Consider the following 55,880-nt stretch of genomic DNA (forward strand, 5'->3'; position numbering starts at 1 on the left):
AGCCCGCTACGAGGACGACCCTCCGCCTTGCGATCGCACGCACCAGACGCCGCCAGCCCCGCCCTCCGGGCGGACGACAGGACTTTGCGGACACCACCTAGGCGAGCCGTCCCGGCAGGTCGGTGACGGGGTCCGGGGCGGGCGGATGAAGCCCGCCCCGGACCCCGTCGGCGGCTACCGGGCCGGTGTCAGGACGAGACCTCCAGCACGATCTTGCCGCGGGACCGCCCCGACATGCTGCGCCGGAACGCCTCGGCCGCCTGGGCCAGCGGGAAGGTCGCCTCGACCGGCACCACGAGCTTCCCGGCGTCCGCCAGATCGGCGAGCGCCGTCAGATCGGCGGTGTCCGGGCGCACCCACACCAAGTGGCCGCCCTTCGCCTGGACCTCGCCATCGGCGATGGACACCAGCCGGCTGCGGTCCTTGAGCAGTCGCTGCGAGACGTCCAGGACGCCGTCGCCGACGAAGTCCAGGGCCACATCCACCCCTTCGGGCGCCAGCGCCCGCACCCGGTCCTCCAGCCCGTCGCCGTACGTCACCGGCTCGGCGCCCAGGGACCGCAGGAAGTCGTGGTTGCGCTCGCTGGCCGTGCCGATGACGCGGGCGCCCTCGGCCACCGCGATCTGCACGGCCAACGAGCCGACGCCACCCGCCGCGGCATGCACCAGGACCGTCTCGCCCGGCTTCGTGCCGACCCGCTTGAGCGACTGATAGGCCGTCAGCCCGGCGAGCGGGAGCCCCGCGGCCTCCTGCCAGCTGAGCGCGGCGGGCTTGCGCGCCAGGGTCCGTACCGGCGCGGCGACCAGCTCGGCGTAGGTGCCGTGCTGCACCACGTCCTTGCGGACATAGCCGATGACCTCGTCGCCGACCTTGTACTCGGTGGCATCGGCGCCGACCGCCTCGACCACGCCCGATACATCCCACCCCGGGATCAGCGGGTAGTGGGCGTACATGATCGCATCGAGATGGCCCTCGACGATCTTCCAGTCGACGGGATTGACGCCGGCCGCTCGGACCCGGATCAGGACGGAATCGGGGCCGACCTTCGGGTCCGGCTGGTCGGTGTATTCGAGGACCGAGGGACCGCCGGAGCTGTTCACGCTGATTGCCTTCATGGTCCGTCACAACCCGTGATGCACCGCGATCATTCCAGGGTCGCGCGAACTCTCTCCCAATGGCGTACACCGGCGCGCCGCGGGCGGGCGCGGTGGGGGCGCGGCCGGAGCGGGAATCGGCGGGAGCGGTCCGGCCGCGCCCGCCGTCAGCCGGCCGGGGCGCCCAGGGCACGCAGCAGGAACGGCAGGAGTTCGCGGGTCATCGCCGCGCCGGAGGAGGGGGTGGCGGGGCCGTCCGGGGCGGTGCGGTGTGCCGCGTCCGGGGTCAGGAACAGTCGGCTGACCATCGAGCCGACGACCAGGTCGGCCAGGACGTGCGCGTCGTCGAGCGGTGCGATGTCGCCACGGTCGACGGCCCGGCTGACCACGGTCGCCGCCCGGTCGCGGACCGGCTGGATGATGGCGGTGTCCAGGACCCGGGCCAGCGCTTCGTTGTGCGCGGCCTCGCCGATCAGGACGTGCAGCAGCCGGCCGCCGGGACCCTCCAGCGTTTCGGCCTTGTCGCGCAGCAGCGCGGCCAGGTCCCCCGCGAGGCTGCCGGTGTCCGGCTGCGGACCGAGGTCGCTCGCCCAGCGGACGGCGGTGCCCACGACCAGGTCTTCCTTGGAGCGCCAGCGGCGGTAGAGCGTCGCGGTCGACACCCCGGCCCGCTTGGCGACGGCGGCCGTGGTCAGCCCGCCGTAGCCGCTCTCCTGGAGGACCTGGACGGTCGCCTCCAGCAGCGCACGGTCGCGGCCCTCGTCACGGGGCCGCCCGCGGGCGGGCTGCCGGGCGGCGGGTGCGCTCTGACTGCTCTCGGTGCGTTCGGCCACACCGGGAGTCTACCGGCCCACTCAATACGAAACGAAATGTTTTCGTTTCGTGTACGGTCGAGGGCATGGCATCGCACACCCTCCCCACCACCGACCTGGAAGCCGCCGCCGTCGTCGGCCGGCTCCGTACCACCTTCGCCACCCGCCGCACCGCCTCACCGGCCTGGCGGCGCGGCCAGCTGCAAGCGCTGCGGACACTGCTCACCGAGCAGAGCGACGCTCTCGTCGCCGCACTCCGCGCCGACCTCGGCAAGGGCCCCGAGGAGGCCTACCGCACCGAGATCGGCTTCACCCTCAACGAGATCGACCACACCCTCGCCCACCTCGACGAGTGGCTGGCGCCCCGCCCCGCGCAGCTCCCCGGCCATCTGCTGCCGGCGACCGCCCAGGTCGTACGGGAGCCGCTCGGCGTCGTCCTGGTGATCGCCCCCTGGAACTACCCGCTGCAACTGGCGCTCGCGCCGCTGGTCGGCTCCCTGGCCGCGGGCAACTGCGCCGTGGTCAAGCCCAGCGAGCTGACCCCGCGGACCTCCGCCGCGCTCGCCCGGCTGCTGCCGCGCTATCTGGACGACGAGGCGGTGGCCGTCGTCGAGGGCGCCGTGCCCGAGACCACGGCCCTGCTGGAGCAGCGCTTCGACCACATCTTCTACACCGGCAACGGCACCGTCGGCCGCATCGTGATGGCGGCCGCCGCCCGCCACCTGACCCCGGTGACGCTGGAGCTCGGCGGCAAGAGCCCGGTCGTCCTGGACCCGGGTACGGATCTGGCCGCGGCGGCCCGGCGGATCGTCACCGGCAAGTTCCTCAACGCCGGCCAGACCTGCGTCGCGCCCGATTACGTCCTGGCCGTCGGCGAGACCGCGCGGGCCGTCGAGCCGCACCTCGCCGAGGCGGTACGCGAGGCCTACGGGTCCGATCCGGCGACCGCCGAGGAGTACGGACGGATCGTCAACGAACGGCACTTCGACCGCCTCACCGCCCTCCTGGACAGCGGCCGCACGGTCATCGGCGGGGAACACGACCGGGCGGCGCGCTATCTGGCGCCCACGGTGCTCGCCGATGTCCCGCCCGACGCCCCGGTGATGCAGGAGGAGATCTTCGGCCCCGTCCTGCCGATCGTCTCCGTGCCCGACCTGGACGCGGCCATCGCCTTCATCAACGACCGCGACAAGCCGCTGGCCCTCTACGCGTTCACCGACTCCGCGAGCACCAAGCAGCGCCTGCTGACCGAGACCTCCTCCGGCGCCCTGACGTTCGGCCTGCCGGTCGCCCATCTCACCGCCCCCGACCTGCCGTTCGGCGGCGTCGGCGAGAGCGGCACGGGGCGCTACCACGGGGAGTACTCCCTCGACACCTTCAGTCACAGCAAGGCGGTGCTGGACAAGCCGCTGGGGTGACGAGCGGGCCGGACGGAGCCCGCCCGGCCCCTCTCACACCGGCCGCATCCGGAACTCGTACCGCTCCGGCAGCGGGTGCTCGGCGCGGGCCCTGGCCCGGACCTCGTCCGTGACCGGGCCGGACCCCGCGACGAGGCGTTCGGCGATGGCGTACCAGGTGTCGCTGAGGGTCTCGTCGCCCTCCCGCAGGTCGGCGATCTCGAATCCGGCCTCGAAGACCGCGCGGGCGGCGGCCGGTTCGCCCTCGGCCAGCAGAACCTGCGCGGTCAGCAGCCGGAACCGGCCGGCGGCCAGGTCCTCCTGACGCAGGTGCGCCATCAGGTCGCAGGCCTCGTCGGCGCGCCCGACGGCGAGCAGCGCCGGGACCGCCTCCCGGGCGAGCGCGGGCAGCACCGACCGCCAGATACGCGTGGCGGTGCCCTCGGACGCCAGCGACTCGGCGAACCGGGCCGCGCAGCCGAACGCCTCCGCGTACCGTTCGGCGGCGCGTTCCGCATCGCCCGCCTCGGCCTCGGCGACGGCCAGGCAGTACAGCGGCAGCGCGTCCAGCGACAGCCGGCCGCCGCCGGCCGCCAGCGCCCGCTCCCAGCTGCGGACGGCCTGGGCGCGGTCGCCGGCGTGCCACTGGGCGAGGCCGAGGTGATAGTCGGTGGCCGGGCCCGGCAGCGCCGACTCCAGCAGATCGCGCCAGGCCGGGGCGACCAGCGCCGGGCCGGGGACGGGGCCCTCGGGCGGCAGATCGCCGGTCTTGAGCAGCGTCAGCCAGGGCCGCTGCTCCGGGCCGAGGGTCCCCTCGTCGAACGGTGTACCGGGCAGGTCGAGCCCCGCGCGGGCCACTTCGAGCGCGCCCCAGCCGGAGCCGGTGGCCAGCGCCCCCTTGGGTTCCTGGTCCGCGTACGGCCGCCAGGCGGCGTACGCGGCCTCCACATCGGCCCGCGGCAGCGCCGCCTCCAGCCGCGCCGCGACCTCGCCACGCGCCGCGCCCCAGTCGCCTCCGTGGACCGCATCGGGGTCGGCGGCCAGCGGCCCGTACGCCTCCAGCCACGCGAACTCGCCGCCCGCGTCCAGCGGGACATGCTCCAGCTGCGTACGGGCCAGACCGGCCTGGATCTCGGCGTAACCACCGGTGCCCGGCTCGGTGAGCCACTCCTGCCAGCGCCGCCCGGCCCGCCCCGCGCCCCACAGGAAGAGCTTGCGGCCGCGCAGCGTATCGGTGGAGGTCTGCACCAGGCCGCGGCCCGCGCCGTCCAGGGAGGCGATCCAGCGGCGTTCCCCGTCGGGGACCTCGTAGAAATAGTCTGCGGGGAACTCGCTGCGGAGCGGGTAGGTCCGGTCGGCGCCGTCGGTGTCCGGGACCGGAACGCGCCGCAGGGTCCGTTCGTAGCCGAAGTGCCAGGCCTCGTCGGCGGGGGCCAGCACCCGGGTGCGCTCGTCCTCCGGGACGGCGATGTTGGACCACCAGTAGACCGGCACGGTGTGGTGGTGCGGATTGCGGATCCGGGCGCCGACGTAGAGGAAGTCGGAGCCCTCGGGGAGCCAGAGGTCCACCTGGAACGGCAGATCGCGCAGCCGCTCCCATTCCCACAGCCGGAGCATCTCACCGCCGTCCGGCGCCGGGACGCGGGCGGCGTGCAGCGGGGCGCAGGAGAGAGTGGTGTGCCCCGTGGCGCCGATGTTCCATTCGATCCCGCCCGAGAACCAGGCGCCGTTGAGGGCGAAGTTGGCGGGCTGGAACACGGGGTTGCGGTAGAGGAGTTCGCGATCGGTCGGCTTGTGGTACAGGGAGTACACCCGGCCGCCGAGGCCGGGCAGGACCGTGGCGCGCAGCCGGTCGTTCTCGAGGACCAGCGCGTCCAGGTCCGTGCCGCGGCGGTCGCGGCCGTAGTCGTCGCGCTGCCGGGTGGGCAGGATCGAGCGCAGCGGCTGATAGCCGAGCTGACGTGCCATGGCGGCGGGCAGGCCGGCGTCCCCGGGGGTCTCGATACGGTGCGGGTCGCGGCCGGCGCGCAAAGCCGGGAGCGGGTTGTCCGGGCCGATGGGGGCGGCGGGAAGGGTCAGGGTGGTGCGTCGCACACTCGTGGCCACGGCTGCCTCGCAGGGTTGGACCGGGCCACCTCGGCTCCGGCGGCCTCCTGTTGACCATGGAACCGCGTCGGCGCCCTTCTGAACAGGGCTTCTTGCGGCAGGCGGGGTCAGGGTTGCGCAAAGACACCCTCGAGGAGATCGGTGAGCAGCGCCGCCCCGGTACCTTCGGGGTCGCGGTCCGGGTCATAGATGGTGACGTTGAACCCGACGCAGCGGGGCGAGGCGGCCAACGGGGCCAGCAGGGCGCGGAGTTCGTCGACGAGCAGGCCGCCGGGGTCGGGGCTGTCGACGGCCGGCATGACGGACGGGTCGAGGACGTCGGCGTCGAGATGGATCCAGAACCCGTCCAGCGGCAGCTGCTGGAAGTGGGCGAGGACCTCGCGGGCCACCGTGTCCGGGCCGCGCCGCCGGATCTCGCCGACCGCGGTGTGGCGGATGCCGAGGCCGGTCAGCTCCTCCTGGTCCTCGTCCACGTCCCGGATACCCAGGAGGCACACGTCCTCGTCCCGGACGTACGGCCGCAGCCCCTCGATGTCCGTGAGGTCCGACTGGCCCCGCCCGGTGATCTGCGCGACGCCCTCCCCGGCCGCGGCGCCGACCGGGCCGGACACCGCCACATTGCCCGGGTGCCGGAAGTCGCCGTGCCCGTCGAGGTAGGCGACGCCGTAGCGCCCCAGCCGCCGCAGCGCGAGCACGACGCCGAGCAGAATGCTGCAGTCCCCGCCGAGTACCACCGGGAAGGCGCCGCTGCGGACCTGCTCCTCGACGCGCGTGGCGAGCTTGCGGGTGTACGCGGCGAGCGCGGCGGCGTTGAAGTCGCCGTCGCCCTCTTGCCATTCCCCCAGGTCGTAGCGCGGCGGGACCACCACGCCGCCCTCCAGTGCGCCGAGCCTGCGCAGCAGCCCCTGCTCGCGCAGCGCGCCGGCGAGCTTGTAGCAGCCGGGGACGGTGCCGGGCGCGGGCGGCCGCAGACCGAGGTTGGACGGGGCATCGATCAGTATCGTGCGACGCATACGGCGATCTTCGCACGGACGTACGGAAATAATGCCGGGCGTCGGCAGATCCGTCGAAATACCCTGACGCTCCGGTGCATCGACGCGCCGGTATGCAGCGGAAGTCGACACCGCACCGATGGAGACCCCCACCCATGGAGACGACGGCACCGATGACCACGACCCGGCACACCTACCGCGTGATCGTCCGCGGCACATGGGACGGCCTGACCGCCGAGTCCCGGGCGAAGCTGCTCGCCGAGGCCGACGACCACGGGCTGGCGCAGCTGCGGTTCACCGCCGAGGGCTCGCTGGCGTACGACACCCCGCTGCGCTCCTTCACCTACCGCTACGTCATCGTCTCGGACGCGGCGGACGGCGTGGAGATGGCCGCGGCGCTGGCCGAGGACAAGGCGGAGACCGCGCTCAAGGAGGCGGGCCTGGGCTACCGGGAACTGCGGTCCACGGCCACCGACATGGACACGATGAAGATCAACCGCAAGAAGCGGTAGCGCTCTTCGCCTCGGGGCCCGGCGGCTCGTTGAAGCGCAGGCGGTTGCCGAACGGGTCGGTGAGGGTCAGCGAGGTGCCGATCTCGTCCTGTTCGAGGCCGGGACGCAGATATGGGTAGTCCTTGGCGGCCAGCTCGGCGTGCAGCTCGCGCACCCCGGTCAGCTCCGTATAGATGGTGGAGCCGGGGCTCGCATCGCCGTGGTGCTCCGACAGATGCAGGACGAGGGCGCCGCGCGAGACCTGGGTGTACAGCGGCATGCCGGGTTCGAAGCGGTGCTCCCAGTCGACGGTGCAGCCGAGGTAGTCGACATAGAACTCGTGGGCCTTGGCGACGTCGAAGATCCGGAAGACCGGGACCGTACGGCCGAAGGCGGGCGTCGTGGCCGCCCCGCTGGTGATCGCCCAGCGTTCGTGGTCGCGCCAGGCGCCGTCGATGAACAGGAAGTCCGGGGAGTAGCCCTCCAGCAGGAAGCCGGCGCGGCGGACCAGGGCGAGGGAGGCCGTGTTGGCCGGCTGGATGTTGACCTCCAGCCGGTGCAGGCCCAACTCCGTGAAGGCGTGGTCCAGTACGAGCCGCAGGCCCTCGCTCATCAGGCCGCGCCCGGCGGCGTGCGCAAAGGCGCCGTAGCCGATGGCGCCGCAGCGGAAGGCGCCGTGCACGATGTTGTTGATCGTCACAAAGCCCGCGATCCGGCCGCTGTCGTGCTCACAGACCAGGAAGCCCTCGCGCACCGGTTCCTGCAGGCGTTGCAGATAGCCGTCGTAGTCGGCGTCGGTGGTGGGCGGGAACAGCCAGGGGTGGTGCAGCCGGGTGCTCTCCCGCGCCAGTGCGGTGAACTCGTCCCGGTCGGCGGCGGTGAAGGGGCGGATGCCGACCCGGGGACCGTGGGCGAGGTGGTGGTCGTGAGCGTTGGACGTCATCGGGAGATCGTACGGAGGGGCGGCGGAGCGGGGCCAGCCACCCTGCTCCCCGCTCCGCCCCGCCTCCTCAGCGCCACACCGGCGCGTCCTGCCCGCACCGCCCCGGCGGCGTCGCCCAGGTCAGCGGGCCGCCGTCGAACCGGACCGGCGGCAGGGCGTACCGCAGCCGCCCCACCGGGCTGTCGGTGTCACGGAGGTAGCGCTCGACGTCGTGGTCCGGCGCGGCCGGTCCGGTCGGCGCGCCCGCCCTCCGGCCGTCGTCCCGGCCCGCTCCCCCCAGGCCGTGCACCAGCCACCGCGCGGTACGGGCGAGCGCCAGCGTCGCCACGCCCGAACCCCCCGTCCGGGACCGCTCGGTCAGTTTCCGGAGCACCGCCGCCGCCAGCAGATACCCCGTCCCGTGGTCCAGCGCCTGCGCGGGCAGCGCGCCCGGGATGCCGCCGCGCCCCGCTCCGCCGCCGCTCGCGGTCGAGCCCTCGGACGCCGGGCCCGCGTCGGCTTCGATCGCGGCGATCCCGGTGGCCACCTGGACCAGGCTGTCGAACCCCCGGCGGTCGCCCCAGGGCCCGTCGCCGCCCCAGGCCGAGACGCGGGCGACGACCAGCCCCGGGCGGCGTTCGGCCAGGGCCTCGGGGGCGAGGCCAAAGCGGTCCAGGGCGCCCGGACGGTAGCCGGTCACCACGACGTCCGCGCCGGTCAACAGCGCTTCGAAGGTCGCGCGTCCGGAGCGGGAGGCCAGGTCCAGGAAGGTGGAGCGCTTGCCGAAGCCGGTGTCGCTGTGGGCGTCCTGACTTTCCGGCAACTGAGGGGCGTCGATGCGCAGGACGTCCGCGCCGAGCAGCGCGAGCGTACGGGTGGCGACCGGCCCGGCGAGCACCCGCGTCAGGTCCAGCACCCGCAGCCCGGCCGCGGGCAGCGCGGGACCCTCGGCGAGCGGCGGCAGCGGGCGGGGCGGGGTGCCCGCGTCGAGGGTGTCCAGGGTCAGCAAGGGGTGGGCGGCAACCGCGACGCCCTGGGGATGGGCGGCCCACTCCTCGGGGGTGCGGGCGGCGATGGCCAGCCCGCCCGCCGAATAGACCGTCTCCTGGACCTCCTCGGCCCGGCGCCCGGCGAGCTCGGCCCGGACCTCGGCCGGCCCGGCGCTTTCCGGGAGGCCGAGCGCGCGCAGCAACCGGGCGCGGTGGTGCGGGTAGTTGGCGTGGGTGCGCACCCAGCCGTCGGCGGTGCGCCAGAAGCGGGAGAGCGGGGCGAACGTCGAGGGCGCCCGGCCGTCGATCCGCACCAGGCGGTCGCTGAGGAAGGCGGCGGCCACCGCTCCGTCGTCGACCCGTACGGCGGGCACCGGGCCGCCGTTCCGCTCCGCCGCCAGCTCCGCCGCCGCGAGTGCGCAGACCGCGACCGTGGTCCGGGCCAGCGCCATGACGGGGAGCCGGGCCGGCAGCAGACCGGGCGGCCCGCCGTAGGTGAGGCGCTCCGTGAGGGCCGGGTCGCCGCCGAGCACCGTCCAGGCCAGGTCCGTATCGCCGTGCAGTCGTTGCCTCATATCGGCAGTGTGGCACTGAGTGCCATCAATCTGCCATCAACCTGCCAACAGGGGCCGCCGCTACGCCCCGGCCCCGGCCCGCTCCCGCTGCCCCGCGCTCGGTGCCGCCAGCGCCAGCCGGCGGTGTGTGCGGCGCAGCATCAGGCGCGCCATGAAGGGGTGGACGTGCCGTACGAGGGCGAAGTAGAGCCGGCCGGAGAGGTGGTGGGTGCGGACGACCGTACCGAGGGTGACCTGGCCGTTCGCGAGGAGGAGCGAGGCGCGGAAGTCCAGGTGCCGGGCATCCTTGCCGAGCAGGATCTCGCCGCCCGCCCGCCCCACGACCGGGAAGGACGCCCCGCGCAGCACGCCCTCCCAGGCCGCCGGGTCCGCGGGCATTCCGGGTGGCAGTGTCATCTGCCAGGCGTCCTGGAAGTCCGTGCGGGGGAAGGCACTGCGGGCCAGCCGCGCCTCGGCGGGGAGGGCGACGGCCTTCGGCCGCTCCCACTGCAGGCGGTGGAAAAGCCGCACCCGGGGCGACCGGCGGACCGGGGTACGGACGCCTCCGGTGGCCGCCAGCTCGATGTTGTCGAGGAGCTCCTCGACGACGGTGCCGTGGACGGCCTTTATCGCGGCGTACCACAACAGCCTTTGCCCGACCCGGTGTCGGCCTTCCAGGACGTGCTCGACGCGGCAGCTGTCCGGGCCCAGGGGGTGCACGCTGACCTCGTGGAAGCCGGACGGGCCGGGGGTGAAGTCGAAGCGGATGCGGCGGCCGGGCTCGTAGGCGGTGACGCGGTAGCGGACGAAGCCGTGCCCGCCGTCGGCGCCGACGGCCAGCGGCCGGTCGAAGCGCATCGGCGGCCAGGCGGGGACCGGGAAGAGCGGATCGCGGTCGCCGCCGACCCGGTCGATCAGGGCACCGACGACGTCGGCCGGGGCGGCGACGGTACGGGCATGCACATCGCGGACGGTTCGCAGCAGGCGGATCGGACGCATCCAGCACCTCCATACGGTGGCGTATGTTTGACCGTACGGTAGCGTATGGTCATGGCGCAACAGCGAGCGGGACGGCCCCGCACCACCGGCTCCCGGCAGCGACTGACCGCACGGGACTGGGCCGATGCCGCACTGGCGGCGATGGACGAGGGCGGGCTCGCGGCGGTGGCCGTCGAGCCGCTGGCGACCCGGCTCGGCACCACGAAGGGCAGCTTCTACTGGCACTTCACGAACCGCGACGCCCTGATCGAGGCCGCGCTGCAGCGCTGGGAAGAGGTCGCCACGGAGGCCGTGATCACCGAGATGGAGACGGAGTCCGACCCCGAACGGCGGCTGCGCGGACTGCTCCTGCGGGCCACCGAAGCGTCCGCCGCGTCCCCCCTGGAGATGTCGCTGCTGGCCACCGCCACGGACCCCCGGGTGGCGGCCGCGCTCACCCGCGTCACCGAACGGCGGATCGGCTATGTCGCCGCGCTCTTCGCCGAGTTGGGCTTCACGGAGACCGAGGCACGGCGCCGCGGCCTGCTCGCGTACAGCGCCTATCTCGGGCACACCCAGCTGGGCCATGCGGTTCCGCAGACGCTGCCCACCGGCGCCGCACGCACCCGCTATCTGGACGCGGTGCTCGACACCCTGCTGCGCAAGGGGTGACCGGGGCCGGCCGGCTCGCGGACGGCCCGCATCCGGCGCTGCCGAACCGCACCAAGTTGGCCGGACTGCGCGTAGACATACACCGTAGAGAGGCTTGAAGTGGGAATCGGCGGGCCGACCGCCCTCTGCACCACACCAGCACCTCACGCCCCTCGTACGGGAGGCAGTTCGATGACCGAGGCAACGACCGGGTCCCCCTCGTCCGAGGCGATCCCCTTCCCTCAGGACCGCCGCTGTCCCTACCACCCGGCCGCCGGCTATCAGCCACTGCGCGAACAACGGCCGCTGTCGCGCGTCGCCTTCTACGACGGCCGCCAGGTATGGGCGGTAACCGGCCACGCCGAGGCGCGGGCGCTGCTGACCGACCCCCGGCTGTCGTCCGACCGGAGCAACCCGGCGTTCCCGATCCCGGTCGCGCGCCTCGAGGGACTCCGCCGGACCAAGGCCCCGCTGCTCGGCGTGGACGACCCGGAGCACAACACGCAGCGCCGGATGCTGATCCCCAGCTTCAGCGTCAAGAGGATCGCCGCGATGCGGCCGGAGATCCAGCGGATCGTCGACGGCCTCCTGGACCGGATGCTGGCGCAGGGCCCGCCCGCCGAGCTGGTCTCGGCGTTCGCTCTGCCGGTCCCCTCGATGGTGATCTGCTCGCTGCTCGGCGTCCCGTACGCCGACCACGAGTTCTTCGAGGAGGAGTCCCGCCGGATCCTGCGCGGCCGTACGGGCCAGGAGGCGGAGGAGGCGCGCGAGAGCCTCGAGGAGTACTTCACCGCGCTGATCGCCCGCAAGCAGAAGGAATCGGGCGACGGACTGCTGGACGAGCTGATCGCGGACCGGCTGCGCACCGGGCACCTCACCCACGAGGAAATGGTCCGGATGGCCATGATCCTGCTGGTCGCGGGCCATGAGACCACCGCCAACATGATCTCGCTGGGCACCTTCGCGCTGCTCGAACACCCCGAACGGCTCGCCCAGCTGCGCGCACAGGACACTCTGATGCTGCCCGCGGTCGAGGAGCTGTTGCGCTTCCTGTCCATCGTCGACTTCCTGCTGCGGGTGGCGACGGAGGACATCGAGACCGCCGCCGGGACCATTCGCGCAGGTGACGGGGTGGTGTTCCCGACGTCGCTGATCAACCGCGACGACACGGCGTACCCGGCGCCGGACGACCTGGACTGGAGCCGCAGCGCGCGCCACCACGTGGCCTTCGGGTTCGGCATTCACCAGTGCCTGGGCCAGAACCTCGCCCGCGCGGAGATGGAGATCGCGCTGCGGTCCCTGTTCTCCAGGATCCCGGATCTGCGACTCGCCGCGCCCGCCACCGAGATTCCGTTCAAGCCGGGTGACACCCTGCAAGGCATGATCGAGCTGCCGGTGACCTGGTAGACGGCGCCGGTGGCAGCGGACGAAGGAAAGGGGTCCGGGATGCGGATCGCCATTGACCAGGACTTGTGTATCGGCGCCGGCCAGTGCGCCCTGACCGCACCGGGGGTGTTCACCCAGGACGACGACGGCTTCGGGCAGGTGCTGCCCGGCCGCGAGGACGGCGCGGGCGACCCGCTCGCACGCGAGGCCGCCCGCGCCTGCCCGGTGCAGGCCATCACCCTGACGGACGCCTGAGCGCGTCCCTTCCGGCTCTTCTCCCTACGGCAGCCACCCCATCCGCTACCGCACCGGCCGGCCTTCCCCCAAGCTCCCTCGGGTGACGGGAAGGTCGAGGACGCCGGTGTCCTCGGGGGCGCTGGTGACCGTCACCGGCTTCACGCCGCGATTGCCCGCATAGGCGGTGTCGCTCGCAGCGATCACGAAGCGCAGGCGGTGCCCCGGCTCGTAACGGTGCACGATGCCCGGGAGTTCCACGGTGAACTTCCGGGTCACATCGGGAACCCGGGCCGGGGCCACCAACCGGTGCACCAGCGTCTTCGTTCCGTCCGGCGCGACATCGTAGAGCTTCGCGAAGAGCACCAGCTTGTCGGCCGCATCGGCGGAGTTCTGCACCCGCTCGGTCCTGGGCGAGACGACCTTCAGCGTCACCTTGGGCGCGCCCACCACCTCCACCGGACGGCCCGCCACCGGGGCGGACGTCCAGTCCAGATACGTGCCCTTGATGTCGTAGGGGGCGGGGTCCGGCAGACCGAGCAGCCCGGCCAGCGAGCTCTCCGAATGGCTGGTGGGCACCCGCAGATTGCGGTACTCCCGACTGCCGCGCACCACCTTCCTGCGGTTGTCGACGAGCTTGCCGTCACCGGAGAGATACAGCTTCTGGCCGTCGCCCGCGGGGAAGGTGCGCGAGGTGGCATAGGCGGACCCCTCGCTCACCCAGTCCCGGTAGTACGCGAAGGCGGGGCCGGTGTCGGTGCCCTTGCGGTGCTGGAGATAGCGGTCGAACCAGGCGAGGATCCGCCGTCCGACATAGCTGGTCTCCAAGTTGCCCTTGCCGAGGTCGAGTTCGCCCTTCGCCGGGTCCTTCATCCCGCCGCTGTGGCCCCAGGCCTGCCAGATCATCTTGGCCGGGGTGCCGTGGGCGGTGAGAGTGCGGTAGGTGGCGGTGGCCTCGTTGAGGTTGAAGAGGGTGTCGGCCTGGCCCTGCACCAGCAGCGTGGGGGCCTTGACCGACTTCAGATACGCAACGGGCGAGACGCTGCGGGCGTACGCCAGCATGGTGGCGGTCCGGTCGGCCGGGTACCTGCCGGAATCCAGCAGCCGCTTGGTCTCGCAGGCCGGCGCCACGAAATGCAGACAGCCCGCGCCGCCCAGCCGCGACGGGTCCAGGCTGGGGTTGAGCAGCCCCTGCGCCTCGCCGATCAGGAAGAACCCGTTGGTCCACTGGTACTTGTACGCACCGGGCACCGCTCCGCCCCCGGCCGTACGGTCCGCGTTGTTGGGGTCGAGGGAGTACGAGAGATCGTTCCAGGTGATCAGCGGGACCAGGGCGTCGACGCGGTGGTCGACCGAGGCGGTGGCCATCTGGATCGCCCCGCCGTACGAGCCCCCGATCATGCCGACCCGCGGATCGCCCTTGCCGTCCTTGGTGACGTAGTCGACGCGGGTGCCGTCGTCGGACGTCCGGGACCCCGCCAGGACGTCGACGAGCCGGCTCGCGGCGCGGCCGTCGGCCTGGGGGTCATCGAGGGAGATCGGGCAGCCGGACCTGCCGAACCCGAGGCCGGAGTAGGCCAGTGCGACATAGCCGCGGGCGGCGAAGGCCTTGGCGGTGGCGTCGGTCGAGCCGTCCGCCTTGCTGCCCCCGAAGCCGTTGGTGGTCAGTACGGCGGGCGCCGGGTGCGCGGCATCGACGCCGGCGGGGCGGTAGAGGTCGGCGTCCAGGGTGCAGTTGCGGTCGCCGGCGCGGACGGTCACCTTCAGCGCGGTGACGGTGTACGGGTCGGTGGCGAGCGCGCTCGCGGGGGCGGCCAGGACGAGGGGCGCGGCGAGGGCGGTGCCGGCCAGCAGGGCGAGAGAAGTGCGGAGTACGGGGCGGGACACGGCTCGGGACACGCTGGGCACGGATGACCTCCACAAGGACAGCCGTACCAACCAGTCGGTAACGGCGCCTCATGTTGTGACACGAGTAACTGACGTGTCAACGCTCCTGACAGGAGTTAATGACGGAAAGTCAGTTGGCTGTCCTCTCCGGTCAATTCATGGCCGTACGCGGCCAGTTCACTGCCTTCCGACGTCGGGAAATGTCGCAGTCCCCCAGGCGTTCAGGTCAGCGCCGGCGTCTCGAACATCAGCGTGCCGGCCGTCGCATCCAGCTCCGCCCGTACCCCCAGGGGCAGCGTCAGCGCCGAGTCGCCGTGCCCGAACCCGAACTCCTCGGCCACCGGCACGCCCAGCCCGCCCAGCCGGTCCACCAGCACCTCCCGCACCCGGTCGTACGGCCCGCAGCCCGCCCAGGAGCCGAGGACGATTCCGGCGACGCCGTCCAGCCAGCGGGCGCGCAGCAGTTGGGTCAGCGCCCGGTCGATGCGGTACGGCGACTCCCCCACGTCCTCCAGCAGCAGAAGGCCGCCCGCCGCTCCGGGCCGGGCGTGCGGCGTGCCCAGCTCCGTGGCGAGCATCGTCAGACAGCCGCCCACGGTGATCCCGCGGGCCCGCCCCGGCACCAGCGGCCGGGCGGAGGCCGAGACCACCGTACGGACGGACTCCGGTGCGAACAGCGTGCGCCGCAGCGCCTCCCGCGTGGCGTCGTCCTTGAGGAACACCTCTCCCGCGACCGCCGGGCCGTGCAGCGTCGCCACCCCGGCGCGCACCGCGAACGCCTCGTGCAGCACCGTCACATCGCTGAAGCCGACCAGCGGTTTGGGGGCGGCGGCCCGGATGGCGGCCCAGTCCAGCAGATCCACCATCCGCTGGGCGCCGTAGCCGCCGCGCGCCGCGAACACCGCCTTGACCGACGGGTCGCACCACGCCTCCTGGAGATCGCGGGCGCGGTCCGCATCGGCGGCAGCGAGATAACCCAACGCCGGGTGAGCACCCCGGACATGGGGCGCGGCCACCGGGTCGAGGTCCCAGCCACGCAGCACATCCAGCCCGCAGTCCAGCCGCTCCGGCACGATCGGACCGCTGGGCGCGACGACCGCCACCCGGTCGCCCGGCCGCAGGCGCGGCGGCCGGATCGCCCTCGTTACCGTCATGTGCGCAGCTCCAGTACCGGGATGTCGTCGCGGGTGAAGCCGAAGGTCTGGGCGTAGAGGGACAGTTCGGCCTCCACCGCGCGGACGATGGTCTCCGCGCGACGGAAGCCGTGGCCCTCACCGGCGAAGGCGAGATACGCATGCGGTATGCCGCGCCCGGTGACCTCGGTGAGGAACCGGTCGCACTGCACCGGCGGGCAGATCACATCGTCCATGCCCTGGAGCAGCAGGAACGGCGCGGCGATCCGGTCCGCGTGGTGCAGCGGCGAACGCTCGCGGTAGCGGTCGGGAACCTCGGCGAACGGGCCGACCAGCGATTCCAGATACTGCGATTCGAAGTCATGGGTCCCACCGGCCGCCCAGGTGGCCAGGTCCAGGATCGGGTAGCTGATCGTGCCGCAGGCGTAGACGTCGGTGGCGGTGAGCGAGGCGGCGGTCGTCCAGCCGCCGGCGCTGCCGCCGCGGATCGCCAGCCGCGCGCGGTCGGCGCTGCCCTCGTCGGCCAGCGAGCGCGCGACGGCCGCGCAGTCCTCGACGTCCACCACGCCCCACGCGCCGCGCAGCCGCTCGCGGTACTCCCGGCCGTAGCCCGTCGAACCGCCGTAGTTGACCACGGCGACGCCGATGCCGCGGGAGGTGAAATACGCCAGCTCCAGGTCGAGCACCAGCGGGGAATGGCCGGTCGGGCCGCCGTGCGCCCACACCACGTACGGCGGCAACTCGCCCTCGGGGCCCACATGTTCGGGGTGGTGCGGCGGATAGATGTGCGCGTGGACGTCCCGGCCGCCGGGGCCGGTGAAGGTGCGGATCTCCGGCGTGGGGTAGTAGGCCGGGGCCACCGGGTCGGTGTGGCCGGCGGCGATCACCCGGGCGCGGCCGGTGCAGGCGTCCAGCTCGACGATCTCGTGCGAGCTGTGCGGGCCGGCGGCGATGCCGATGATGCGGCTGCCGTGGACGGCGAGGCTGGAAGCCCATTCCGTCCAGGGCCCCACCGAGTCGACCAGCTCACCGGAGACCGGGTCGAGAATGCCCAGGGTGGTGGTGCCACGGCCGTGGATGACGGCGAGGGTGCCGTTCTCCAAGGGCAGGAACCAGCGCTGCCCGACGGTCCACAGCGCGCCGCCGAACTCCTCCTGCCGCGCCGGGCACAGCGCCCGCCCGGCCGCCGCCCCGGCGTCCTCCCCCGATCCCGGCTCGGCCCGGCCTGCGGGACCCCCGCCGTCGGGGTCGATGCGCCGCGGCTGCCACCAGCCGCCGCGGTCGGAGACGAAGAGCAGCGTGCCGTCGGCGGCCCATTCGATCTGCGCGACCGATTCCCCGGCCCCGCCGCCGCCCGGCGTGCCGGGCCCAAGGTCCCCGACCAGCGGCCGGACCTCGTCGAACTCCCCCTTGGCGGTGATCCGGGCCAGCATCACCAGCGTGCCGTCCCAGGGCATGTGGGGATGGTCCCAGGCGATCCAGGCCACCCGCCCACCATCCGGCGAGACCCGGGGACCGGTGACGAAACGGTGTCGGTCATCGCTCAACTCCCGTACGGACTCGCGATGTTGGGCCGCGGATCCGTCCAGCGGCACGGCGGCGATCACCCTGCGCACATCCGTAGGCCGGTCCCCGGTGAACTCCTCCAGCACGCACCACACCTCGCCCAGCTCCGGGCGCAGTACGGGGTCGACCCAGCGCAGGCCGTCGCCGACCTCGGACAGCGGGGTGAGCGGGCGCGGGGCGCCGCCGCCGTCCGGCTCGTAGGCGTACAACCGCTGGTCGGCGAAGTTGCTGAAGACCACGAGGGGGCCGCGCTCGGTGACCGTACCGGCCCAGGGCTGACCGCCGTACTCCAGTACCCGGCTGCGGACGTTCCAGGGCTCGGGCAGCACCGACCACACCGCGCCGTCCGGGCGTCTGCGGACCAGTGCCCGCCGGCCGCCCTCAGCGGGCCGCGGCTCGGTCCACCAGACCTCGTCGCCGACCACGCCGACGAAGGCCAGACGGCCGTCATGGGCGGCAACCGTCCGGGCGTCGATCGGGGACGGCCAGGCGCCGTAGGGGGCCGTGGTCACCATGCTGACGTTCCTCCTTAGCCGGACACCACCCTGGTGCCCGCCCTCTACCTGCCCACTTGCTGCCGTCTTGCGGTCTTGTTCCTGCTCCGCTCGTGCCCTGCCCGTGCCCTGCTCCTTCTCTGCTCCTTCTCTGCGCCTGCCCTGCTCCTGCCTTCGTCCAGCCGCAGTCTGCCCGCCCGCCGTCCTAAGCCTGTCTCAGGAAGTCGTCGAGTACCCGAACGCCGAAGTGCAAGGCCTCGACCGGCACCCGCTCGTCCACGCCGTGGAACAGCGCCTGATAGTCGAAGCCCTCCGGCAGCTTGAGCGGCGAGAAGCCATAGCCGACGATGCCCAGCCGGGAGAACTGCTTGGCGTCCGTGCCACCGGACATGCAGTACGGGACGACATGGCCCTGCGGGTCGAACCGCTCGACCGAGGCCCGCATCGCGGCATAGGTCGGGGAGTCCAGCGGGGCCTCGAGGGCGACCTGGCCGTGGTGGTAGTCCCAGGTCACCTCGGGTCCGGTGAGGGCGTCCATGGTCGTACGGAACTCGGCCTCGCCACCGGGGACGACCCGGCCGTCCACATAGGCAAGGGCGCTGCCCGGGATCACATTGACCTTGTACCCGGCCTCCAGCATCGTCGGGTTGGCGCTGTTGCGGACCGTCGGCTCGACCAGCTTGGCGCACGCTCCGAGCTTGCTCAGCAGCGCATCGATGTCGACATCGGGCGCCGCGACATCGACGTCGATGGCGTGCAGCGCGGCCAGTTCGCGGAGCGCGGCCCGTACGGTCGGGGTGAGCCGGACCGGCCAGCTGTGCTCGCCGATCCGCGCCACGGCGGCGGCCAGCCGACTGACGGCGTTGGCGTGATTGACCTTGGAGCCATGGCCTGCCTGCCCATGGGCGGTCAGCTTCAGCCAGGCCGTGCCGCGCTCCCCCGCCGCGATCGGGTACAGCCGCATGCCGCCGCCCGCGTGGAAGGTGAACGCCCCGGACTCGCTGATGCCTTCGGTGCAGCCCTCGAAGAGCCCGGCGTGGTGGTCTGCGAGGAATCCCGAACCGTCGTGGGCGCTGGCCTCCTCGTCCGCGGTGAAGGCCAGCACGATGTCGCGCCGCGGCCGGACCCCCGCGCGCGCCCACTCGCGGGCGACCGCGAGCACCATGGCGTCCATGTTCTTCATGTCGATCGCGCCGCGGCCCCAGATCACGCCGTCGCGCACCTCCCCGGAGAACGGGTGCACGCTCCAGTCGGCGGGCTCGGCCGGCACCACGTCCAGATGGCCGTGCACCAGCAGGGCATCGGCCGACGGGTCCGTGCCGGCGATCCGGGCGACGACGTTCGTACGGCCCCTGGTCCGTTCGAGCAGCGTCGGCTCGAGACCGGCCCCGGCCAGCCGCTCGGCGACATACTCGGCGGCCGGGCGCTCCCGGCACGCGCCGTCACCCGCATTGCTCGTATCGATACGGATCAGCTCGGAGGTGAACTGCACGACCTCGTCCAGTGCCTGCCGGCTGACGGGATCGACGGGGGCGGCGGAAGCGGTGTGGCCGGGTCTGCTGCGGTCGGCCTGATGGTCAGCCATATTGTTCCTCCACGGCGGACGAGACGACGGTGGTGACCGCCTTGAAGCACCGGATGGCTTCGTACATGTTCTGACTGGTATACGCGACGCGGCGCTCTCCGCTGCGCTCCACGCCGGGCACGCACGTCGCCGCACCCACCAGATGCTCCGCGTCGAATTCCATCTCGAAGCGGTACGGACCGCGCCGCACCGGCTCGTGCCGCACCGCCAGCGCCGCTCCCGACCGCGCCGCCGCCCGGATGTCGGCCGCCGTCCGGGCCGGGGGCCGGCACACCGCGGCATAGCGCGACACATAGTCCTTGACCGCCACCCCGGGCGCGTCCGGCGCATACCCGAGCGCGTCCTGACAGGTCCGGTCGTCCCCGGTGACCAGCACCACCGGCACCCCGTATTCGGCCACCACAAGGGAATTGAGATACCCCTCGCTCGCCCGGGTGCCGTCGACCCAGACCCCGGTGAGCGAATTCGCCAGATACGTATGGGCGAGGACCCCCTCCGTCCCCGCGCCGGTGTGATAGCCGACGAAGGCGATCCCGTCGACATCGCCATGCTGGACGCCCTCGACCATGCTGAGCGATTTATGCCGCCCGGTGAGCATCTGCACCCGCTCGTCGAGCTGCTCCAGCAGCAGATTGCGCATCGTCCAGTGGGCTTCGTTGACGAGCACCTCATCGGCCCCGCCGTCGAAGAACCCGACGATCGCCGCGTTCACATCGGAGGTGAACATATGCCTACAGCGCTCCCACTGCGGCGTCCCCGGCAGCACATCGGCGGGCCAGGTCACGCCCGTTGCGCCTTCCATGTCCGCGCTGATCAGGATCTTCATGCCTCGTCACGTTACGCGGCCTCGAACACCCGGGCCAGGCCTGTGGATAACTCCGGAGGTCCAGACCAGTGAAGCTCTACCCGACTGGGTCAGCGGGCGGGACGGGGAGGTGGGGCGGGGCGGGAGGGCGGGGTGAGCGGCCCCCGCCTACAGCCCCGCGCTCGCCGAGTCCGCCAGTCGGCGACGCGCCACACGAACCGCCGGCAGCAACGAGACCGCACCCGCGACCAGCACCGCGCCCGCGTCGACCAGCACCAGGGTGCGCAGCGCCGGGCGCTGGGCGATTCCCGTGCCCCAGCCGCTGATACGGCCCTGGAGGTCGATGAGCCATTCGGCGGCGGAGACGCCGAGTACGGTGCCCAGCAGGACGGCGGCCAGGGCGATGAAGACGGTCGCGGCGACGATCACGGCGGCGATCTGGCGTGGGGTCAGGCCGACGGCCCGCAGGGCGAGGAGGTCGCGGCCGCGGTCGCGTACTCCGGCGGCGACCGTGGTCGACAGCTCGGCCAGGCCGATCAGTACCAGGACCGCGATCAGGCCGATGATGACGGCGCGGACGGCGGAGAGCTGATCGGCGGGGTTGGGGATCTCGCGTACTTCGATGCGGCCGGCGGACGCGTCGGTCAGGGCGTCGCGGACCGTGGCGGGGTCGGTGCCGTGGTGGAGGACCAGGTTGTAGAAGTCGGGGTGCAGCGCCGTGGCGCCGTCGCGGAGGGTGTCCAGGGCGGTGGAGATGACCCGGCCGCCGTCGGCCGGTTCGATGCTGCGGCCGACGATGTGCAGGACGTGCGGCTGTCCGGCGACGGTCATCCGTACCCAGTCGCCGACCTGGGCGTCGAGGAGATCGAGCAGGCCCTGCCCGGCGATCGCCTCGTCGGGGCCGTGGGCGGCGCGTCCCTCCACGAGGGTGAACGGGTAGGGGTGCGCGTCGGTCCCGAGGCCGCGCAGGGTGATGGTGCCGGTCTGGCCCGGTACGAGGGCCTGGACCTCGGCGCCCGGGTAGGCGGTCACCTGGGGTTGTGCGGTGAGGAGTCCGCGGAGGTCCCGCTCGCCGAGGCTGTCGGAGCGTGCCGTGAGGGCGGCGGGCAGGCCGACGTGCTCGGGGTGGGCGGTGAAGCGGTTCACGGTGGCCCAGGCGCCGAGGGCGATGGTGATGAGGAGGAACGGGACGGCCAGCCGGGCCACCGCCGACGCGGAGCGCAGCGGGCGGTGGAAGGCGCCGCGCCAGCCGAGTACGACGGCCGGTGGGATACGGAGGCCGAGCGCGCGCCGGGTGGAGCCCGACACCCGGCGGCCGGAGGGGACGGCGGCACGGGCGACGGGCACCGGTGGGACCCGTCCGGCCCGCCACGCGGCCAGCCAGGTCGCCGAGCCGATGAAGACCACCACGCCGGCGGGGACGGCGAAGAACAGCCAGGTGTGTTCGGGAAGGTCCTGCCACAGGGCCAGCGCCTCACCGATGCGGCCGGGGGCGAGCGGGCCGAGCGTCGGGGTGAGCAGCGCGCCGAGTGCGCCGCCGAGCAGCGCGAAGCCCAGGTGGAGGGCGAGGAACATGCGGACCACCTGGCCGGGGGTGAAGCCGATGGCCTTGAGGACGGAGATGTCCCGCAGGTGCCCGCGGACCCGGGTGCTGATCGCGCCGCCCACCGCCAGGGCCGCGGCGCACAGCGCGCCCAGGCCGAACAGGGCGAGCAGCCGCCCCAGGAGCTGGTTGTCGCCCGCGGCCTCGGCCTTGGCCTGCCGCCAGGTGGAGACGTCGGTGATCTGGTCGGCGCCGAGCCGGGTGACCGCGCGTTGGACGACGTAGTCGGTGTCCGCCGGGTCCGCGAGGCGCAGGCCGATGGTCCGGCCGCGCTGGTCGGGGCCGGCGTCCGAGGCGGCGAGCGTGGCGGGCAGTACCCAGGCGACGCCCGGTGTCTCGCCCGCGCGGAAGCCGGCCTCGGCGGTGTCCGCGACGCCCACCACCCGCAGGGGCGCGCGGAAGCCGCTCAGCGCGAGGGAGTCGCCCGGCTTGGCCCACATCGCGCGGGCCACCGAGCTGTCCAGGACGATGCCCCGGTCGGTGCCCGCGGCGGTGCCCCTGTCGGTGGCCGGGTCGAGCCAGCGGCCCGCGGCGATCTGCGGGACGGCGGTGGTGGGCAGCGCCGGTGCGCCGCGCAGCTCCAGCGTCGCCTTGGAGCCGCCGAGTCGGAGGCTTGCGGTCGTGCGGACCGTACGGAAGGGGCCGGATGCGGCGCGTACCTCGTCCAGGCGGGCCAGTGAGGCGGCGGGCGCGTCGGCCTGGGTGTGGATCCAGACGTGGGCGCCGGAGGACTGGGTGAAGACCCGCTGCCAGGGGTCGGTGGCGTAGGCGAACAGGGCGGTGGCCAGCAGCAGCGAGACGGTGATCCCGGCCGTGGCCAGCACGATGAGCACCGCGGCCGCGCGGTGCGCTCTGAGGTGTGCGTGGGTCCAGCGTGCCGCCGCTCGCACGCGTCAGCCCTTCAGCCTGAGGACGTCGGTCACATCGGCGCCGGTGCGGCCGCCGCCCAGGTTCACCTCGTCGGCCACCTGGCCGTCGAAGAAGCTGATCACCCGGTCGGCGGCGCTCGCCATCCGGGCGTCATGGGTGACCAGCAGGATGGTCTGGCCGCGCCGGTGGAATCGGGTCAGCAGGCGCAGCACCTCCCGGGTGCCCTTGCTGTCCAGGCTGCCCGCGGGTTCGTCGGCGAGCAGCAGGCTGGGGGCGTTGACCAGGGCGCGGGCCAGCGCGACGCGCTGCTGTTCGCCGCCGGAGAGCTCACCGGGCGTGCAGTTCTCCTTGCCCGTCAGGCCCAGCTCATCGAGCAGCTCCGCGCGGTCCGCGCGGGCCTTCTTCGGCGAGCGGCCGGCCAGCAGTGCGGGGAGTTCGACGTTGTCGGCGACGGTGAGGTTGGAGACGAGGTTGAAGAACTGGAAGACGATGCCGATGTGGTTGCGGCGCAGCACCGCCCAGCGCGCTTCGCTGACGGAGTCGACCCTGCGGCCGTCGAGCCAGAGGGCGCCGCTGTCGGGCCGGTCGAGGCCGCCGAGGAGGTGGAGGAGGGTGGACTTGCCGGCTCCGGAGGGGCCGGTGACGGCGACGAATTCGCCGCGTTCGACGGTCAGGTCGACGCCCCGCACGGCATGGACCGGCGCGGCGCCCTCCGGCCGGTGGGTCTTGACCAGGCCGACCGCCCGCAGTATCGGATCCGGTGCCGGGCCGGATGTCGGGCCGGCTATCGCACCGGACGGCTCGTCCCGCCTCATTCCAACTCCTCTTGGCAGCGCTCCAGCCAGTCGAGGTCCGCCTGCAGATGCAGCATCGCGCCCTCGATCAGCAGTTGCGCGACCCGGTTGCCGCGATCTTCGGCCGCGGCGAGTTTCGACAGGTCGCGCATGGTGTTGAGGTAGTGCCGGCGCTGCTTGTTGATCAGGGCGATCTGGTCGGCAGTCCCGGTGTACGGGGCCAGGGCGAGCTTCATGAAGAACTCGTCCCGCACCCGCGGTTCGGCGGTGGATTCCTCGAACCACGCGTCCACCGCTTCGCGTCCCGCCGCGGTGATCCGGTAGATGCGTTTGTTCGGGCGATCCGACTGCTCGACGTCCTCCCCCTCGATCAGGCCCGCCTTCTCGAGCCTGCCCAGGGTGACGTAGATCTGGCCGACGTTCGGCTGAGGGTATGCCGCGCCCAGGAGGTTCTCAAGGGCCTGCTTGAGTTCATAGCCGTGTGCGGGTCCGCCGACCAACAGCGCGAGGAGTGGCAGCCGCACGCCTTCCCTCTCCCTCTCCGCCCGTGGTTGCCGGTACGCACCTGCCGGCCGGCTGAACTCGTCCGGCCGGGGGCCGGTTCGCCGTCGTATATTCCTGCAGAGCCGTCCGTTCCTGCAGCTCTTCCTGCATTTCCGCAGCTCTCGCTGCGGGATCTGCGGCCCGTCCGGTGGATCGGGGCCAGGCCCTAGTATCCCTGCATGGCTAACAGGTATACAGGGGGCCTGCCGTCGGGCCGCTGACCCGTCGGCGCAGGCGCGAGGAGGAGCCCATGCGGTGGAAGCGTGCCGTGGGCCGGGCCCTGCTCGTGTGTTCGCTGCTGTGTGCGGGCATGGCGGGTGCGCAGGCCGGCGAGCCGCGCGGTGACGCGGACGGGCGCGGCCCGCTCACGCTGGTGACCGGCGGCGACCTCACCGGCTATCTGCGCGGGGTGCTCGACGGCTGGAACGACCGGCATCCCCGGGAGAGGGTGACGCTGGTCGAGCTGCCGGACGCCGCCGACGAGGTGCGCGCCCAGATGGCCAGCGAGCTGCGCTCCGGCAGCGACCGCTTCGATGTGCTGAACATCGATGTGGCGTGGACGTCGGAGTTCGCGGCCGCGGGCTGGATCAGCCCGGTGGACGGGCGGCGGTTCCCGCTGCGCCACTTCCTGCCGCCGGTGGTGGACACGGCCACCTTCGGAGGGCGGCTGTACGCCGTCCCGTATGTCACGAATGCCGGACTTCTGTACTACCGCAAGGACGTGCTCGACCGGGAAGGCGTCCGACCACCGCGCACCTGGGCGGAGTTGAAGCGGCTGGCGAAGACGGTCGCGCCCAAGTACGGGCTGGACGGTTACGCCGGACAGTTCCTGCCGTACGAGGGGCTGACCGCCAATGTCACCGAGGCGGTGCAGTCGGCGGGCGGCACGGTGCTGGCGGGCGAGGGCGCGCGGGTCACGGTGGACTCCGCGGCGGCGCGCCGGGGGCTGGCCTTCCTCCTCGACGGGGTGCGCGAGGGATGGATCCCGCGGCGGGCGCTGGCGTTCAAGGAGGAGGAGTCCCGGCAGGCCTTCCAGGACGGCAAGCTGCTGTTCCTGCGGAACTGGCCGTATGCGTACGCACTGGCCCACCCCGGGGCGTCGAAGGTGGCGGGCAAGGTCGGCACGGTGCCGCTGCCGGGCCCCGACGGCCCCGGCTCCAGCGTGCTGGGCGGCTCCAATCTGGCGGTCAACAGCCACTCGCGGCACCAGAAGTCGGCCGCCGATCTGATCTCCTATCTGACGTCCGAGCCGGTGCAGCGCCGGGTGCTGACCGAGGGGGCGCTGCCGCCCGTATGGGCCGATCTGTACGGGGAGCCGCGGCTGGTGCGGCGCTTCCCGTATCTGCCGACGCTGAAGCGGAGCGTGCTGACGGCCCGGCCGCGCCTCAAGAGCCCCCGGTACGACCAGGTGAGCCTGGCGGTGCAGGCCGTGATGCACGACGCGCTGGTGCACGGGCGGAGCACCGATGCGACGGTGGCGCGGCTGAGCCGGGAGCTCGGGGCCCTCGTCAGTCGCAGTTGATCAACTTCTGCCTTCTAGTTACACGTTAAGTAGGCCGCAGGAGATCGTCGCCTTCTTATATCTCAACAAACTCGGGCATCTCTCTGTCATTTTCGGCCTCTTCATTGACACTCAAATGACACGCCTACTTAACATGCATGCATACCAACGAACTGACCGGCGAACTGCAGGCCGCTTCGGCATGCTCAGGTAAGAACGGGATCACGGCAGATGCTCACAGCCTCGGCAGGGAACGGCCCCTCGGTCGGACTCGCACCCTCTCCCTCGCTGGCACCGGACACCGCGCCGGATACCGCCCGGGACACGGCATCGGACACGGCACAGCGCTGGTGGCGCGATGCGGTCATCTACCAGGTGTATGTGCGCAGCTTCCGCGACACCACCGGTGACGGCATCGGCGATCTGGCGGGCGTACGGACCGGGCTGCCGTACCTCAAGAAGCTCGGGGTGGACGGCCTGTGGCTCAGCCCGTTCTACCCCTCGCCGCAGCACGACCACGGCTACGACGTGGCTCACTACCGCGACGTGGACCCCGCCTACGGCGATCTCGCCGAATTCGACCTCCTGGTGGCCGACGCCCACCGGCTGGGCCTCAAGGTGCTCCTGGACATCGTGCCCAACCACTGCTCCAGCGAGCACCCGTGGTTCCGTACCGCCCTGGAGGAGGAGCCCGGCGGACCGTTCCGGTCGCTCTTCCACTTCGCGGACGGACGCGGGCCGAACGGCGATCTGCCGCCCAACAACTGGCGGGCGATGTTCGGCGGACCCGCCTGGTCCCGGGTCACGGACGAGGAGGGCAGGCCCGGCCAGTGGTACCTCCACATGTTCACGCCCGAGCAGCCCGATCTGAACTGGCGCAATCCCGAGGTGAGCGCGGACTTCGAGAAGGTGCTGCGCTTCTGGCTGGACCGCGGCGTCGACGGCTTCCGTATCGACGTGGCCGCGGGCCTGTTCAAGCACCCCGAACTCCCCGACTCCCCCGACCCGTCGGCCGATGAGCGCACCCGCGACTCGGTCAACCCGCTGGCCTGGAACCAGCCCGAGGTCCACGACGTGTGGCGCGGCTGGCGGGCGCTGTGCGAGGAGTACACGGCCCGGGACGGCCACGACCGGCTGCTGGTCGGCGAGGTCTCGGTGCGCACGCCGAGCGAACAGGCCGCCTATGTCCGGGCCGACGAGCTGCACCAGGCGTTCTTCTTCCATCTGCTGACCGCGCCCTGGGACGTCGAGGTCTTCCGCAAGGTCATCACCGAGGCGCTGACCGACATCGCGAGCACCGGCTCCACCGTCACCTGGGTGCTCAACAACCACGACCAGGTCAGGACCGTCACCCGGTACGCGACGGGGCCCGGCGGCGAGGCGAGCGGGGTGGGCGCGGCACGGGCCCGCGCGGCCGCGCTGCTGATGCTCGCGCTGCCCGGGGCCGCGTATGTCTATCAGGGCGAGGAGCTGGGCCTGCCCGAGGTCGACGACCTGCCGGACGAGGTCCTCACCGACCCGATCTTCCACCGCACGGGCAGCCGGCAGCACGTCCGGGACGGGTGCCGGGTGCCGCTGCCGTGGTCGGGCGGGACCGCCCCGTTCGGCTTCGGCCCGGCGACCGGCGGCGCGGCGACGGACGGCGCGGGCACCGACGGCGCGGGGACCTGGCTGCCGCAGCCCGCATGGTTCGCCGAGCACACCGCGGACCGGGCGCTGGCCGACACCGGGTCCTTCTGGCACCTGTACCGCGAGGCGCTGCAGCTGCGCCGTACGCTCCCCCAGCTCGGCGAGGGCACGCTGCGCTGGCTGCAGAGCCCGCCCGAGGTGCTGGCCTTCGTCCGCGGGGACGGCCTGGTGTGCGCAATGAACTTCGGCACCCAACCGGTGCCCGCCCCCGTACCCGGCACCCCCCTCCTGGCCAGCGGCGACTGCCCCGCGGGCACGCTCCCCGGCGCCACCGCGGCCTGGTGGATGCACACCCCCGACCCCAGCTAGTTCCGCCGGCTCCGACCGCTCCTCCGACCGCTCCGACCGCTCCGACCGATGGGAATCCCACCATGAGACACCTCCCCGCGCGTCCCCTGCGCACCGCCCGCACCGCCATATCCGGCGCCGCCGTGCTCGGCCTCGCGCTCACCGCGACCGCATGCGGCGGCAACGTCTCCGCCGGTGGCGGGAAGCAGGAGCTCAGCGGCCAGTCGCTGACCGTCGCCGGGGTCTGGACCGGCGTGGAGCAGAAGAACTTCAAGAAGGTGCTGGACGCGTTCTCCGAGAAGACCGGCGCCAAGGTCACGTTCGCCTCCACCGGCGACAACGTCTCGACCGTCGTCGGCAGCCAGATCGAGGGCGGCAACGCCCCCGATGTGGTGATGGTCCCCCAGGTCGGCGTGCTCCAGCAGTTCGCCAAGAAGGGCTGGCTGGCGCCCCTCTCCAAGGAGATCGACGCCCAGGCCGAGAAGAACTACGCGCAGGTGTGGAAGGACTACGGCACGGTCGACAAGACCTACTACGGCCTGTATTTCAAGGCCTCCCACAAGTCGACGGTCTGGTACAGCCCGGACGCGTTCGCCCAGGCCGGGGTCAAGCCCGCCGCGACGTACCAGGACCTGCTGAAGTCCGGCCGTACGCTCTCCGATTCGGGCGTGCCGGCCTTCTCCGTCGCGGGCGAGGCGGGCTGGCCGCTCACCGACTGGTTCGAGAACATCTATCTCTCGCAGGCCGGTGCCGAGAAGTACGACAAGCTCGCCGCCCACAAGATCCCCTGGACCGATCCCAGCGTGGTCAAGGCGCTGACCACCCTGGGCAAGCTCTTCGGTGACAAGAACCTGGTGGCCGGCGGCGGTTCGGGCGCGCTGCGCACCGACTTCCCCGAGTCCGTCCAGCAGGTCTTCGGCCCCCAGCCGGGGGCGGCCATGGTCTACGAGGGCGACTTCGTCGGCGCGCTGGTGAAGGACGAGCTCCACAAGGAGGTCGGCAAGGACGCCAAGTTCTTCCCGTTCCCCTCGGTCGACGGCGGCAAGGCGCCGGTGGTCAGCGGCGGTGACGCGGCCGTGGTGCTGAAGGCCGGGAAGAACCGGAAGGCCGCGATGGAGCTGGTGAAGTACCTGGCCACGCCGGAGGCGGCGGGCATCTGGGCCAAGGCGGGCGGCTACCTCTCGCCCAACAAGAACGTCCCCGCGGGCGATTACCACGACCAGGTCACCCGCAAGGCGGCCGCGTCGCTGACGGCCGCCGGAAACTCCGTACGGTTCGACATGTCCGACCAGGCGCCCGCGGCCTTCGGCGGCACCCAGGGCGCCGGCGAATGGAAGGTGCTCCAGGACTTCCTGCGCGACCCCTCCGACGCCAAGGCCACGGCTCACCAGCTCGAGGCCGCCGCGGCCAAGGCGTACCGCAGCTAAGGGGCCCTGCCATGCCAGTCATCACTTCCGAGGTGCCGCCCGCCGAGGCGCGCGGCACCCGGCCCGGCCCGCCGGACGCCACGTCCGGCCGGGCCGGCGCCCCCGGGCGGCGTGCCGTCCGACGCCGCCGCCGGATCGCGGCCCTCTTCCTGCTGCCCGCGCTGTTGCTGCTGGGCGCGCTGGTCGCGTACCCCATCGTGTTCTCCGTCGTACGCAGCCTGTACGACGCCTCGGGCACCACCTTCGTCGGTGCCGACAACTACACCGAGATGTTCCAGGACCCGGCCACCCTCCGTGCCATCCGGAACAGCGCGATCTGGGTGGTCTTCGCCCCCGCGCTGCTGACCGGACTCGGCCTGGTCCTTGCCGTACTGACGGAGAAAATCCGCTGGAAGACGGCGTTCAAGCTGCTGATGTTCATGCCGATGGCGATCTCCTTCCTCGCCGCCGGCATCATCTTCCGGCTCGCCTACGAGCAGGATCCGCAGCGTGGCGTCCTCAACGCCGTCACCGTCGGCATCCACGACAGCTTCCAGGGCGAGGCCGCCTCCTTCCCGACCGCCAAGACGCGCATCGGCGACCGGCTGCTGGTCAAGGGGCACGACGGCTCGTACACGACGGCCCGGAGCGCGGCGGCGGGCAGCACCGTCGACCTCGGTCTGGTGGGCGTGGCGCCCAAGGACATGCCCAAGGAGGCCGCACCCGCCGCGAAGGCCGGCAACGCCCCGGCCGCCAAGGGTGAACTGCGCGGCGTGGTCTTTCTCGACTTCACGCCCGGTGGCGGCGGCAGGCCCGGCGTCGTGGACCGCACCGAACGCGGCCTGCCCCGGCTCGCCGTCGAGGCCGTCGATCCGCACGGGAAGGTGGCGGCCCACGGCACGACCGGGCCGGACGGCTCCTACCGGCTGACCGGCCTGAAGTCCGGCGCGTACACCGTCCGTCTGCCCGCCCAGGACTTCGCCCCGCCCTACGAGGGCATCTCCTGGCTCGGCCCGGCGCTGATCACGCCCGCCATCATCGGTGCGTACATGTGGATCTGGACCGGCTTCTCCCTCGTCCTGATCGGCGCGGGGCTCTCCGCGATGCCGCGGGATGTCCTGGAGGCCGCCCGGATGGACGGGGCGAACGAGTGGCAGGTGTTCCGCCGGATCACCGTGCCGCTGCTCGCGCCCGCGCTGGGCGTGGTGTTCGTGACCATGGTGATCAATGTGATGAAGGTCTTCGACCTCGTCTACATCATCGCCCCCGGCCCCGTGCAGCAGGACGCCAATGTGCTGGCCCTGCAGATGTGGCTGGTCTCCTTCGGCGGCGGCAACAACCAGGGACTGGGCAGCGCCCTCGGAGTCCTGCTGCTGCTTCTGGTGGTCCCGGCCATGGCCCTCAACATCCGACGTTTCCGCAGGAGCCAGTCATGACCACCGTCCAGCAAGCCGCCGCGCCGCGCGGGCGAAAGACGGCGCGGCCGGCGAAGCGGCTCAGCAGCAGCCTGATCCAGGCCGTCCTGCTCATTGTCGGCCTGGTCTGGCTCACCCCCGCCGCCGGGCTCTTCCTCTCCTCCCTGCGGTCGGAGGAGGCGAATGCGAGCGGCGGCTGGTGGCAGGCGTTCACCGCCCCGGGCCAGCTGTCGTTCGACAACTACTCGGCGCTGCTGAAGGACTCGGGCATCGTCCAGGCCTTCTGGAACACCGTGCTGATCTCGGTGCCCACCACCGTCCTGGTCGTCGTGATCGCCGCGCTGGCCGGATACGCCTTCGCCTGGCTGGACTTCCCCGGCCGGGACTGGATCTTCCTGCTGGTCGTCGCGATGCTGGTGGTGCCGGTCCAGATCGGACTGCTGCCGGTGGCCAAGATGTTCGGCGCGCTCGGGCTGTTCGGCTCGATCCCCGGCGTGGTCCTCTTCCACACCGCCTACGGCCTGCCCTTCGCCATCTTCCTGCTCCGCAACTTCTTCGCGGAGATCCCCAAGGAGATGCTGGAGGCGGCCAGGATGGACGGCGGCGGGGAGTGGCGGATCTTCTCCCAGCTCGTCCTGCCGCTGGGCCGGCCCGCCATCGCCAGCCTGGCCATCTTCCAGTTCCTGTGGGTGTGGAACGACATGCTCGTCGCCCTGCTCTTCGCGGACAACGACTCGCAGCCGCTGACGGTCGCCCTGCAGTCGCAGATGCGGCAGTTCGGCAGCAACATCGGGGTGCTGGCGCCCGGCGCGTTCCTCTCCCTGATCGTGCCGCTGATCGTGTTCTTCGCGTTCCAGCGGCAGTTCGTGCAGGGGATCATGGCGGGGTCGGTGAAGTAGCCGGCCCCGGGCCACGGTACGGAGCGGCGTCCGGCCGGTCGCCGAGGGTGGGCACCGGCCGGAGCGGACAATGGGCACCGCACCTCCTGACCGACCCGACGAGCAGGATTCCCATGACGTCGCACGACGCGTTCCACCCCGACCTCCCGGACGACGCCGCGGGCGGCTCCCCGCCGCTGCGCGCCCGGCTGCACCACATCCGCGCCGACGCGCTCGACGGCGACACCGCTCAGAGCGGGGGCATGCGACGCTTCGCCGCGATCAGCGGGCGGACGGTCGGCTCGGAGCGCATCTGGATGGGGCAGACCCATGTCGCCCCGGGGACCACGTCCGCCGACCATCACCACGGCGCCTCCGAGACGGCGATCCATGTCGTCAAGGGACACCCGGAGTTCGTCTTCCTCGACGACTCCGGCGGCACCCCCGAGGAGATCCGGCTCCGCACCTCCCCCGGCGACTACGTCTTCGTCCCGCCGTACGTCCCCCACCGCGAGGAGAATCCGAGCCCCGACGAGGAGGCCGTCGTGGTGATCGCCCGCAGCACCCAGGAAGCCGTCGTGGTCAACCTTCCCGAGCTGTACGTCCTCGGTCACCGGCCGCCCGCCGACTGAGCCCTCCCCCGCTCCCCTCCCCTATTCCGCCCCGGCGTCCTCCGGTGTGCCGTGGGCCAGTTCGGCCAGGGCACCGAGGGCGTCGGCCAGCGCGTCGAGGGGCGGGGAGCCCAGGGCCAGGCGCACGGCGTTGGGGACATGGCCCGTGCCGACGGCGAAGGCGCCCGAAGGGGTGACGGCGATTCCGCGGCGGGCGGCGGCCGCGACGAAGGTGTCGGCCCGCCAGGGGTCCGGGAGCGGCCACCAGAGGTGGTAGGCGCGCGGGTCGGCCTGGACGGCGTGCGGGGCCAGGCGTTCGGCGGCGAGCCGCTGCCGGGCGGCGGCGTCGCGGCGCTTGCCCTCCTCGACGGCGGCGGCGGTGCCGTCGGTCATCCAGCGGGTCGCCGCGTCGAGGGCGAAGCCGCCGGCCGTCCAGGTCCCCGACCGGAGCGCCGTCGCGAAGTCCTGTGTACGGCCCGCGGGGGGCACGACGAAGCCCAGGGTCAGCCCGGGGGCGAGACGCTTGGAAAGGCTGTCGACGAGGACGGTGCGCTCGGGGGCGAGAGCGGCGAGGGGAGGGAGATCGCTGCGGAGAAAGCCGTAGATGGCGTCCTCGATCGCAAAGAGGTCGTGCCGGCGCAGGGTTTCGGCGAGTTGCTCGCGGCGGGGGCCCGGCATGGTGATGCCCAGCGGGTTGTGCAGGGCGGGCTGCAGGTAGACGGCGCGCAGCGGCGGGGCGGCGTCGATCGCCTCCGGGACGAGGCCGTGTTCGTCCATCGCCAGCGGGACGAGGGTGACGCCGAGACGGGCGGCGATGCCCTTCACCACGGGGTAGGTGAGCGCTTCGACGCCGAGGCGTTCGCCGGCCGGGACGAGGGCGGCGACGGCCGCGGCGATGGCCTGCCTGCCGTTGCCCGCGAAGAGGAGCCGGCGGGGGTCCGGGGTCCAGCCGCCGCGGGCGAGGTGCGTGGCGGCGGCGTGGCGGGCCGGGGCGGTGCCCGCCACGCCGACCGCACGGAGGGAAGGGCCCAACGCCTCGGCGTGCACGAGGTGTTGGAGGCTCGCGGCGAGCCGGGCCGGCTGCTCGGGAAGCACCGGGAAGTTCAGTTCCAGATCGATCCGCGCCCCGCCCGGCTCGGCCAGCGCGGGCTCGGTCGCCGGGGCCGCGGTCCGTACGAAGGTGCCTCGTCCGACCTCACCCACCGTCAGGCCGCGCCGGGTCAGCTCCCGGTACACCCGCCCCGCCGTCGAACTCGCGATGCCCCGCTGCCGTGCGTACCGGCGCAGCGGCGGCAGCCGGTCCCCCGGCCGGAGGCGGCCCGATGCGATGGCGGCCGCCAACTCATCGGCGATCACGCGATAGTCGTCCACGGCGCCGCCCCACTCCTGGTATGCGCACATTGCCATATTGCACCGAGCGCATTGTTTTGATTGCTTTTCATTGCACCGAGAGATTGTCCTCTATAGCCTCGAAGCGTCAAGAGGGCGGCAGTCGCCGCAGAAGGGGGCAGGCACCATGACCACTGTCGGATACGAGGACACGGGCGACGGCGAGGCACTCGTCCTCATCCACGGACATCCCTTCAACCGCTCGATGTGGCGCCCGCAGATCGAGCATTTCCGGGCGGCCGGCTGGCGGGTCGTCGCGCCGGATCTCCGCGGCTACGGCGAGAGTTCGGTCACGCCCGGAAAGACCCGGCTGGAAACCTTCGTACGGGACATCGCCGGCCTGCTCGACGGCATCGGGGTCGAGCGGTTCGTCCTCGGCGGACTGTCCATGGGCGGCCAGATCGTCATGGAATTCCACCGGCAGTTCCCGGAGCGGATACGGGCGCTGCTGCTCGCCGACACCTTCGCCGCCGCGGACACGGACGAAGGCAGGGCCGTCCGCCGCGCCACGGCCGATCGCCTGCTGCGCGAGGGCATGAGCGGCTATGCGCACGAGGTGCTGCCCAAGATGGTCTCGCCGCGGAACATCGAGGCGCTGCCGGATGTCGCCCGCCACGTCCTGGAGATGATGGAGGGCACCTCCCCCGAGGGCGCCGCCGCGGCACTGCGCGGCCGGGCCGAGCGGCGCGACTACACGGATGCGCTGCCGGGCATCGCGGTGCCGACGCTGGTCGTGGTGGGCGAGGAGGACGAGTTCACGCCCGTGAGCGATGCCCGGATCATCGCGGACCGCGTACCCGATGCCACGCTCAAGGTCATCGCGCAGGCGGCACATATGCCCAATCTGGAACGGCCCGCCGAATTCAATGCGGCGCTTCAGCAATTCCTCGAGGCCCTGCCGGACGAATCCCGGAAGGGCCTGCGAAGCGAAGAACCGGCGAACCGGTAAGGACGGCGGACCGGTGAAAGCGGCGAACCGTCGAAAGCGGTGAAACCGGTTGAACGAGCGAATCGGAGAATCCGCGGCGCACACGGCACGCGCCTCGTGAGCCAGCGGGCGTCATTCAGTGAGCGTCATTCGATCGGCTTCATCCGGTCGACTTCCGTCAGCCGGCGCCCTTTACCGGGCGCCCTTCAGCGGGCGTCGTCAATTGCGCGGTAGTGCCCCAGCGCCGTCTCGCGCACCTTCCGGTCGCTCCAGTGGTCGAAACGGTCCGGGGCCGGCCGGTCGGGGTCCACCAGGGGGCGCCCGGCGTCCAGCAGGAGGTGGGCCAGATGGCGGCCCCGCGGCGCCTGCCGGAAGGCCGGGACGAGTGCCAGGGCCTCGGCGAACGCGGTACCGAAGTCCCCTTCGAGGAAGGGGACTTCGGCGCTTTCGAGGCCAGGCGGTGGGTTCCAGGGGGAGGGGGGTGTGCGCGTAGCTGCCGAGTCCGTAGCGGCGGCCGTGGCGGCGGGTGCACGACCACTCTCTCTTCGGCTGCCATATGTCCGCCTTCCGCTGTTGATCACATAGCTGGTGCCGGTCACCCCAGCCGGCCGCCCGTCCGCATACCGAGGCGTCATAACGGGCACACGACCTACGACCACGGGAACGACCAGCAGCACGGCCAGGGGAACAACGCCCGCCCGCCCGCTACGCGAGTGGTGACGATCCGGGGTCGGCGCACGACACCGGTACAGGGCAACTGCGCGACAGGTGCAGTCCTTGTGCCACGTCGGCACACCAACCACGGGAGAACCACGCATGCACCGGCCAGCCCACGACACCCGCACCAGCCACGACCACGACCTGCTCGTCAGGGACGCCCAGTTGCTCGTCGTCGACGACGCCACCGAGATTCCCGGCGGCTGGGTCGCCCTCCGCGACGGCCGCGTCGCCGCGGTCGGCGGGCCCGGCACCGAGCCGGAAGGCGTGGCGCGCACGCTCTCCGCCACCGGCCGCCTGGTCACCCCCGGCCTGATCAACACGCATCACCACATCTACCAGAACCTCACCCGCTCCTTCGCCCCCGCGGTCAACGGCACCCTCTTCGACTGGCTCACCACGCTCTACCCCCTGTGGTCCGCCCTCGACGCCGAGGCGGTCCATCTCTCCACCTACGTCGGCATCGCCGAGCTGCTGATGGGCGGCTGCACGACGTCGATGGACCACCTCTATGTGCATCCGCGCCCCCGCCTCGTCGACGCGGAGATCCGTACCGCCCAGGAAATCGGCTTCCGCTTCCATGCCACCCGCGGCTCCATGACCCGCTCCGTCGAGGACGGCGGACTGCCACCGCGCTCCGTCACCCAGACCGACGACGAGGTACTCGCCGACAGCGAACGGCTGGTGGCGGCCTATCACGACCCCTCCCCCGGCGCACTGATCCGCGTCGCGCTGGCGCCCTGCTCGCCGTTCTCGGTGACCAAGGAGCTGATGGTGGCGACCGCGGAGCTGGCCGAGCGGCTCGACGTACGGCTGCACACCCATCTCGCCGAGGACCGGGACGAGGACGCGTTCTGCCTGGAGACCCACGGCTGCCGTCCCGTCGAGTACTTCGCATCCGTCGGCTGGATGACCGACCGTACGTGGGTCGCGCACTGCATCTACCCGGACGACGAGGAGCGCGCCCGGCTGGCCGCGGCCGGCGTCGGCGTGGCGCACTGCCCCAGCTCCAACATGCTGATCGGCGGCGGCACGGCCGCCATCCGCGAGATGCGCGAGCTCGGCATGCCGGTGGGCATCGGCTGCGACGGCTCCGCTTCCACCGATCACGCCTCGCTGTGGATGGAGACCCGCGGCGCCCTGCTGCTCGCCCGCTACCGCGGCGGCCCCGCGGCGATGGCCGCCCGCGACGCCCTCGACATGGCGACCCGCGGCTCCGCCCGCTGCCTGGGCCGCGACGACGAACTCGGCCATCTGCGGCCCGGCGCCTGCGGCGATCTCGTCGTCTGGAACACCCATGAGGTGGCACTCGCCGGTTCGTTCACCGACCCGGTCGAGGCCTGGCTGCGGTGCGGCCCGTCCCGCGCCTGGACCACGATCGTCGCCGGACGCGTCCTGGTGGACCAGGGCGAGCCCCAACTGCCCGCACTGGAAACGAAGTTGCGAGAGCACGCGCGGGTGGCCCGCCGTATCCAGCGACTGACCTGAGAGCGCGCCCGACGACGGCCGTCGGGGAACGGACCGGGTACGACGTGCGCGACGTACCCGGTCGGATCCTCCTGGGGCCGGTCCGGTGGATCATGGCCAGGCCCGCGACCGGAGCTGACCGGCCGCCTACCGGATCCCCTTCGTCGTACGCCGATACGTGGACCGCCGGTCATCGATGTCGGCCCGGCGATCGCCGTACACCGTCTGCTGGACCTGCTCGTCGCGCAGGAACTCGTGCGGGAAGCCGAGCGGTACGGCGCTCACCGCGTCGAGCCGGGCCAGGGCATCGGCGTCGAGCTCCACGTCCACGGCGGCGAGGTTGTCGGCGAGCTGGGATTCCTTGGTGGCGCCCACGATCGGGATGACGGTGCCGGGGCGGCCGCGCAGCCAGGCCAGCGCGACCTGGGCCGGGCTCCAGCCGCCCTGCTCGGCGATCTCCAGAACGGCGGTGAGGGTCGCTTCCTCGTCGTGGCTGCCGCCGCGGTAGGCGCCGTCGACGGTCAGCCGGCCCGTCCCGCCCTGCCGGTACTTGCCGGTGAGCTTGCCGCCCGCGAGCGGGCTCCATGCCAGCACCGCCTGGTCGAAGGCGTATGCCTGGGGAAGGAGTTCACGCTCCGGGGTGCGCTCCAGCAGGTTGTAGCGCAGCTGTGAGCCGGCGAAGGAGGTCCAGCCGCGGAGTTCGGCGAGGGTGCCGGCCTGCGCGATCTCCCAGGCGGGCCAGTCGGAGACGCCGAGGTAGAGCACCTTTCCGGCGCGTACGAGGTCGTCCAGCGCCCGCATGGTTTCCTCGACCGGGGTGAAGTTGTCGCGGGCGTGCACCCACAGGATGTCGAGGTAGTCGGTGCGCAGCCGGCCGAGGCTGGCCTCCACCGACTGGACGAGGTTCTTGCGGTGATTGCCGGCCGAGTTCACATCGCCCGTGCGGGTCGCGCAAGTGAACTTGGTCGCCAGGACGAGCCGCTCCCGCCGGCCGCCCAGCAGTTCACCGAGAAGCGTCTCCGAACGGCCACCGGTGTAGATGTTGGCGGTGTCGATGAAGTTGCCGCCCGCGTCCGTATAGGCGTCGACGATGCGGGCGCCGGCCTCCTTGGCGACGCCCCAGTCCCCTTCCTCGCCTCCGCCGAAGGTCATGGCCCCCAGGCACATCTCGCTCACCCGCAGGCCGGTCCTGCCGAACAGTGTGTAGCGCACCGCATTCCCCTTCGTCGGCTGGTGTCCCGATCGCATACCGTCGCATCACCTGGCAGTTCCGGTGTCGATCGGTGTCGATCGCGTAGCAGACGCTAGGCGCTGGAGCGGGCTCCCACGCAAGTACGGGCTTGCGGGGCGGCGCGCCTGACAGCTGACTGCCAACCTCTCTGCCAACGCCGCTGCCCGGCCGGATGAGGTGCAAGGGTCGTTGCCAGCGCCGGGTCGCCGGGTCTCCCCCGTGGCTCGGGCGGTCCGGTGCTTCAGTCAGCACCACGCTCTGGGAGGAAGACCATGAAGACGCTGCGCCGTGCGTTCATCGCCGGAGTCCTGACCCTCGCCCTGGGCGGCCTGGTCGCCCCCGGCGCCTCCGCCCTCGCCCCGGCCGGTGCCGCGGACGTCCGGGCCACGACGGTGTCGGCCGCGCTGAGCTGCCGCGCCGCCGACAACCACGACGAGATCGCCGCGAAGTTCATCTCCCGCTGCAAGAAGGGCTCCATCCGCAGGGAGTTCCCCACCGACCGGCTGTCCCGTTCGCTCGGCCAGATCTACGCCGGCAAGCAGGCGGGCGACCAGGACGACGTCAAGGCGTGGAAGCTGCTGAACGACCGCCGGTTCGACAAGTGAGCAACGGGTGAGCGGCAGCTGAGCGACGGAGGAGAAATCCACGGATCGTGGGGAACAGGTAATTCCGACCCTACGAGCCGACACCGACCGGGCAAGGAGTCCGCCATGACCGGCATGACAGCCAGGACCGTTCCCCATGTGGCGATTGTGCTGATGGAGGCACGCTCCGATGCGGCGGACCGACCGCCGCTGTTCCAGGAGAACTTCCTGCTGGTGCACGCGCCGGACGAGAAGGCCGCGCGGGAGCGGGTGGAGCACTGGGCCCAGCGGGCCGGGACGAGCTACCGGAACGAGCAGGGCGAGACCCTCACCTGGCGGCTGCGCACCATCGTCGACGTCAAGGAGGCCGAGGACACCGACCTGACCCGGGACGCCGATCTCTACACCCGGCACTTCCGGGACTACGCGTCCTACGAACGGTTCGAACCGCTGCTCTCCGGTGAGGAGATCTGAGCCCGGCCGCCCCCCGTCTGCCTCACGCGTCTCACCCAAGTGGCCCGTCCCGTCTTGCCGGGGCGGGCCGCTTCGCGTAGGCGGATGCGCTTCTCCCGGCTCGCGGCTCCCGGCTTCCGGCTCCCGGCTCCCGGCTCCCGGCTCGCGTCGGCGGGATCTCCCGCAGCGCCCGGTGAACCGAGTCGCCGTCCGCCGCTACGTACAGGGCGTAACCGGATGCCATCTGTGGGAGAACGCATGACACACGACACCCTCGCCCCGCCTCTCGCGGGAAAACGCGACAACCCCTCGCTCGTCACGGTGCTGGGCACCGAGCTCGCCCGGAACCGCCGGGGGTTCGTGCCCTGGTACCACCTCCTCGCGCCGGTCATCATCACCGTCCCGCTCTTCCTGGGGTCGCTCGGCTCCTCCGAGGCCAAGGCCGGCCAGACGTTCGAGGTGTTCCGCAATGTGACGCTGGAGTTCTGGGGCGTGCTGGTGCCGATGACGGCGGGACTGGCCGCGGCGCTGTCGGTCCGCGCCGACCAGGACGCCTGGCGGCTGCTGCTGTCGTACGGCGTGCCGCGCGGGCGCTATTTCGTCGGCAAGGTGGCCGCGCTGGGCGTGCTCGGCTTCCTCTCGTCCACGGTCCTGCTGGTGATGCTGTCGCTCGGCGCGATGCTCAGCGGCACGTTCCCCGACGCCATGGGCACGGTCGTCGCCGCGGTCTATCTGCCGTGGCTGGTGGGGCTGTCCATGACCGCGCTGGCGGTGCTGGTCGCGGTGATGTGGGGGATGGGGCCCAGCATCGGGGTGGGCGTGGCGGGCCTGCTGTCCGGTGCACTGATCTCGGACAAGGTCTTCTGGTACGCGGTGCCGTTCGCCTGGCCGATGCGGGTGGTGCTGCCGCTGGCCGGGATCGGGCCCAACGGCGTACCGCTGCCGAAGGACAGTCCGGTCACCGACCCGTCGGCCATCCCTCTGGCCATCGGTCTCGCCGCCGTGCTGACGGCGATCCTGCTGATCATCGGCAGCCTGCACATGAGCCGTAAGGAGATCTGACCATGACCGCGACGACACCGGGGTTCTCCGGACTGCCGATGGACCGCACGCCGACGGCCCTCAGGATCCGTGAGCTGCACAAGCACTACGGCACGCACCGCGCCCTGGACGGCGTGGATCTGACGGTCCGGGTCGGAGAGGTCTACGGCCTGCTCGGGCCGAACGGCGCCGGCAAGACGACCTTGATGAAGGCGCTGCTGGGACTGCAGCGGCCGACCTCGGGCACGATCGAGATCTTCGACCGGCCGGTGGGGCGGCAGTCGCTGGCGGATGTCGGCGCGCTGATCGAAGTGCCGGGACTGTGGCCGACGTTGACGGGCGAGGAAACGCTGCGGGTGCACGCCAAGCTGCGCGGGGTGCCGCAGGAGTGGATCGAACCGGCGCTGCAGTTGGTGAAGATGACCGATGCGCGCAGCCGGAAGGTCGGGGCGTACTCCCTCGGGATGCGCTGGCGGCTGGGGATCGCCGTGGCGCTGCTGGCCAAGCCGCGGCTGATCGTGCTGGACGAGCCCACCAACGGCCTGGACCCGGTGGGTATCCGCGAGATGCGCGGGATCATCCGCTCGCTGGCCGGGGAGGGCGTGGCCGTACTGATCGCCAGTCATCAGCTCGCGGAGGTCGCCCAGGTCTGCGATCGGGTGCAGGTGCTGGTGGCCGGGCGCACCCGCTTCGAGGGGCCGCTGTCGGGGCTGGCCCTCGACGGGGATGTGGAGGCCGGTTTCTTCCGGCTGCTGGAGACCGCGGACGCGGGGATCCGCTGATGCGGGGAGGCACGGCGGCGAACGGCCGGCGGTCCCGGTGGCAGGCGGCCACCGGGACCGCCCGGACGGCCTCCGGCCGGACCGTGGACGGCTCTTCCGCCGGCAGGTGCAGGGACGGTCAGCTGGCGTGCGCGGGCACGGGAGGTGCCAGGCCCCACCCGGCGGCCAGTGAGAGCAGCTCGGCCCGACCGGTGACGCCGAGGTCGTCGTAGAGACGTCGGATACGGCGGTACATGGACCGCTCGGAACAGTAATGGCGCCGTGCGATCTCCGACACGGTCGCCGAGGTACAAAGCACCTGAAGCAGTTCCCGGTCGCAGTCGGGCAGCGCGGGCGGCGGCGGACGGTGCGGAGCCCGCGGGTCGTGCGGCGGTGGGGGTGTGCGGCGCTGACCGGTTACGGAGGCCGGATCGGGGAGGGCGCCCCGCGCCGGCACGGAGGGTGTGACGAGCGGCGACGGTGCCCTGGTCACCGGGTCGGCCAGGGCGGGCGCCGGGAGCCGTAACCCGCGCGCCGTACCGCCCGCTGCGTGGTGGGAATCCCAGCCGGTGTGGCCGCTGTCGTCCGCACCCAGAGGGCCGCGGTGGTCGCCCGGGACGGAGCGGAGCCAGGTGCCGGAGCCGTCGACGGAGCTTGCGACGCGGTGCGCCCGGCACTGCGCGTACAGCATGTCGGTCTGGCGTTCCCCGGGGATGGCGAGGTTGAGCACAAAGTTCGCACCGCAGCGGATGGCGAAGTACGTCTGATGGCCCGAGACATCGTTGGTGACGGCGACGAGCAGCGCGAGGGGATGGCGGACCCGTACGACGCGTAGCCCCTCGGCCTGGAATTCGCTGGTGACCGGCATCAGGACCGGGAGGTCGAGGGCGATGCCGGGGGCGGTCAGATCCGCGTCCTCGACGAAGTCGACGCGGTCCAGGCCTGGGCGGAGACCGCTGAGCGGGGAGTGTGGCGACTCGAACTGGGCTCGGAGGCCGGACTGGGCCAGGATATGCAGCCCGGTGGCGGACGAGGCGTGCTGATGCTGCATGGTGTTGCCCCCGTTTGGTGCGTTCGTGCGGCGTTCCTTTGGTGGTGCGTGGGCCGGCCGGCTCGGGTCAGTGGGCGGCGCGGCAGAGCTTGAGGGTCTTGCTGAGCAGGGAGCCGAGGCTCACCTTGTCGCCGTCGTCACCGGAGGCGCGCATCGGGTCGATGTCACGGTATCCGGCATTACGGGCACGGTCGTTGAGAGCGTAGGTGGTGCCGTCGGGCGCGGTGAAGACCGCCTGATTGTCCTTACGGCATTCGGCAGTTCCGTGGTCGACCTTGAGCGGCCAGGTGTAGCCGAGGTTCTTCTCGCTCATCTTCTGCTTGCCTGAGGTCGGGCTGGGCAGCGGTACGGGGTCCGTGGTGTGCGGTGCGCTGCGGCCGCCGCCCCCGCAGGCGGTCAGGCCCAGCAAGGCCAGTCCGGCCAGGGCGGAGGCCACGGCGGACCGGGTCTGCCGGGCACGACGGGTGTATGCGCTCATGTGTTGGCTACCTCGCTGTCGGAGCTGCTGGAACCGCTCGAACCGCCGGAGCGGTCGGGCCTGCTGTCGGAATGTGAAGAATTGGCGAGTCCTGGCGCGTGGGTCCTTCCGTCGGCGCACAGGAGCGCGGCGTAGCCGTCTTCGAGCGACGGCTCGACCGGGCGCGCCCCCTCGGGCGGACGGGTGGTGACGATGCGGTACTCGGGCCCCTCGGCGGTGGTCACCGCGCTCACCACCTCCGCACCGGGCGGCGGTCCGGCCGCCTTGACCGCGTAGGTGCATCCCGCGGCCTGGCTGACCAGCGCGGCGGTGGTGTCGTGGAAGACCAGCCGGCCGGTGGTGAGGACGGCCACTTCCGGGCAGGTCTGGGCGACGTCGTCGAGGATGTGGGTGGACAGCAGGACCGTACGGCCACCGCCGAGCCCGGCCAGCAGGGTGCGGAAGCGCATCCGTTCGTGCGGGTCGAGTCCGGTGGTCGGCTCGTCGACGATCAGTACGGACGGGTCGCCCATCAGCGCCTGGGCGATGCCGACCCGGCGCTTCATCCCGCCGGAGAACCCGGCCAGCCGCTCGTCCGCGCGGTCCTCCAGACCCACCTCGGCGATCTTGGCTTCGACCTGGGCGCGGCGGGTGCGCTTGTCGCGGATGCCCTTGAGGACTCCGATGTAGGCGAGAAATTCACGGGTCGTCAGGTCGGGGTAGAGGGAGAGCTCCTGCGGGAGGTAGCCGAGGGTGCGTTTGACGGCGGTGAGGCCGTGGCTGGTGGACAGATCATGGCCGGCGACGGTCACCCGCCCGGAGGTGGGCCGCAGTACGCCGGTGAGGATGCGGAGCAGCGTGGTCTTCCCCGCGCCGTTGGCGCCCAGCAGTCCGACGGTGCCTCGGTCGATGTGGAGATCGACGGCGTCCAGCGCGCGGCGGCCGCCGGGATGGACCTTCGTCAGCCGTTCAGTGGTGATGTTCATGATGCTCCGTGTCGGCGTAGTCGGGCGACGAGATGACCGAGGGCGTAGCAGGCCGCGGCCATGGCCAGGACGAGGGCGAGGTTCAGCAGGGCGGTGGCGTCGGTGACTTCGGGGCGCAGCGGGCCGGTGCCCTGGCGGTTGGCCCAGATCTCGGGGGCGTGTGCCCAGGCGGCCAGCGGATAGCCGCCGAGCGGGGAGAGGACCGTGCCGGTGGCGGTGGGCAGCGGGGAGAACCGCGGCGGGAAGTGCAGGGCCCACAGCCACACCACGACCGTGACGGCACGCGCCGCGGCGACCGGCATCAGCACACCGAGCAGCCCGGCGAACGCGGTCACCAGGAGCGCGGCGGGCAGAACGGCCACCGCCAGGGCAATCACCGTCGAGGCGATCGGGGCGGCGGAGCCGGCGGTCACGGAGATCACCGTTCCGTAGAGGAGGAAGAGGGCGACGACCGGCGCCAGGGCGGTGAGCAGCGGCCCGATCAGCGTCCCGGTCGTGCGTGCCAGCAGTCCGGCGGGGGTGGCGGTCAGCAGCTCGGGCATGCCGCGCGCCTCGAGGGAGCGGCGCAGCCGGTCGGTGAGCGCGAGGCCCACGCCCAGGGTGCACAGGGTGTTGACCAGCACCGCGGCCGCGCCGCATCGGGCCGCCGGGTCGCTGTGGCCGGTGACGACGGGTGAGGTGGCGGCGAGCAGCAGGCTCAGCAGGGCCAGGGGGAGGACGGCGGCCCATACGGCCTTGCGGCGAACGGCCATCAGGGCTTCGTAGCGCAGGGTCACGATCAGGGCGGTCATCAGGCCTCCCCGGGGCCGAAGCCGGGGCCGGTGGCGCGGCCGAGCCGAGCGCCCTGGTGGCCGCCGGGCCGGAGGGCGCGCAGCGCCAGCGCGGTCAGCCAGCCGCCGGCCAGCAACGCGGGCACCGCCTGCGCGGCCCCTTCCGGCACCACCCGGTCGATCAGCAGGAGTTTGGCCAGGACGGCGGCGACGACCAGCCCGGTGGCGGACGCGGCCGAGCCGAACCGTACCGTCGCCCAGACCGCGCAGCCCCCGAGCAGGACGGTCAGCCCGGCCAGCTCGACGAGGGTGACGGCGAGGTCGAGGCGGTAGCCGGTGGCCGCCAGCATGCAGGTCATGGCGAGGCCGGCCGCGGCGGTGACGGCGGCGGGCCAGGTCAGACGGCGGGCGACGGTGCGCGCGTAGGCGGTGGGCAGCGACAGATGAAGCTCCGTCATCGGCTCCCGGGCGATCACGGCCGCGCAGGCCAGGGCCGCGGCGGTGGGCGGCGCACACGTCACCAGCGCGCGGCCGAGCAGCATGCCGTCGCCGGTGCGCGCGGCCATCGCCCCGTATGCCAGGAGGGCCGCCAGCAGCGGCAGGACATATGCCTGCCGTCCGCAGCGGCGGACCTCGTGGGGCCACCAAGTCGCAGCAGTCATTGCGCCCTTCCTCCCATGTGATCCCGCGGAATGCAGGCGGTACGGACCGTACGTAGCATCTCGGCCCGGTGCGGTTCACGGGTGGCCGGAGCCGCGCTTCCCGCACGTCCGGAGCCGCGCTTGTGGGGGCGGAAGCGCGCAACGGAGCGTGCGGTCCGGCTAGTCCGAGGGCGCCGGCCCCCCGGCCCGCCGCATGGCCATGGCGGCCCAGGTGAGGAGCGCGAAGGCCAGCAGCAGCGTCCAAGGCGTGGTCGACAGCAGGCCGCCCATCAGGTTCTGGAAGGGCGTGGTGAACATGCCCTGGGGGCCGCTGAGCAGGCCGACGAGCCAGAGTGCGCCGCCGGCGGCCGCGCCCACGGCGGGGGCGAACCGTACGGACAGGGCGAGGGCGAGGGACGCGGCGAGCAACGACTCTCCCAGCCAGCTCGCGACCACCGTCCGCCAGGCCGGCCCGTCCACCAGCGCCGAACAGGCCAGGGCAAGCGCCACATCGACGCAGAGCACCACCGTCAGCCGGGCCAGGAACACCGCCGCGGGCGGCACCGGCAGGGTGAACAGCAGCTCGCGCCGGGGGTCCCGGCGCGGCGAGGCCACCAGCAGCGCGCCGAACAGCATCAGCAGGACCACGACGCCCCCGAACACCCGCAGCGCGAGCCGTTCCTGGGTGAACGTCGAGGCCAGCAGCGCGGCGCCGACGATGCCGACGGCGCTCAGCGGCGCCCAGATCCGGGGCAGCAGCGTGGCCTGCCGCAGCGCGAGCAGCCCGGCCAGCCGCCAGGGCTGGTCGAAGCCGTGGGAGGCGAAGCGGCGGGCGGGCCGCGCCACCGCCTCGGTCTCCATGGCGGGCTCCGCCCCGTGCGGGCCGGCTTCCGCCAGCGCGGGCCCGAGGAGGACGTCGAAGGACGGGACCGCAACGGTCCGTTCCACCGCATCCGTCCGGGCCGCCTCGCCGATGCCCTGCCACACTGCCATCCGCGTACGGCAGTCGAGGCAGTCGTCGAGGTGTTGCTGGTGCTGCGCGGGGATCGCGCCGGGCCGGGAGAGACGCGCCAGGGCGTCGTCCGCGAGGTGAGGTGTCATCGTCGTCCCGTTCCTTCCAGCCGCGTGGCGGCGAGCATCTTGCCCAGCCGCCGTCGCGCATGGGACATCCGGCTCTTGACGGTGCCCACCGGGATGGCGAGCACGGTGGCCACTTCCGGGTAGGCCAGGTCCTCGACCAGCACCAGAGCAAGGACCTCGCGCAGATGTTCGGGAAGCGCCCGCACGGCTGTCAACAGCGCCGTGCGGTCGGCGTCCTGCACGATCTGGTCCTCGACGCTCGGTGCGGGGTCCGGCACGTCGTGCGCCTCGGTGAGATCCGCCAGTTGCGGCCGCAGTTTCCGGAGCTGGTTGTGGGCCTGTCGTCGTGCCACGCCCAGCAGCCAGCCCCGTACGGAGGACTCACCGCGGAAGCCGCCCGCGGAGCGCCACACGGCCAGCCATGACTCCTGCAAGAGTTCCTCCGCGACTCCCTGATCCGAGGTGAGTCTGCGGATGAGGCGGAGCATGGCGGCCGCATGCCTGTCGTAAAGGGCCCGCAGGGCGGCCTGGTCGCCGCGGGCGACCGCGGTCAGCAAAGCTTCGTCCGAACACACACCATGTACGTATCCCGGAATCCGCGAGCGGTTCACGGATTCACCGGATTGATCTGATGTCCGAAGCGCATCCCGGGCGTGCGGGCCGGATTCCGCTGCCGTGCCGGCCGGATCTCCGCCGCAACTGCCGCGCTCCCGCCGTTCTGCCGCGGAACTGCCAAGACTGCCAAGACCGACCAGATCGGTTGAAGGGCCCCGAATGACCGTGATTGCGTGAAGCCCGGATCGCGATCCATGAACATCCACCCGTCCATGTGATTTCAACGGAGGACACGATGGGAATCAACGGACCCGCCCAGACGCAGGACGACGGCCTGTTCGACCTCGACCTGGAGATCGGCGTGGAGAAGTCCGTCGCCGGCCCGGCCATCACGAGCATCTCCTACTGCACCCCCGGGTGCACCAGCGACGGCGGCGGCTCCGGCTGCAGCCACTGCTGCTGACAGCACCGGCCGGTGGGGCGGGCGCTCGCCCGGCCCACCGGCCGTTCCCGCCGCACACGGAGGCCGTACCGGAAGCGACGCAGCGGCGGGCGGACGAGCAGCGGCAGGCGCAGGGGCGGTGCCAGGGCCCACGGGCGGCGCCAGTCCCAGGGGCAGCGAGACAAGGGGGAGCCATGGGGGGAACACCGACACCGCACGCGCCGTTCGCGGCGCGGGAACTCTTTCTGCTGCGCGCGCCGTTGGCACCGGACGCCTCCGGCCTCCCTCTCCCCGATACGGGCGGCCCTCAGGACCTCGACGCCTGTGCCGCGCTCCTCGCCTCGGTCGATGACGACCCCGTGCTGAGCGAGGCGCTCGCTCTCGCCTCCCCCAGCCTCAGTGCCCTGGTCCGCCGGGTCACCGAGCGCGGCAGGGCCGGGATCAAGGCAGGTCAGCTGCGCCGCGCCGCCCTCGCCGTGCTCCGTTACGACATCCGGATGCGGACCCGGCCCACCCCGTTCGGCCTGTTCGCGGGGGTGGCGACGGGTGGTTTCGACGCCGCCGCCAAGGTGACGCGCGGCCGCGCGCACCGCACCCGTACGCACGCCGATATGCAGTGGCTGACCAGGATCGGCCATCGTCTCGAACGCGATCCGGCCGTGCTCGGTGCGCTCGCGGTGCAGGCCCATCAGGCCCTGGTGCAGGCCGGGGACCGGCTGGTGCTCGTCTCGCCCTCCACCCTGGGCGTCGCTCCGTCCGGGAGCGGCGAGGGGCGTTCTTCGGTGTCCGTACGCAGGACGCCGGTCGTGGCGCGGGCGGTGGCCGAGGCGGCCGGACCGCTGCCGTACGAGGAGTTGGTCCGGCGTATCGCCGCGGCGTTCCCGTCGGCCCCGGTGGAGCGGGTCCGTGCTCTGCTCGCGGAGCTCGTGCGGCAGGAGGTCCTGGTCACCGGCCTGCGCCCGCCGCTGGACGGCGGCGACCCGCTGCGGCATGTCCTCGGGCTGCTGGCCGAGGTTACCGGGCCCGGTGCGGAGACCCGCCGGATCCACGAGGGGCTGCTGGCCGTCGACCGCGAGCGGCGGGCGTATGACGCGCGGCCCGTCGGCGAGGGCCGCGCGGCGCTGCGTCGGCTCCTGGAGACGGCCCGGTCCCTCGAACCGGACGACACGCCCCTGCACATCGACACCCGCCTGGACACGGAGCTGCATCTGCCGCATGCGGTGCGCGAGGTGATCGAGGCGGCGGCCGGTGTGATGTGGCGGCTCTCCCGTCCCAAGCTCGGGCTGTTCGCACTGCGGGACTACCACCGCCGTTTCCTCGACGCCTACGGGGCCGACCGCCTGGTTCCGATTCTTCAACTCCTGGACGAATCAACGGGGTTGGGGGCACCGGCGGGTTATGGCTGGCCCAACAGCGAGGCGGCGCCGGTGCCGCCCGACGATCCGCGCACGGCCCGGCGCGATCGCGCGATGGCCCGGCTGGCGGCCGCCGCGCAGCGCTCCGGGCGGCGTGAGGTGCTCCTCCAGGACGCGGACCTGGCGGAACTGTGCCATGACACCGCCGACCTCGCGGACCTGCCCAGCTGCTGCGAGGTGACGGTGCAGGTCGTCGCCCCGTCGACGGACGCGCTGTCCGACGGGGACTTCCGGGTGTTCCTCTCGCCGTCGCCCGGCTCGCACCGGGCGGGCGCCACGTTCGCCCGGTTCGCCGACCTCCATCCCGGCTGGCGGGCGGCGTTCGCCGCGCTGCACGGCGACAACCCGGTGCACGTCGAGGGTGCCGTCCCGGTCGATCTCGCGTTCCGGCCCCGTTCCGGGCGGGCGGCCAACCTCGCGCACACCGCCCCGGCCACCGGCCGGCGGATCGGTGTCGGGGTGCCCGATGCCCCCGGAGTCGAGGAGCTGCGGCTGTCGGAGATCGGTATCGGTGCCACGCTGGACCGCCTGACGGCCGTTCACGTCCCCACCGGACGCGAAGTGGTGCCCGTCCTCGGCAACATGGTCAGCGCGCCCGCCCAGGCCCCCAACGCCATCCGTCTGTTGTGGGAGATCGGGCTCGAGGGCCAGCGGCTGTGGGAGCCGTGGAACTGGGGGCCGCTCGCGGATGCGCCGTTCGTTCCGCGGGTGCGGCACGGCCGGTTCGTGCTGGCCCCCGCCGTCTGGCGGCCGGACGGGATCCGTGCGGCCGCCGAGCGGATCCGTACGGCGGGCGGCGCGCGCGAGGCCGACTGGGCGCGGGCGGTCGCGGACTGGCGGACCGCCTGGGACGTGCCGCGCCGGATCCTCGCCGTCACCGCCGACCAGCGTCTGCTGCTCGACCTGGAGAACGTCTGGCATCGCGAGCTGCTCCTCGACCAGGTGCTACGGCATCCCGATCTGATCGCGCAGGAGGTCCCGGGGGAGCACGAGGGCGGGTCGGCCGGTCCGCTCGCCGGGCATGTCTCGGAGCTGGTCGTGCCGTTGGTCCGCCGGGAGACGGGTGCCCCGCGTCGTCGGCCGTACGCCGGTCGCCTCCTGGCCGAACGCACGGTGCACGGCCTCGGCGGCGACTGGCTCTACCTCAAACTGCACGGTGCCGCCCGCGCGCAGGACGACCTGTTACGCGACCGCCTCCCCCAACTGATCGACAGAGCAACCGAGTTGGGGTCGGACGACTGGTTCTTCCTCCGCTACACGGACGACGCCGGGCATCATCTGCGGCTGCGGCTGCACGGCGCGGACCCGCGCGCGCTGTGGGGTTCGGTGGCCCCCGAAATCGGCGCGCTGCTGACGGGCTGGCAGCGCGCGGGGCTGCTGCGCGGCCACACCCTGGCGCAGTACGACCCGGAGACCGAGCGCTATGGCGGTCCGGCCGCGCAGCGCCTGGCCGAGCGGGTGTTCCGGTACGACAGCGAGGCCGCGCTCGCGCTGCTCCGCCTGGCCAAGGATCCCGGCAACGCCTTCGGCGTCGACGAGCTGGCCGTCATTTCCTGCGCCGCTCTGGCGCACGCTTTCGGGGCGCCCGCGCCCGGCCATCCGCTGGTCGCCGGCGACTGTGGCGACGACGGGGCCGCGGCCTGGTTGTCGATGACCGGCTCGCGCCGCGATCTGCCCGCCGGGTTCCGCGCGAAGGCCGCCGAGTGGCGCCGCACGGTCGACCCGTACGGCGGCTGGCCCGCCCTCGTCGGGGATCCGGCGGGTGCCCGCGTCCTGGAGGCGCTCCGCCCGCGGGACGAGGCCGTCCGTCAACTGGCCGCTCGGGTACGGGAGTCGGGCGGCACCCCGGAAGGGCGGGTCGTCGGCAGTCTGCTGCACATGGTCTGCAACCGGCTGTTCGGCGGGTCCAGCTCCCGGGAGGCGACCGTGCTGGGCATCGCCCGCGGCGCCGTACAGGACCACCTCAACCGCCGGAGGCACCAGCCGTGACCACAGCCACCCTCACGGAGAGCACCATCGCCCTGGTCGCGGAGCGGCTCGCCGACCCCGAGCACACCGCCGCCGTGGCCTCCCGTGACGACAACCGCGATCCCGTTTACGACGCGGTGATGTGGGGGCCGCTCACGCTCGCCAACGGGCTTCCCGGCACCGCACTCCTCTATGGCGAGCTGGCCCGTACGGACGACACGTGGCGGCCGGTCGCCCACCGCCATCTGGCGGCCGCCGGGCGGGCCATGGCCTCGGCGCCCAGCCGTGGCCTGTTCTCCGGTCCGGCCGCGTTGCTGGCCGCCGCGCAGACCTGCGCCGGGCGCGAGGGGCACTACGCCACGCTGCGGCGGGGGCTGGCCACGTGGGTCGCCGAGGAGCAGACGGAACGGCTGCGGGTGTTCCGCAGCCGCGCCGAGGAGGGCGGCGTGGGCGTCGACTGGGCCGCGTACGACCTGGTCAACGGGTTGTCCGGGACGACCCGCCTGCTCCTGGACTCGGCGGTCGACCCGGTGGAGGGCGGCCCCGCGGTGGAGTCGGCCCTCGCCGCGTCGCTCCGCCACCTCGTCGCGCTGAGCGCGCCGATCCGGGTCGACGGCCACCACGTGCCGGGCTGGTGGGTGCCTCCGGAGCTCCAGGTCAGCGACCGCGACCGGGCGGACCATCCCCGCGGCGACTTCAACCTCGGGATGGCCCACGGCATCAGCGGACCGCTGGCGGTGCTCTGCTCGGCGTACGAAGCGGGCCGCGAGGTGCCCGGGATGTGCGGGGCCATCGAGCGCATCGCCGAGTGGCTGTTGGGCTGGACGCTGTGGGACGAGGCGGGTGCGTACTGGCCCGCCCGTGCGGGCTGGGACGAGGAGGTGGCGGCGCGGCGCCCGGAGGCGATGTTCACCCGTACGGCCTGGTGCTACGGCACGCCGGGGGTGGCCGCCGCCCTGTACCGCGCGGGCATGGCGCTGGGCCGGCCGCGCTGGTGCGAGGCCGCGGTCGACGCGCTGCGCGCCGCGCTCCGCCGGGACGAGTCGCGGTGGGCGATCGAGGGCGCGACGGTCTGCCACGGATATGCGGGTCTGCTGCGCATCGTGGCGCGGGTGGCGGCGGCTTCCGGTAACGACGAACTCCGTGCCGGATGTGCGTGGTTGACGTCCAAGGTGCTGGGGTGCGCCGATGGCGCGGCCCCCTTCGCCTTCCGTCACCTCATGCGTTTTCCGGCGGCCGCCCGCTCGCCCGTGCCGCATCGGGCGGTGAATGTCGCGGGGATGCTGGAGGGCGCCGCGGGTGTGGCCCTGGCGCTGCTGCCGGTCGACGGCGGGCCGCGGCCCTGGGACCGCTGTCTGGGGCTGGCATGAGCTCCCGGCGCGCGGCGGGCCGCGCCCCGGACAACGGTCTGCAGGAAAGGAGCGTTCCGATGGCTTCGACGCCGCCCGCCTTCGAGGTGGCCGGTCTTGTCGTGCGGTACGGCAAGCTGCTCGCCGTCAAGGAGGTGTCGCTCGCCTCGGCGCCGGGCCGTATCACCGCGCTCCTCGGCCCCAATGGCGCGGGGAAGTCCAGCCTGCTGAGGGTGCTGTCGACCGCGGCGCGGCCGGACGGTGGCAGCGTGCGGATCTTCGGGCACGACGTGCGCGCGGCGCCGATGGCGGCCCGGCGGCGCCTGGGGCTGGTCTTCCAGGAGCGCACCCTCGACAAGGAGCTGTCCGTCGAGCGCAATCTGTGGTTCCACGCCCGGCTGTTCGGCATGAAGCGCGCGGACGCCCGGGCGCGTATCGACGTGATGCTGGATCTGTTCGGTCTCGCCGACCGCCGTCGTGACCCCGTGGAGGAGCTCTCGGGCGGGTTGTCCCGGCGCGTGGAGATCGCCCGCGCCCTGCTGCACCGGCCGGGCCTGATCATTCTCGACGAGCCGACCAACGGTCTGGACCCGGCCGCGCGGAGCGCCGTATGGGCCGATCTGTTGCGGCTGCGGTCGGAGTTGGGGGTCACGGTGCTCTATTCGACGCACTACATGGACGAGGCGGAGTACGCCGACGACATCGTCATCCTGCAGAAGGGGCGCGTGGTCCGGCAGGGCAGCGTCGACCGGCTCAAGAGCGGTCTGGATTCGTCCCGGATCGTGGTGTCCTGCGCGGACGATGAGGCCGCCGCGCGGCAGTTGCGTGCCGTGGGCTTCGATCCGCTGCTGGGGGCCGAGGGGGTCTCGGTGCACTGCGCCGACCCGGAGACCCGGATTGCGGAGGTGGTGCGGGCCCTGGATGTGCCGGGCCTGACCGTTTCGGTACGTCATCCGTCCATGAATGACGTGTATTTGGCGGCCGCCGCCGGGCGTGACGGGCGGCACGCGCATGGCGGGCGGGACAGCCAACGGGAGAGCGTGCCGGGGAGCGTGAGGACGCCATGACCGCTGCGACCGCGCCCGCCTCCTCCGCTCCCGCTCCCGCCGTCACCGAAGGGCGGCTGTCCGTCGCCCTGCGCGCCATCTCCGTGATCGCCCACCGCGATCTGCTGCGCCAGGTCAAACGGCCGGGCGTGCTGCTCAGCCAGGCCGTGCAGATCGTCTTCTTCGTCCTGGTCTACGCCGTCGGCTTCGACGGCATGATCCCCTCCGTGGGGTCCGTGCCCTTCAGCGCCTACGTCTTCCCCGGCATCATCGCCATCCAGGTGGTCTCCATCGGGGTCGCCTCCGGCCAGACGTACGCCTGGGATCGGGAGTACGGGGTGCTGCGCGAACTTCTCGTCGCCCCGGTGCCACGGATCTGTCTGCCGCTGGGGAAGGTCGCGGCGGGCGTCGGCATGGTCACCGTGCAGAGCGTGGTGATGCTGGGCTTCTCGCCGCTGATGGGGGTGGATCTGACGGCGGGCCGGTTCGCGGCCGCGGCCGGCTGCTATGCGCTCGCGGCAACGGTGTTCAGCGTCATCGGGCTGTGCCTGGCCACCGTCATCACCCGGGTCCAGACACTCCAGGCCACGGTCCAACTGGCCATGTTCCCGATGCTGTTCCTGTCCGGGTCGGTGTTCAGCGCGCAGGACGCGCCGGGCTGGCTGGCGCTGATCATGCACCTCAATCCCATGACCTATGCCGTCGACCTGGCGCGGGGGACGCTGCTGGGCGGCGGCGGGCTGCTGGCGTGGTGGGCGGATCTGACCGCGCTGGGCGGGATTCTGGCGGCGGCGCTGGTGCTGTTGCGGGTGCGGAGCGGGCGATGAGCGCGGCGGAGGGCCCGGAGGCCTGCTGGGTGCCGGTGCCGGCACACGCGCGGTCCGGCGGGGCGGCGCCGGACGAGGACGAGGCGGCGGCCGGCGTCCTGTCCGGGGCGCTGGACTGGCTCGACGCGCATCTGGAATGGTTCGCCCCGCACCGCTGGGAGCGCTTCCTGCCGGGGCGGCCCTTCCGGCCGGGTCCGTTGCTCGAACTTCTCGGTCTGGTAAGGCTGTTGGACCGTTCGGGCCGATTGCCCAAGGACGCCGATCTGCCGTCCCGCGCCCTCGATCTCGCCGAACAGGCCGCGGCCGAACCGGACTTCGACCGAGGCCTGCGCCGTGCCGACGCGCTCTTCCCGTACCACCTCAACCTCATCGCCCTGCTGGAGCTTCTCGGCCGCCCGCAGCCCGCGCTGCGGACGCGCGGCGCGGGCCTGCTGGCGGCGGGCGCGGGCGCCCATGCCCAGCCGTACAAGCCGGTGCTCGGCCGGATCGAGCTGCGCTACTTCCTCGACCGCGGCGGTTTCCGGGCCCCCGCCGCGCTGCCCGACGTCGCCGCGCTCTTCCGGGAGAGCCTGCCCGCCCTGCACCCGGACGTCCTCCACCTGACGGAGAGCGAGACCTACGCCCTCACCCATGCCCTCTTCTACGTCACGGACTTCGGCGACCGTGACGTCCTGGGCGGCGCCAAGGAGGCGGCCCGGCTGCGCGAGACCGTGCGGGTGCTGCTGGCCGTCCATCTCGCCCGCGGAGCCCTCGATCTGGTGGCCGAACTCCTGCTCTGCGCAACGGCGTTGGGATCCCCCTCCGCCTCTCTGGTGCGCGACGGCTGGTCGGCCCTGGCCCGCGCCCGGCGGCCGGACGGCGCGGTGCCCAGCCCGGTGCACCGGCCCGAGGTCCTGGCCGGACTGACCGGCGACAAGGCCGCGGCCTATCTCTTCGGCACCTGCTATCACACCACTCTGGCGGCGGGTCTGGCCGCGGCGGTACGGCACGGGCGGGGTGCGGCCGGCCGTGCGGCCCACCGTGCCGTCTGCGGTCCGCGACTCCCCTGCGCGGCGCCCGAGGAGATCCTGTGCTGGGCCCGGGAGGCGGCGCAGGCCCCGCCCTCGTCGCGGGCGGCCTGGGCGGCCCACCTCGCCCCTGTGCTGGTGCTCTGCGTCCAGGCGCGCGACCTGCCGGTGCTGACGCAGGTGCTGCGGGCCGCCGAAGCTCTCGGGCACGGCGATGCCCCGGTGGTCCGCTCGGCCGCCGCGTATGCGTCCGCCCAGTCCCGGTGACCGCCGGTACGACTTTGCACTCCCCCGGGTGACCGGCGCTCCGATAGCCGTCGTACGGGACCGGTCTGCCGGTATCAACGGCCACATGATCGAGGACGTGCGCCACCAGCCGGTGTCAGGCCGTATCAGGGCAGACCTCCGGGGAATCCCCGAAACGGCCCTGTGGACCGTCTATCACCGGGCCGCCGAGGCCGCCCACCCGGACACCGTGCTGCCGGACCCGCGCGCGGTGCAGCTGGTCGCCGAGGTGGACTTCCCCTTCCGGGAGCGGCTCGGCGCCGCCCGGCCGTGGGTGGCGCAGGCCATCGCGCTCCGCGCCCTGGCCTTCGACGGTGCGGTGCGTGCTTTTCTGGCACGGCATCCGGAGGGCACCGTGATCGCGCTCGGGGAGGGCCTGGAGACGCAGTTCTGGCGGGTGGACAACGGCCGGGTGCGCTGGGTCACCGTGGATCTGACCGATCCGCTGGAGCTGCGCAGGCGTCTGTTGCCGCACGGTGTCCGTCAGCGGCTGGTCGCCTGCGACGCCCGCGAGCACCGCTGGATGGCCGGCATCGATGCCTCGCGCGGGGTGCTGGTGACCGCGCAGGGGCTGCTGATGTATCTGCGGCCCGCGCAGGCGCAGGGGCTGATCGGTGCCTGCGCGGCGGCCTTTCCCGGTGGCACGATGGTGTTCGACACCGTGTCACGGCGGTTCAGCGCCCGCTCCCGCGACGGTGCGCGAGGGCCGGGCGGCCATCGCCTGCCGCCGATGCCCTGGGGCATGAACGCTTCGGAGCGCCGGCACCTCTTCGCCGCCCACCCGTCGATCACCGAGGTGACCGATGTCCCGCTCCCGGCCGGCCGCGGCCTCCTCGGCTATCTCGCCCCGCGCGCCGCGGCGGTGCCGCTGCTGCGCGGGGACCGGCCGCTGATCACGCGGGTGCGGTTCGGTGCGGCGGGCGGCGGCCGGGCCGGCGGCAAGCCGGTCGTCCCGCGGCCCGCCGAGGGGTGACGGCCGGCCGCCCCGCGGCGTACGGGCGCCTCACCAGGCGCCTCCCTCCGGGTCCTGCGTGAGGAACTCCGCGACCAGGTCTGCCGGGTTGGCGTCTCTGGTCAGGGTGAACATCCCGTCGGGGTCGAACATGTCGTAGAGGATCACCGGCAGCGGCCGGCCCAGGCCGGTGACGATCCGGTCGTCCGAGTGGAGCTGCCGCGCCAGATCGACGCAGAGTTCGTGGAACTGTTCGTCGAGGCGCTCGCCCCGCTCGTCCTGTTCGTGTTCGGGGAGGCTGTCCGCGTCCTCGTACCAGAGGCCTTGGGCCTCGGCCTCCCGTCGGTGCAACTCGGCGCCGACCGGGTCGTGTTCGCGATCGGCGCCCACGGTGCGCACGCCCTCCAGGCCCGACGGCGGGAAGTAGGCGTAGTTCCAGCGGGCCTCCCATGGCTCCAGCGCGCTCGACTCCGCCAGCAGCCGGGCCACTTCGAGGTCGGTGTTGTAGCCGATCGCCAGGTACGGGAAGCGGGGGTCCTGGTCGACGCTGTCGATCCGGAAGGTGACGGCGTAGATCCCGGGGGCCAGGTCCTGGGGGAACTCCGCCAGGGCGCGCGCCGTCGCCTGCCTCATGTGCTGCCGGAACATCATCTGGAGCTCCCCTCGGTGGCCTGCGGTATCACGGCGATCGGCTGGGCGGAACTCTAACGAGCCACCGCCCGGCGCGGCGGGCCGGGCCGGGGGGGCGGTGGGCTCAGTCCTCGTGGCCCAGTTGGAGGTCGCGTTCGGTGCGGCCGCCGCCGG

The 55,880-nt window shown here is 72.6% G+C and carries 51 protein-coding genes and 1 pseudogene (1 of these 52 running past the window's edge); 24 read left to right on the forward strand and 28 right to left on the reverse strand.

Translation table 11 applies throughout. The features are described from left to right. Positions 1-188 precede the first annotated feature (188 nt). Both ACIGWZ_RS28330 and ACIGWZ_RS28335 read right to left on the reverse strand, forming a co-directional pair. Complete coding sequence (locus tag ACIGWZ_RS28330) at positions 189-1,115, reverse strand: NADP-dependent oxidoreductase (RefSeq protein ID WP_400069485.1); 927 nt, start codon at positions 1,113-1,115, stop codon at positions 189-191. 146 nt (positions 1,116-1,261) lie between these two features. Then, positions 1,262-1,927 carry a TetR/AcrR family transcriptional regulator gene (locus tag ACIGWZ_RS28335; RefSeq protein ID WP_400069487.1) on the reverse strand — a complete coding sequence of 222 codons (666 nt, stop codon included), beginning with the start codon at positions 1,925-1,927 and terminating at the stop codon, positions 1,262-1,264. 65 nt (positions 1,928-1,992) lie between these two features. Between ACIGWZ_RS28335 and ACIGWZ_RS28340 the strand changes: the two genes are divergently transcribed. Continuing rightward, positions 1,993-3,324 (forward strand): aldehyde dehydrogenase family protein, encoded by a 1,332-nt coding sequence (locus tag ACIGWZ_RS28340; RefSeq protein ID WP_400069489.1) that lies wholly within the window; start codon positions 1,993-1,995, stop codon positions 3,322-3,324. 33 nt (positions 3,325-3,357) lie between these two features. Here ACIGWZ_RS28340 and ACIGWZ_RS28345 read toward each other — a convergent pair whose 3' ends face one another. Together ACIGWZ_RS28345 and ACIGWZ_RS28350 are read right to left on the reverse strand one after the other, a co-directional pair. Next, positions 3,358-5,409 carry a DUF5107 domain-containing protein gene (locus tag ACIGWZ_RS28345; protein ID WP_400069492.1) on the reverse strand — a complete coding sequence of 684 codons (2,052 nt, stop codon included), beginning with the start codon at positions 5,407-5,409 and terminating at the stop codon, positions 3,358-3,360. Between the two features lie 107 nt (positions 5,410-5,516). Continuing rightward, the gene (locus ACIGWZ_RS28350) at positions 5,517-6,422 is read right to left on the reverse strand and encodes an arginase family protein (protein ID WP_400069494.1); all 906 of its coding nucleotides are present in this window, start codon (positions 6,420-6,422) and stop codon (positions 5,517-5,519) included. Between the two features lie 134 nt (positions 6,423-6,556). On the opposite strand from ACIGWZ_RS28350, the gene ACIGWZ_RS28355 reads away from it, so the two are divergent. Further along, the gene (locus tag ACIGWZ_RS28355) at positions 6,557-6,913 is read left to right on the forward strand and encodes a DUF6204 family protein (protein WP_400069496.1); all 357 of its coding nucleotides are present in this window, start codon (positions 6,557-6,559) and stop codon (positions 6,911-6,913) included. Here the strand turns inward: ACIGWZ_RS28355 and ACIGWZ_RS28360 are convergent. The 4 genes and pseudogenes from ACIGWZ_RS28360 to ACIGWZ_RS28375 form a co-directional block, all read right to left on the reverse strand. Beyond that, positions 6,894-7,313, reverse strand: coding sequence for a glyoxalase superfamily protein (locus ACIGWZ_RS28360; protein WP_400069837.1), 420 nt, complete (start codon positions 7,311-7,313; stop codon positions 6,894-6,896). The two genes, ACIGWZ_RS28355 and ACIGWZ_RS28360, sit on opposite strands and share 20 nt — an antisense overlap. Next, positions 7,305-7,835, reverse strand: a pseudogene (locus tag ACIGWZ_RS28365) (GNAT family N-acetyltransferase); the annotation flags it as partial. The pseudogene ACIGWZ_RS28365 and the gene ACIGWZ_RS28360, both read right to left, overlap by 9 nt. Before the next feature lie 67 nt (positions 7,836-7,902). Beyond that, the gene (locus ACIGWZ_RS28370) at positions 7,903-9,378 is read right to left on the reverse strand and encodes a CoA transferase (RefSeq protein ID WP_400069498.1); all 1,476 of its coding nucleotides are present in this window, start codon (positions 9,376-9,378) and stop codon (positions 7,903-7,905) included. 60 nt (positions 9,379-9,438) lie between these two features. Next, entirely contained in the window at positions 9,439-10,338 is a 900-nt protein-coding gene (locus ACIGWZ_RS28375; protein ID WP_400069838.1) for a DUF2867 domain-containing protein, read from the reverse strand. A 63-nt stretch (positions 10,339-10,401) separates the two neighbouring features. Here ACIGWZ_RS28375 and ACIGWZ_RS28380 point away from each other — a divergent pair, with 63 nt between their 5' ends. The 3 genes from ACIGWZ_RS28380 (at position 10,402) to ACIGWZ_RS28390 (ending at position 12,627) form a co-directional block, all read left to right on the forward strand. Next, a complete protein-coding gene (locus ACIGWZ_RS28380) occupies positions 10,402-11,007 on the forward strand; it encodes a TetR/AcrR family transcriptional regulator (RefSeq protein ID WP_400069500.1) in 606 nt (201 codons plus the stop codon). Between the two features lie 171 nt (positions 11,008-11,178). After that, on the forward strand, positions 11,179-12,393 hold the full coding sequence (locus ACIGWZ_RS28385; protein WP_400069502.1) for a cytochrome P450: 1,215 nt from the start codon (positions 11,179-11,181) through the stop codon (positions 12,391-12,393). 39 nt (positions 12,394-12,432) lie between these two features. Continuing rightward, on the forward strand, positions 12,433-12,627 hold the full coding sequence (locus ACIGWZ_RS28390; RefSeq protein WP_400069504.1) for a ferredoxin: 195 nt from the start codon (positions 12,433-12,435) through the stop codon (positions 12,625-12,627). A 45-nt stretch (positions 12,628-12,672) separates the two neighbouring features. Here the strand turns inward: ACIGWZ_RS28390 and ACIGWZ_RS28395 are convergent, their stop codons facing one another. The 8 genes from ACIGWZ_RS28395 to ACIGWZ_RS28430 all read right to left on the reverse strand — a co-directional run bounded on the left by ACIGWZ_RS28395 (position 12,673) and on the right by ACIGWZ_RS28430 (position 23,867). Next, positions 12,673-14,514: a CocE/NonD family hydrolase gene (locus tag ACIGWZ_RS28395; protein ID WP_400069506.1), complete on the reverse strand. Its 1,842-nt coding sequence runs from the start codon at positions 14,512-14,514 to the stop codon at positions 12,673-12,675. A 200-nt stretch (positions 14,515-14,714) separates the two neighbouring features. Next, on the reverse strand, positions 14,715-15,647 hold the full coding sequence (locus ACIGWZ_RS28400; protein ID WP_400069508.1) for an LD-carboxypeptidase: 933 nt from the start codon (positions 15,645-15,647) through the stop codon (positions 14,715-14,717). Then, positions 15,644-17,707 (reverse strand): prolyl oligopeptidase family serine peptidase, encoded by a 2,064-nt coding sequence (locus ACIGWZ_RS28405; RefSeq protein ID WP_400069510.1) that lies wholly within the window; start codon positions 17,705-17,707, stop codon positions 15,644-15,646. The genes ACIGWZ_RS28400 and ACIGWZ_RS28405 overlap by 4 nt, the downstream gene beginning before the upstream one ends. 184 nt (positions 17,708-17,891) lie before the next feature. Further along, positions 17,892-19,271, reverse strand: coding sequence for a M20/M25/M40 family metallo-hydrolase (locus ACIGWZ_RS28410; RefSeq protein WP_400069512.1), 1,380 nt, complete (start codon positions 19,269-19,271; stop codon positions 17,892-17,894). Beyond that, entirely contained in the window at positions 19,264-20,097 is an 834-nt protein-coding gene (locus tag ACIGWZ_RS28415; protein ID WP_400069514.1) for a M55 family metallopeptidase, read from the reverse strand. Before ACIGWZ_RS28415 ends, ACIGWZ_RS28410 begins: the two co-directional genes overlap by 8 nt. Before the next feature lie 147 nt (positions 20,098-20,244). Further along, on the reverse strand, positions 20,245-22,569 hold the full coding sequence (locus tag ACIGWZ_RS28420) for an FtsX-like permease family protein (protein WP_400069516.1): 2,325 nt from the start codon (positions 22,567-22,569) through the stop codon (positions 20,245-20,247). A gap of 3 nt (positions 22,570-22,572) precedes the next feature. After that, positions 22,573-23,364 (reverse strand): ABC transporter ATP-binding protein, encoded by a 792-nt coding sequence (locus ACIGWZ_RS28425; protein ID WP_400069518.1) that lies wholly within the window; start codon positions 23,362-23,364, stop codon positions 22,573-22,575. After that, positions 23,361-23,867, reverse strand: a complete 507-nt coding sequence (locus ACIGWZ_RS28430; protein WP_400069520.1) for a PadR family transcriptional regulator — start codon at positions 23,865-23,867, stop codon at positions 23,361-23,363. The genes ACIGWZ_RS28425 and ACIGWZ_RS28430 overlap by 4 nt, the downstream gene beginning before the upstream one ends. A 269-nt stretch (positions 23,868-24,136) precedes the next feature. On the opposite strand from ACIGWZ_RS28430, the gene ACIGWZ_RS28435 reads away from it, so the two are divergent. The 6 genes from ACIGWZ_RS28435 (at position 24,137) to ACIGWZ_RS28460 (ending at position 31,695) form a co-directional block, all read left to right on the forward strand. After that, positions 24,137-25,408, forward strand: coding sequence for an ABC transporter substrate-binding protein (locus tag ACIGWZ_RS28435; protein ID WP_400069522.1), 1,272 nt, complete (start codon positions 24,137-24,139; stop codon positions 25,406-25,408). Positions 25,409-25,618: 210 nt separating this feature from the next. Next, positions 25,619-27,385, forward strand: a complete 1,767-nt coding sequence (locus tag ACIGWZ_RS28440) for a glycoside hydrolase family 13 protein (RefSeq protein ID WP_400069524.1) — start codon at positions 25,619-25,621, stop codon at positions 27,383-27,385. 62 nt (positions 27,386-27,447) lie between these two features. After that, positions 27,448-28,791 (forward strand): ABC transporter substrate-binding protein, encoded by a 1,344-nt coding sequence (locus ACIGWZ_RS28445; protein WP_400069526.1) that lies wholly within the window; start codon positions 27,448-27,450, stop codon positions 28,789-28,791. Positions 28,792-28,802: 11 nt separating this feature from the next. Beyond that, the gene (locus ACIGWZ_RS28450) at positions 28,803-30,206 is read left to right on the forward strand and encodes an ABC transporter permease subunit (RefSeq protein ID WP_400069528.1); all 1,404 of its coding nucleotides are present in this window, start codon (positions 28,803-28,805) and stop codon (positions 30,204-30,206) included. Further along, positions 30,203-31,084 carry a carbohydrate ABC transporter permease gene (locus ACIGWZ_RS28455; protein ID WP_400069530.1) on the forward strand — a complete coding sequence of 294 codons (882 nt, stop codon included), beginning with the start codon at positions 30,203-30,205 and terminating at the stop codon, positions 31,082-31,084. Before ACIGWZ_RS28450 ends, ACIGWZ_RS28455 begins: the two co-directional genes overlap by 4 nt. Before the next feature lie 113 nt (positions 31,085-31,197). Then, complete coding sequence (locus ACIGWZ_RS28460; RefSeq protein WP_400069532.1) at positions 31,198-31,695, forward strand: cupin domain-containing protein; 498 nt, start codon at positions 31,198-31,200, stop codon at positions 31,693-31,695. Between the two features lie 21 nt (positions 31,696-31,716). On the opposite strand, the gene ACIGWZ_RS28465 is transcribed toward ACIGWZ_RS28460, so the two are convergent. Then, positions 31,717-33,075, reverse strand: coding sequence for a PLP-dependent aminotransferase family protein (locus ACIGWZ_RS28465; RefSeq protein ID WP_400069535.1), 1,359 nt, complete (start codon positions 33,073-33,075; stop codon positions 31,717-31,719). 115 nt (positions 33,076-33,190) lie between these two features. On the opposite strand from ACIGWZ_RS28465, the gene ACIGWZ_RS28470 reads away from it, so the two are divergent. Beyond that, on the forward strand, positions 33,191-34,012 hold the full coding sequence (locus tag ACIGWZ_RS28470; RefSeq protein WP_400069537.1) for an alpha/beta fold hydrolase: 822 nt from the start codon (positions 33,191-33,193) through the stop codon (positions 34,010-34,012). 185 nt (positions 34,013-34,197) lie between these two features. Here the strand turns inward: ACIGWZ_RS28470 and ACIGWZ_RS28475 are convergent, their stop codons facing one another. Further along, the gene (locus tag ACIGWZ_RS28475) at positions 34,198-34,626 is read right to left on the reverse strand and encodes a hypothetical protein (protein WP_400069538.1); all 429 of its coding nucleotides are present in this window, start codon (positions 34,624-34,626) and stop codon (positions 34,198-34,200) included. 181 nt (positions 34,627-34,807) lie between these two features. On the opposite strand from ACIGWZ_RS28475, the gene ACIGWZ_RS28480 reads away from it, so the two are divergent. Continuing rightward, positions 34,808-36,196, forward strand: coding sequence for an 8-oxoguanine deaminase (locus ACIGWZ_RS28480; RefSeq protein ID WP_400069541.1), 1,389 nt, complete (start codon positions 34,808-34,810; stop codon positions 36,194-36,196). 126 nt (positions 36,197-36,322) lie between these two features. Here ACIGWZ_RS28480 and ACIGWZ_RS28485 read toward each other — a convergent pair whose 3' ends face one another. Beyond that, a complete protein-coding gene (locus tag ACIGWZ_RS28485; protein WP_400069543.1) occupies positions 36,323-37,387 on the reverse strand; it encodes an aldo/keto reductase in 1,065 nt (354 codons plus the stop codon). Positions 37,388-37,678: 291 nt separating this feature from the next. Here ACIGWZ_RS28485 and ACIGWZ_RS28490 point away from each other — a divergent pair, with 291 nt between their 5' ends. From ACIGWZ_RS28490 to ACIGWZ_RS28505, 4 genes are all read left to right on the forward strand, one after another. Next, positions 37,679-38,011 (forward strand): hypothetical protein, encoded by a 333-nt coding sequence (locus ACIGWZ_RS28490; protein WP_400069545.1) that lies wholly within the window; start codon positions 37,679-37,681, stop codon positions 38,009-38,011. 105 nt (positions 38,012-38,116) lie between these two features. Continuing rightward, on the forward strand, positions 38,117-38,464 hold the full coding sequence (locus ACIGWZ_RS28495; protein ID WP_400069547.1) for a DUF4288 domain-containing protein: 348 nt from the start codon (positions 38,117-38,119) through the stop codon (positions 38,462-38,464). A 237-nt stretch (positions 38,465-38,701) separates the two neighbouring features. After that, positions 38,702-39,505 carry an ABC transporter permease gene (locus tag ACIGWZ_RS28500; RefSeq protein WP_400069549.1) on the forward strand — a complete coding sequence of 268 codons (804 nt, stop codon included), beginning with the start codon at positions 38,702-38,704 and terminating at the stop codon, positions 39,503-39,505. Positions 39,506-39,507: 2 nt separating this feature from the next. Continuing rightward, complete coding sequence (locus ACIGWZ_RS28505; RefSeq protein ID WP_400069551.1) at positions 39,508-40,266, forward strand: ABC transporter ATP-binding protein; 759 nt, start codon at positions 39,508-39,510, stop codon at positions 40,264-40,266. 118 nt (positions 40,267-40,384) lie between these two features. Here the strand turns inward: ACIGWZ_RS28505 and ACIGWZ_RS28510 are convergent, their stop codons facing one another. From ACIGWZ_RS28510 to ACIGWZ_RS28540, 7 genes are all read right to left on the reverse strand, one after another. Beyond that, positions 40,385-41,296, reverse strand: a complete 912-nt coding sequence (locus ACIGWZ_RS28510) for a hypothetical protein (protein WP_400069553.1) — start codon at positions 41,294-41,296, stop codon at positions 40,385-40,387. A gap of 67 nt (positions 41,297-41,363) precedes the next feature. Next, positions 41,364-41,774, reverse strand: coding sequence for a DUF2511 domain-containing protein (locus ACIGWZ_RS28515; RefSeq protein ID WP_400069555.1), 411 nt, complete (start codon positions 41,772-41,774; stop codon positions 41,364-41,366). After that, positions 41,771-42,739 (reverse strand): ATP-binding cassette domain-containing protein, encoded by a 969-nt coding sequence (locus ACIGWZ_RS28520; RefSeq protein WP_400069557.1) that lies wholly within the window; start codon positions 42,737-42,739, stop codon positions 41,771-41,773. The genes ACIGWZ_RS28515 and ACIGWZ_RS28520 overlap by 4 nt, the downstream gene beginning before the upstream one ends. Further along, the gene (locus ACIGWZ_RS28525) at positions 42,736-43,530 is read right to left on the reverse strand and encodes a hypothetical protein (protein ID WP_400069560.1); all 795 of its coding nucleotides are present in this window, start codon (positions 43,528-43,530) and stop codon (positions 42,736-42,738) included. Before ACIGWZ_RS28525 ends, ACIGWZ_RS28520 begins: the two co-directional genes overlap by 4 nt. Next, positions 43,530-44,171, reverse strand: coding sequence for a hypothetical protein (locus tag ACIGWZ_RS28530; protein ID WP_400069561.1), 642 nt, complete (start codon positions 44,169-44,171; stop codon positions 43,530-43,532). Before ACIGWZ_RS28530 ends, ACIGWZ_RS28525 begins: the two co-directional genes overlap by 1 nt. A 159-nt stretch (positions 44,172-44,330) precedes the next feature. Further along, positions 44,331-45,251: a hypothetical protein gene (locus ACIGWZ_RS28535; protein ID WP_400069563.1), complete on the reverse strand. Its 921-nt coding sequence runs from the start codon at positions 45,249-45,251 to the stop codon at positions 44,331-44,333. Further along, a complete protein-coding gene (locus ACIGWZ_RS28540) occupies positions 45,248-45,805 on the reverse strand; it encodes an RNA polymerase sigma factor (protein WP_400069565.1) in 558 nt (185 codons plus the stop codon). Before ACIGWZ_RS28540 ends, ACIGWZ_RS28535 begins: the two co-directional genes overlap by 4 nt. Before the next feature lie 275 nt (positions 45,806-46,080). Here ACIGWZ_RS28540 and ACIGWZ_RS28545 point away from each other — a divergent pair, with 275 nt between their 5' ends. The 7 genes from ACIGWZ_RS28545 (at position 46,081) to ACIGWZ_RS28575 (ending at position 55,097) form a co-directional block, all read left to right on the forward strand. Continuing rightward, positions 46,081-46,248: a gallidermin/nisin family lantibiotic gene (locus ACIGWZ_RS28545; RefSeq protein ID WP_400069567.1), complete on the forward strand. Its 168-nt coding sequence runs from the start codon at positions 46,081-46,083 to the stop codon at positions 46,246-46,248. 173 nt (positions 46,249-46,421) lie between these two features. Further along, on the forward strand, positions 46,422-49,631 hold the full coding sequence (locus tag ACIGWZ_RS28550; RefSeq protein WP_400069569.1) for a lantibiotic dehydratase: 3,210 nt from the start codon (positions 46,422-46,424) through the stop codon (positions 49,629-49,631). Continuing rightward, complete coding sequence (locus ACIGWZ_RS28555) at positions 49,628-50,980, forward strand: lanthionine synthetase C family protein (RefSeq protein ID WP_400069571.1); 1,353 nt, start codon at positions 49,628-49,630, stop codon at positions 50,978-50,980. Before ACIGWZ_RS28550 ends, ACIGWZ_RS28555 begins: the two co-directional genes overlap by 4 nt. 59 nt (positions 50,981-51,039) lie before the next feature. After that, positions 51,040-52,026: an ABC transporter ATP-binding protein gene (locus ACIGWZ_RS28560; RefSeq protein ID WP_400069573.1), complete on the forward strand. Its 987-nt coding sequence runs from the start codon at positions 51,040-51,042 to the stop codon at positions 52,024-52,026. Then, a complete protein-coding gene (locus tag ACIGWZ_RS28565) occupies positions 52,023-52,832 on the forward strand; it encodes an ABC transporter permease (protein ID WP_400069574.1) in 810 nt (269 codons plus the stop codon). The genes ACIGWZ_RS28560 and ACIGWZ_RS28565 overlap by 4 nt, the downstream gene beginning before the upstream one ends. Beyond that, positions 52,829-54,106 (forward strand): DUF6895 family protein, encoded by a 1,278-nt coding sequence (locus tag ACIGWZ_RS28570; RefSeq protein ID WP_400069575.1) that lies wholly within the window; start codon positions 52,829-52,831, stop codon positions 54,104-54,106. Before ACIGWZ_RS28565 ends, ACIGWZ_RS28570 begins: the two co-directional genes overlap by 4 nt. A gap of 85 nt (positions 54,107-54,191) precedes the next feature. Then, positions 54,192-55,097 (forward strand): class I SAM-dependent methyltransferase, encoded by a 906-nt coding sequence (locus tag ACIGWZ_RS28575; RefSeq protein ID WP_400069576.1) that lies wholly within the window; start codon positions 54,192-54,194, stop codon positions 55,095-55,097. Between the two features lie 30 nt (positions 55,098-55,127). Here the strand turns inward: ACIGWZ_RS28575 and ACIGWZ_RS28580 are convergent, their stop codons facing one another. Then, positions 55,128-55,709 (reverse strand): hypothetical protein, encoded by a 582-nt coding sequence (locus ACIGWZ_RS28580; RefSeq protein ID WP_400069577.1) that lies wholly within the window; start codon positions 55,707-55,709, stop codon positions 55,128-55,130. 121 nt (positions 55,710-55,830) lie between these two features. Further along, positions 55,831-55,880, reverse strand: partial view of an MFS transporter gene (locus ACIGWZ_RS28585; RefSeq protein ID WP_400069578.1) — the 3' portion only. The gene runs 2,404 nt beyond the window's last position; the window shows 50 of its 2,454 coding nt (coding positions 2,405-2,454); the start codon falls outside the window, past its right edge; the stop codon is at positions 55,831-55,833.

Origin of the sequence: Streptomyces sp. NPDC053427 (genome assembly GCF_044544985.1) — a bacterium.
Lineage (GTDB): Bacteria > Actinomycetota > Actinomycetes > Streptomycetales > Streptomycetaceae > Streptomyces.

Bases quoted from the DNA above. Each gene is read 5' to 3' on its own strand.
- ACIGWZ_RS28330 (WP_400069485.1), bottom strand. From the start codon at position 1,115: ATGAAGGCAATCAGCGTGAACAGCTCCGGCGGTCCCTCGGTCCTCGAA.
- ACIGWZ_RS28340 (WP_400069489.1), top strand. From the start codon at position 1,993: ATGGCATCGCACACCCTCCCCACCACCGACCTGGAAGCCGCCGCCGTC.
- ACIGWZ_RS28350 (WP_400069494.1), bottom strand. From the start codon at position 6,422: ATGCGTCGCACGATACTGATCGATGCCCCGTCCAACCTCGGTCTGCGG.
- ACIGWZ_RS28355 (WP_400069496.1), top strand. From the start codon at position 6,557: ATGGAGACGACGGCACCGATGACCACGACCCGGCACACCTACCGCGTG.
- ACIGWZ_RS28370 (WP_400069498.1), bottom strand. From the start codon at position 9,378: ATGAGGCAACGACTGCACGGCGATACGGACCTGGCCTGGACGGTGCTC.
- ACIGWZ_RS28380 (WP_400069500.1), top strand. From the start codon at position 10,402: ATGGTCATGGCGCAACAGCGAGCGGGACGGCCCCGCACCACCGGCTCC.
- ACIGWZ_RS28385 (WP_400069502.1), top strand. From the start codon at position 11,179: ATGACCGAGGCAACGACCGGGTCCCCCTCGTCCGAGGCGATCCCCTTC.
- ACIGWZ_RS28390 (WP_400069504.1), top strand. From the start codon at position 12,433: ATGCGGATCGCCATTGACCAGGACTTGTGTATCGGCGCCGGCCAGTGC.
- ACIGWZ_RS28400 (WP_400069508.1), bottom strand. From the start codon at position 15,647: ATGACGGTAACGAGGGCGATCCGGCCGCCGCGCCTGCGGCCGGGCGAC.
- ACIGWZ_RS28405 (WP_400069510.1), bottom strand. From the start codon at position 17,707: ATGGTGACCACGGCCCCCTACGGCGCCTGGCCGTCCCCGATCGACGCC.
- ACIGWZ_RS28410 (WP_400069512.1), bottom strand. From the start codon at position 19,271: ATGGCTGACCATCAGGCCGACCGCAGCAGACCCGGCCACACCGCTTCC.
- ACIGWZ_RS28415 (WP_400069514.1), bottom strand. From the start codon at position 20,097: ATGAAGATCCTGATCAGCGCGGACATGGAAGGCGCAACGGGCGTGACC.
- ACIGWZ_RS28425 (WP_400069518.1), bottom strand. From the start codon at position 23,364: ATGAGGCGGGACGAGCCGTCCGGTGCGATAGCCGGCCCGACATCCGGC.
- ACIGWZ_RS28435 (WP_400069522.1), top strand. From the start codon at position 24,137: ATGCGGTGGAAGCGTGCCGTGGGCCGGGCCCTGCTCGTGTGTTCGCTG.
- ACIGWZ_RS28440 (WP_400069524.1), top strand. From the start codon at position 25,619: ATGCTCACAGCCTCGGCAGGGAACGGCCCCTCGGTCGGACTCGCACCC.
- ACIGWZ_RS28445 (WP_400069526.1), top strand. From the start codon at position 27,448: ATGAGACACCTCCCCGCGCGTCCCCTGCGCACCGCCCGCACCGCCATA.
- ACIGWZ_RS28450 (WP_400069528.1), top strand. From the start codon at position 28,803: ATGCCAGTCATCACTTCCGAGGTGCCGCCCGCCGAGGCGCGCGGCACC.
- ACIGWZ_RS28455 (WP_400069530.1), top strand. From the start codon at position 30,203: ATGACCACCGTCCAGCAAGCCGCCGCGCCGCGCGGGCGAAAGACGGCG.
- ACIGWZ_RS28460 (WP_400069532.1), top strand. From the start codon at position 31,198: ATGACGTCGCACGACGCGTTCCACCCCGACCTCCCGGACGACGCCGCG.
- ACIGWZ_RS28465 (WP_400069535.1), bottom strand. From the start codon at position 33,075: ATGTGCGCATACCAGGAGTGGGGCGGCGCCGTGGACGACTATCGCGTG.
- ACIGWZ_RS28470 (WP_400069537.1), top strand. From the start codon at position 33,191: ATGACCACTGTCGGATACGAGGACACGGGCGACGGCGAGGCACTCGTC.
- ACIGWZ_RS28475 (WP_400069538.1), bottom strand. From the start codon at position 34,626: ATGACGCCTCGGTATGCGGACGGGCGGCCGGCTGGGGTGACCGGCACC.
- ACIGWZ_RS28480 (WP_400069541.1), top strand. From the start codon at position 34,808: ATGCACCGGCCAGCCCACGACACCCGCACCAGCCACGACCACGACCTG.
- ACIGWZ_RS28490 (WP_400069545.1), top strand. From the start codon at position 37,679: ATGAAGACGCTGCGCCGTGCGTTCATCGCCGGAGTCCTGACCCTCGCC.
- ACIGWZ_RS28495 (WP_400069547.1), top strand. From the start codon at position 38,117: ATGACCGGCATGACAGCCAGGACCGTTCCCCATGTGGCGATTGTGCTG.
- ACIGWZ_RS28500 (WP_400069549.1), top strand. From the start codon at position 38,702: ATGACACACGACACCCTCGCCCCGCCTCTCGCGGGAAAACGCGACAAC.
- ACIGWZ_RS28505 (WP_400069551.1), top strand. From the start codon at position 39,508: ATGACCGCGACGACACCGGGGTTCTCCGGACTGCCGATGGACCGCACG.
- ACIGWZ_RS28510 (WP_400069553.1), bottom strand. From the start codon at position 41,296: ATGCAGCATCAGCACGCCTCGTCCGCCACCGGGCTGCATATCCTGGCC.
- ACIGWZ_RS28515 (WP_400069555.1), bottom strand. From the start codon at position 41,774: ATGAGCGCATACACCCGTCGTGCCCGGCAGACCCGGTCCGCCGTGGCC.
- ACIGWZ_RS28520 (WP_400069557.1), bottom strand. From the start codon at position 42,739: ATGAACATCACCACTGAACGGCTGACGAAGGTCCATCCCGGCGGCCGC.
- ACIGWZ_RS28525 (WP_400069560.1), bottom strand. From the start codon at position 43,530: ATGACCGCCCTGATCGTGACCCTGCGCTACGAAGCCCTGATGGCCGTT.
- ACIGWZ_RS28530 (WP_400069561.1), bottom strand. From the start codon at position 44,171: ATGACTGCTGCGACTTGGTGGCCCCACGAGGTCCGCCGCTGCGGACGG.
- ACIGWZ_RS28535 (WP_400069563.1), bottom strand. From the start codon at position 45,251: ATGACACCTCACCTCGCGGACGACGCCCTGGCGCGTCTCTCCCGGCCC.
- ACIGWZ_RS28545 (WP_400069567.1), top strand. From the start codon at position 46,081: ATGGGAATCAACGGACCCGCCCAGACGCAGGACGACGGCCTGTTCGAC.
- ACIGWZ_RS28550 (WP_400069569.1), top strand. From the start codon at position 46,422: ATGGGGGGAACACCGACACCGCACGCGCCGTTCGCGGCGCGGGAACTC.
- ACIGWZ_RS28560 (WP_400069573.1), top strand. From the start codon at position 51,040: ATGGCTTCGACGCCGCCCGCCTTCGAGGTGGCCGGTCTTGTCGTGCGG.
- ACIGWZ_RS28565 (WP_400069574.1), top strand. From the start codon at position 52,023: ATGACCGCTGCGACCGCGCCCGCCTCCTCCGCTCCCGCTCCCGCCGTC.
- ACIGWZ_RS28570 (WP_400069575.1), top strand. From the start codon at position 52,829: ATGAGCGCGGCGGAGGGCCCGGAGGCCTGCTGGGTGCCGGTGCCGGCA.
- ACIGWZ_RS28575 (WP_400069576.1), top strand. From the start codon at position 54,192: ATGATCGAGGACGTGCGCCACCAGCCGGTGTCAGGCCGTATCAGGGCA.
- ACIGWZ_RS28580 (WP_400069577.1), bottom strand. From the start codon at position 55,709: ATGAGGCAGGCGACGGCGCGCGCCCTGGCGGAGTTCCCCCAGGACCTG.